The sequence below is a fragment of the Bradyrhizobium sp. USDA 4501 genome, from assembly GCF_054062115.1.
Window position 1 is genome coordinate 786100 of sequence record NZ_JBSSEX010000001.1, and the last position, 54753, is coordinate 840852.

Consider the following 54753-nt stretch of genomic DNA (forward strand, 5'->3'; position numbering starts at 1 on the left):
GAGGACATCATCATCGCGGGGCACGGTCGCCTGGATGCCGCGAAGCTTTTGGGCCACATCGAGGTGCCGGTCATCGTCGCGCGGGGCTGGACCGAGGCCATGATCCGCGCCTATGCCCTGGTTGATAATCGTCTGCCCGAGCTTGCGACCTGGGATCTGGACCTTGTGAAGCTGGAGGTCGAGGCGTTGCGCCTGACCGACATGCCGATCGATCGGCTGGGCTTCTCCGAAAGGGATTTGGGCAGCATGCTCGCCGCTCGCCAGTTTCTTGACGAGGGGCTGGTCGATCCCGAGAAGGGGCCGCTCGACAATCGGGGCGATCTGCTCGCCCGGCTGGAGATCACCATCGCCGATCCCCGCCACGCGATCGAGCGCGGCGATCATTATCGGCTCGGCCGCCGCCATCACCTTCTGTGCTGCGGCGTCATGGTCGAATGGGAGCGCTGGAAGCCGCTCCTCACCGGCACCACCATCTTTTGCCCGTACCCTGGTCCGTTCGTCGCCTTCGGCGAGAAGGCCGAGAAGTACGATCTCGTCATGGTCCAGCCTGACCAATACACGGCGGGCCACATCCTCGACCGCTACGAGGACATTCACGGCGTCGGCTCCGTCGTGAGGATCACCAATGATTAGGACCGGCGGCAACTGGACCCCCGAGGCATGGCCGATCTATTTCATCGCCAGTGAGCCCAAGACGCTCGCCCATGCCAACACCGTCAACCGGCACCTGCTGGTCGCGGTGAACGAAATTCACACCGACGAGCATTTCGACATGCTCGACTCCTTCGTTGCGAACGGGTGCGACGTCTTCATCGACAGCGGCGTCTACAATCTCGCCACCGAGCACGCCCACGCGCACCGCATGTCGATGGACCGCGCATTGTCGCTCGCACCGGACGATATCGACGGGTTTACCGACCTGTTCGACAAATACGTCTCGATTGTCCGTCGCATGGGCGATCAGGTCTGGGGCTATATCGAGATCGACCAGGGCGGCAGGGACAACAAAATCCGCACCCGCGCCAAGCTCGAAGAGCTGGGCCTGCGCCCGGTCCCGGTCTATCACCCGTTCAATGACGGCTGGGATTATTTCGACTATCTCGCGGAGCGCTACGATCGCATCTGCTTCGGCAACGTCGTGCAGGCAGACATCGAGACTCGGCGGCGCTTGGTCGCCACGGCCTGGGAGCGGCGCCGCAAATATCCAAAGCTCTGGATACACGCCCTGGGCCTCACCGCGTCGGAGATGACCGCCGCGTGGCCGCTCAATTCGTGCGACAGCTCCACATGGCTTGCCGCCGTCCGCTGGGGACGCCACTTCGCCACCGTCGCCAATAAGCGGTGCTGGCATATCGGCTCCGGCTTCAACTATCTGCCGAGCGAGCAGCGCGACGCGCCCATGGGTCACCAGAAATCCCGCACCATGTGCGGCTATGAGGCCCACTTCGTCACCCGCACCATGAAGCAGATCATCGAGGAAAGCAGACAGGCGGTCGGCGCGGACCCGACAGGAGCCCTTACATGAGCGATGCGACGATCTTTGTCCGGTTCAACATCGCGGGCTTCCACCGCTGGGCAGGCGCACCCGCCCCTCGCGCCTATCTCGCAGACCGGCATCGCCACCTTTTCCATGTTGAGGTCCGCATGCAGGTCGCGCACGACGATCGCGAGGTCGAATTCCACGATCTCCTCGATCGCGCCCGCGTCATCTTCGCCGACGACCTTGGCACGAACGGAAACTACGGCTCGCATTCATGCGAGATGCTGGGGCGAGAGCTGGGCGACCGGCTGGCCAAGCAATACCGCCGTCCGGTCACCGTCATCGTCTCGGAAGATGGCGAATGCGGCGCCCAGGTCGAGGTCGCGCCATAAAAAAAGCCCCGCCGAAGCGGGGTTTGCATTTCGTCAGGGCCTCAGTCAGCGCGCCAGGACGTAGGCGCAGATCAGCAGCGCCCCCGCGCCAGCCATCCCGCCGATAAGGTCATTCTCCCGCGTCGCGACCACGAATACGCGATAGAGCGCGAAGCAGAGTTTCAACAGGAGAATGGCGAGGCGGATGACCGCCATCGCCAAGCTGTACAGCGCGACGATCATCAATGCAGCGATCAGCGCGCCGATCAGTGACACACCCACGCTTTGACCTCGCAGTCAGTATCCACCGTGATGCAGTCCTCCAGGGCGGTCTGCCGCGCGATCGCACCGGGTGGCCGCATGTCACCATGGGTCGAGGCGGCGCCGCCCTTGCCATTCGTCCCCGCCGCAATCGCGGCGCAGCCGCCGCGATCCTCGCGGGCCATGACCTTGCAGTCCTTGCCGCCCTTCCTCTCGCAGTCGAGCAGCGCCCAGCGATCAGCATCATCGGGCGTCGCGGAACCACCGGCCCAGCCGGCAACGTCGTTGGCTGAGTAGGCAAGCGCGCCGAAGGGATAGGCTAGTGCCGGTGACGCGATCAGCATGAAGGCAACGGTTGCGATGATCCGTTTCATGTGCTTGCTCCTTTCAGTCCACGCTGTTCATTCCGTTACTTCTCCGTCAGGAAGTAGGTCACCGCGCGACCGTTGCGCTCGACCTTCAGTTTGTAGCCGAAGCGATCGGCAACGCCGGTCTTTTTGGGATTGGAGAAAAACCATTTCCAGGGTGCGCCCTTCCACTTGGAATGCTCATTGAGCTGAGCTGGCGTGACGCCGCAGGCACGCATTGCCAGCTTCACAAGCTCGGCGGTCATTCCGCTCGGCGCATCGCCATCGCGCTTTGCGGCGCTCTTTTTCGCAGCGGTCTTCTTAACGGGCTTCGCTTTCTTCACAGTCTTACCTTTCTTGGCTGCCGCCTTGGCGGCTTTGGGTTGCTTCGCTTTCTTAGGCTTCACGGTTGCGAGCACCTTGTCGGTGACCGCGTCTCGAATGGTGACCGGCTTGCCGGTCGCCTTTGCTTCCTTCTCAGCGGCAGCGCGCGCTTCGTTGCCTGGGACCACTGCGTCGCCATCGTCGCCACTGACGGAGACGGGGTCGCTGCTGTTTTCGAATGGCAACATTTTCTGTTCTTTCATTTTGGTTGCGGGTGTCAGTGCTCGCTCGGCAACAGAATCACGCTGCCCTCGACCCAAAGCTCGACTTGATCGAGCGGAAAGTCGGTGAACTCGATGACTTCCGAGTGGATGATGTTATGGTTGCCGTCGTCGCAGGTCAGAACGGCCTTTCGGTCGTCGCTGACCTTGAGTTTCCACGATTGGAATTCCTCGGCTCTCACCTTCGGTTCGAGCTGCAATGTGGCCACCTTGTCGATCAGCCAATATGCGCCACCCATCTCGGCGAGAAATTGCACGCCATCGGTGTACGTGATGTTGCGCATGAGGCTGTGCCGAAACCACTGCGTCGTGCCGGTGAATTGCCGAAGATCGGCGCTGGTTAGCTTTTCGGTTTTTCGCATTTTGTCCTCTCTGGGCTATGCCCGCTACGAGAGAAAATACTTCTCTCTGCACGCGGAGATAGTCGCCTCCACAACCGAAGACAACGACGGAAAATGCCGGTGAAACCTTTGAAAGATAAGCAGAAATTGGCCTTGGAGAGCCAGAATCCGGGCGAGACCGTCCGAAATCGGCTCAAATCGGCGGGCCGGACCTATCTAGCGAACGACAACATTTCCGATGCCTTGCTGCCTGGGGACCTCGAGGCCATCGAGCACGAGGTCGAGCACTGCGCGCGCGCGATTCTCGACGCCCTGGTGATCGACACCGAGAACGATCACAACACGCGCGGCACCGCGAAGCGCCTCGCGAAGATGTTCGTGCATGAGGTGTTTGCTGGCCGCTATCTGCCACCGCCGACCTGCACCGACTTTCCGAACGTCAAATCGATGGACGAGATTTACGTTGTCGGTCCGATCACCGTTCGGTCGGCGTGCTCGCATCACCTGTGCCCGATCGAGGGCGAGGTGTGGTTCGGCGTCATTCCGGGCGAGCGCGTGATCGGCATCTCGAAGTTCTCTCGCATCGCCAACTGGATTTTGTCGCGTCCGCAAATCCAAGAGGAGGCCATCATGCAGCTCGCCGACGAGGTCGAGCGCATCATCGCGCCTCGCGGTCTTGCCGTCGTGCTCAGCGCACGCCACTCTTGCATGACATGGCGCGGCGTGAAGGAAGATGGAACCACAATGACGACATCCGTGATGCGCGGCATCTTCCGCGACGGGCCGGCCGCTCGCGCCGAGGTGTTAGCGCTCATCCAAGCAAAGGGAATCCGATGCCAGTAATCCGCGCCACCCGCTATCACGACATCTCATGCGGTCACCGCGTCGTCGATCACGAAGGCAAGTGCCAGTTTCTGCACGGCCATAACTATCGCATACACTTCCACTGCGAGGCCGACGCCCTCGATCACCTGGGCCGCATCATCGATTTCGGCGTCATCAAGTCCACCCTGTGCCAGTGGCTTGAGGACAATTGGGATCACCGCATGTTGCTCTGGCACACCGATCCGCTTCTGCCCGCGCTGCTCGTCATCGATCCTTCGATCGTCACCGTGCCGTTCAACCCGACCGCCGAGAACATCGCGGCACATCTCCTCACCGTCGTCGGACCCGAGGTGCTGCCGCCGGCCGTCCGTTTGGTCCGCGTCATCGTGGATGAGACCCGCAAATGCTCATGCGAGGCAGCAATCTGATGCTCCCGCTCAACGAGCTCTTCGAGACGGTCCAGGGCGAGGCAACGTTCACCGGCACGCCATCGACCTTCGTCCGCTTGCAGGGCTGCGACGTCGGTTGCCCGTGGTGCGACACCAAATACACCTGGGAACTGAACCACGCGCCGCCCGATCGGCTCGCCGCGATCGTGCAGAAGATCGAGCCGAGCCCGTCGTTCGCCGAGGTGTCGATCGATGAGCTGGTGCGCACCCTTTCGCAATCGCAAAACCGCCATCTGGTCCTGACCGGCGGCGAGCCTTGCATGTATGACCTCACCGAGCTGTCGGGCCGCATGATCGCGGCGGGCTGGATGGTGCAGGTCGAGACCAGCGGCACCGAGCCGATCCGCATCGACCGCAGCGCCTGGGTCACCGTCTCGCCCAAGATCAACATGCCGGGCGGTAAGACCTTCCGGCACGAGGCGTGGGAGCGCGCCAACGAGATCAAGATGCCGATCGGCAAGCCCGCCGACGCCGAGGCTCTGCTCGCGCTCATCCGCGAGCATGGTCCGAAACGGATGATCTGGCTTCAGCCGCTATCGATGAGCAAGAAAGCCACTGAGCTGTGCATCGAGGTGGCCCGGCAGAACCATTGGCGCATCAGCGTTCAGACGCACAAGTTCATGGGCGTGCGGTGAGCAACGAAGAAGACATCCGTGACGACGTCGCGCCGCCCCCTGGTGACCGTTTCGTCTCCGTCACCGAGTTCGCGGCCTTCGCCGATTACACCCCTACCTATATTCGCCAGCTCCAGCGCGAAGGATCATTGCCTCGCGGGAGTCGCGGAATGATCCCCTTCATCGCTGGCGTGCGCGCGTTGATCCGCTTTCTGCGTGACAGCGAACGCCGCAGCAGCAAGAGTGCAGCCGACAGCCGGGTGCGCGATGCCCGTGCCCGCGAAATCGAATTGCGCAACTTGGAGAATGAACGACGGCTGGTTCAGATCGAGGACGTGAATGGTCTCGTCGATGAGATGGTCGGCACCTTCCGCTCCGAATTGGCAGGCTTGGCGCCCCGCGTCACGCGCGACCTAAGCCTTCGCCGCACGATAGATCGGGCACTCCATGACATCCTCCACCGCCTCGCGGATGCTTTTAACGAAAAGGCACACCTTCTGGGCGCGAGCAGCGCTGCTGCTGGTGCCGTCGAAGGAAGTGACCCCGGACGTTTGGGCAGCGGAAAACAGGATTTACCCTCGCACGGCGGCAGTCCCAGGGCCGCGTGATCCGCACCTCACGCCCTATGTCATCGAGCCCGAGCGCGTCATCGCCAGCGCGGCCTTCAAGCGTGTCGTCATGGTGTTCGGCGCGCAGACCGGCAAGAGCGAAGCCATGCTCGACGTCGCGGGCCAGCGCCTCGACCAGCGGCCTGGGCCGATCCTCTATGTCGGGCCCAACAAGCAGTTCCTGAGCGAGCAATTCGAGCCTCGCGTCATGGCGCTGCTCGATGAAGCGCCAACGCTGACCGCCAAGCTCGCGCGCGGCAAGCGCATGACCAAGACTCGCAAGGTCGTCGCAGGCGTGCCGTTCCGGCTCGCGCATTCCGGTTCGTCAACCGCGCTGAAGTCCGATCCGGCCGTGCTCGCGTTGGTCGATGAGTACGACGAGATGCGCGACAACGTGAACAATCAGGGCGGCCCGCTGGGTCTGGTCGAGCGTCGCGGCGACACCTATGCCGACTTCGTCTGTGTCGTGACGTCGACCCCGAAGCGCGGCCGGGTGCAGGCCGTGGAGGACAAGCACAGCGGTCTCCTGTTTTGGGAGGTCACCGTGGTCGACGACATCGAGAGCCCCATCTGGCAGCTCTGGCAACAAGGCACGCGGCACCACTGGTGCTGGCCGTGCCCGCACTGCGCCGAGTATTTCGTTCCCCGCTTCAACCTCCTGCGCTATCCGCGCAAGGCCACGCCGCTTGAGGCGGCCCGCCGGACCTTCCTCGAATGCCCCCACTGCGGCGGTGTCATCGAGGACGGCCATAAGACCGACATGAACGCGCGCGGGCGCTATGTCGCACCCGGCCAGACCGTCGATCGGCACGGCGAAGTGCATGGGGTGCCAATCGAGAGCAAGTCCATCTCGTTTTGGGTCTCGGGTCTCGCTTCGCCATTCGTCTCGTTCGGCGAGCGGGTCTCGGTGCTGGTCGAGGCCGAGCAGTCCGGCGACGAGGCCATGGTGCAACAGGCCATGAACGCTGGCTTTGGCGAGCTGTACTCGCCCGGCGGCGGCGAGGTGCCGGAATGGGAAGAGCTGCGGAATAAGTCGCACGGCTCGCTGTACTCGCGCGGAGAAGTACCGGATGGCGTGCTTTACATGATCCTCACCGTGGACGTGCAAAAGCAGTCGCTGCCATGGGTGCTGCGTGGCTGGGGTGCGCGCGCGACGTCATGGCTGATCGACTACGGGAAGCTCCAGGGCGACACCGCCGATGAAGAGGTGTGGGACGCGCTCGCAGACCTCATCACGACCGACGTAAACGACGTGCCGATCAGGCTTACTTTGATCGACAGCGGCTTCCGGCCGGGCAAGGTGGACACGCTGCCGCTCAACCGCATCTACGAATTCTGCCGCCGCCTGGGCAGGCGCGTGCGCGCGACCAAGGGCAGCTCGACGCCGATGCGCACGCCATTGATTTTTTCCAAGGTCGAGGTCAACCGCGCGGGCAAATCTTCGAAATTCGGATTGGACATCGCGCGACTCGACACCGACCACTGGAAATCATGGGTGCATGAGCGCATCCGCTGGCGCCAGGACAAGCCGGGTGCGTGGCATCTGCCGAAGGGCGTCGATGACGACTACTGTCATCAGCTTGTCGGCGAGGCGCGCGTCGTGCAGCCCAACGGCAGGCCGACATGGATCGAGCGCGGACGCCATCACGACTTTCTCGATTGCGAAGCGATGCAAGCAGCAGGCGGCTACTTGCTCAACGTGCAGCGCATCCCATTGCCAACCAGAACAAACGAGACTACAGCTAGCGCAAGCGATGAGCCTGAGACACAAGAGGCACCATCGCTGCCCGAAGTGGCGCCGCGCATGGCGGATCGTGGCCGAGCAACACGACGGCGAAGGATCGTCAGGTCGAACTATCTCGGCGTTTAAGGCCATGCGAAGGAAGGCGCGCATCGCCCCGTCACAGGCGCAGTTGCTCGCAACGCAGTCGCAGATCGATGCGTTGCGCTACGCGATTGCACAGGGCGTGCAGACTGTCAGCTACGGCGACAAGCGGGTCGAGTACCGCTCGCTCGCCGAGATGCTGCAAATCCTCAACGACATGGAAAATGAAGTCGCAGGTTTAGTCCCGACCCGACAGTTCAGGATCGTTAGTCCGGCTGACAAGGGGCTTTAGGCGATGGGTGCTTTCCGCGACATGCTCGCGGAGGGCTTGCTGGGAAAGATGGGACTGGTTCGGCCGACGAACCAGTTTGACCCGTTCTCATCTGCGGCAGGCTCGACCAGTGGTGGCTTCGACGGGGGTCGCTATCGTCGGCGGCTCGCGTCATGGAAGCCGACGCAGTATTCCGTCAACACCATCATGGCCGCGCAGGGTCCGCTCCTGCGCTCGCGCTGTCGCGACCTCATGCGCAACAGCGCGCACGCCGTCGCCGCCAGGGAGAACTTCGTCGCCAATCTGATCGGCGCGGGCATCAAGCCGTCGTCGCTCATCACCGACGACCCCGAACTGCGCAAGCAGGTCATGGAAGTCTGGATGGATTGGACCGATGAGGCCGATGCGGACGGCATGACCGATTTCTACGGCATGCAGTCGATCATCGCCTCCGCGCTCTTCGAGGCGGGCGAAATCTTCGTGCGGCTTCGCGCGCGCCGCATCGAGGACGGCCTCACGGTGCCGTTGCAGATCGAGCTGCTCGAAAGCGAGATGTGCCCCTACTGGCTCAACCAGATCGCCCCCAACGGCAACTACATCATGAACGGCGTGGAGTTCGACTTCCGCGCGAAGCGTGTCGCCTATTGGTTCTTCTCCGGCCACCCTGGTGACGCGCCGGTCGATCCGCAGGTCTATCTCAACATGGACCCGGTGCGCGTGCCAGCCGATCAGGTGCTGCACATCTTCCGCCCGACGCGGCCCGGTCAGGTGCGCGGCGTGCCGTTGGTCTCGCCCGCGATGACGCGGCTGTTCTTCCTCGATCAGTACGACGACGCCGAGCTGGAACGCAAAAGGATCGCGGCACTGTTCGCGGGCTTCGTCACCAGCCCGGCGCCGGAAGACATCCTGCCGGCGCCCGCCATGAGCGACGCCGAGCAGCCGCTGGAGGCTGGCGTCGGTCTCGCAGGGCTTGAGCCTGGCACTATGCAGGCCCTGCTTCCCGGCGAGGATGTCAAGTTCAGCGAGCCCGCCGATGTCGGCGGCACCTACGAGGCTTTCCAGTATCGCCAGCAGCTCGCCGCGTTCTCGGCGATGGGCGTGCCGTACATGATCGGCACGGGCGACACCCGCCGCGCAAGCTACTCCTCGCTGCGCGGCGTCATCGTGGAATATCGGCGCAAGCTGGAGCAGCTCCAGTACAACATCATCGTCCACCAGTATTGCCGCCCGATCTGGCGGCGCTGGTTCAACGACGCCGTGCTGACCGCAGCCATCTCTGCCACCACCCAAGAGTACGTCGGCAACGAGAAGGTCATGACGCGCGCGAAGTGGATCGCGCCGCGCTTCGAATGGGTGGACCCGCTCAAGGACCGGCAGGCCGAGAAGCTCGCCGTCGATGCAGGCTTCAAGTCGCGCAGCGATGTCATCGAGGCCGAAGGCTACGATCCGGAAGAAACGGATCAGCGCATCGCGGCCGACAAGGAGCGCGCGGAAGAGCTGGGGCTCGAATTCCCGGTGCTCCAGGCGGCGGCGAGCCAGCCGCGCGATCCGAACGCAGATCCCCAGGAACAGGCCGATGCCAGCCAGGACCTGACCGGCGACGACGGCAACGATCAACAGGCAGCTTAGGAGCCCATCATGCGCCACTGGTACACGATGAAGGCCGAGGAACAGACCGGCGAAATCCTGATCTATGGCGAGATCGGCGCGTCATGGTGGGAAGACGACACCGTCAGCGCGAAGCAGTTCAACGACGATTTGAAGGCCCTGGGCGACATCACGACGCTCAACCTCCGCATCAACTCGCCCGGCGGCGACGCCTTCGACGGCATCGCGATTCACAACACCCTGAAGAACCACCCGGCAAAGGTCACGGCAACCGTCGATGGCATCGCGGCGTCGGCAGCGTCGGTGGTGCTGATGGCGGCCGACAAGATCGTCATGCCCGCGAATTCCTTCCTGCTGATCCACGGCGCCAGCGGCTTCGCCATGGGCAACGCTTCCGACATGCGCTCGCTCGCAGATGATCTGGACCGTTTGGACACCTCGATCACCGCGACCTACGCCGCACGGTCCGGCCAAAAGGACACCAAGATCGCCTCGATCATGAAAGAGGACCGCCTGATGGACGCGGCCGAGGCGATCGAGCTGGGGCTCGCAGATGAGCAGTCCGGCGCGGTCAAGCTCGCGGCGAACTTCTCCCTGCGGCTCCTGCCACCGAAGGCCGCCGACCGGATCAAGGCCGTCATGTCTTCTGAGGCTGCGCCGCCGCAGCCGAAGGAAGGTGAAGGCGCGGGCGATCCGCCATCGCCTGCGCCTTCAACTGAACCCGTGGAGCCGCCGAAGGAAGAGCCCAAGCAGGACGACCCTCCGAAGGAGGAGCCGAGCAACGTGGTCGAGCTGCGCGCCAAGGCGAGGACCGAAGGCGCCGACGAGCACGCGCGCTACGTCAACGAGGTGCTCGACCTCTGCAACATGGCATCGCTTCCGGCGATGGCGCGCACCTTCATCGCCGACAAGAAGCCGGTCGCCGACGTGCGCAAGGCCCTGATGGACGAGCGCGTGCGCCTCGAAGCCCAGGCGCCCGTCATCCCGCATCGTCCGGCCTCGCTGGGCACGCCCGCACCGCGCAAGTGGGACAGCATCGTGGACAAGATCAACGCGCGGTTGAGGAAGAAGTAACCGCGCAGCTCGCGCACCGAAAGGAGACTGCAACATGCCCGTTCTCAACGAGACCCGTCATCCAGCCGAGTTCATCCTCTCCGAAGCGAACGGCGAGCGCTCGCGCGGCAGCGGCACCTTCCTCGATCCGGCCAGCTTCGTCGCTGGGCAGATCGTCAAGAAGTCGGGCGCCAACTACGTCGCGATCACCGACGCCACCGCAGCCGACGGCATCGCTATCTATGGCGGCGCGACGACCGGCGCCGGGACCAGCGTCAAGGTCGCTTTGCTGGTGCGCGATGCGGAAGTGAACGGCAACTGCCTCACGTACTTCCCGACCGCCGTGCAGGCCGACAAGGACGCCATCGCCGCTCTGCTCGCGGCGAACCACATCATCGTCCGCAACTGAGCAGGTCACCCAACCGAACTGAACATGGAAATCGTGGAGCAAGCGCGATGATGCCAATGGAGAAGGCAAGATGCTCGACGTATTCCACACTGACGCTTTCACCATCGTCAGTTTGACCGACGCGATCAACAAGATGCTGTTCGTGCCCGGCTATCTCGGTTCGCTCGGGCTCTTCACCGAAAGCTCGATCAACACCACGGCGGTCGCGATCGAGGAGCAGAACGGCATCATCCGTCTGGTCCCCCCGACGCCCCGCGGCGCTCCGGGCGTGACGATCGACAAGACCAAGCGCGCGCTCCGCTTGCTGTCGGTCCCGCACTTCGAGGTCAACGATGCCGTGATGGCCGAAGAGGTGCAGAACGTCCGGCCGTTCGGCGAAGAGACCGGCGAAGAGGCCGTGATGGCCAAGGTCGCCGAGCGCATGCAGACCGCAGGCCAGAGCTTCGAGGCCACCATGGAATACTCGCGCGTCGGCGCGATCCTGGGCATCGTCACCTATGCGGACGGCTCGACGCTCAACCTCTTCACCGAGTTCGGCGTTGCAGGCCCGCCTGCCGACATCGACTTCAACCTCGACGCGGCGTCCCCGGCGCCGGGCATCCTGCGCCAGCAGTGTGCCGCCGTGATCCGCACCATGGCGAACAGCCTGGGCGGCACGCCGCTCATGGGCGTCGGCGCGATCTGCGGCGACCAGTTCTATGACGGCCTGATCGCGCATCCCGAAGTCCGGCAGAGCTACCTCAACACGCAGGCGGCGGCCGAGCTGCGCCAGGGCTACGTCAACGGCGGCCAGACGTTCGGCTCATTCCCGTTCGGCGGCATCGAGTGGACGAACTATCGCGGATCGGTCGGCGGCACGCCGTTTGTCGATACCGCGCACGCCTACTTCTACCCGGTTGGCGTGCCCGGCATGTTCAAGACCGTGTTCGCACCGGCCGACTACATCGAGACCGTGAACACGATGGGCCGCCCGCGCTACGTCAAGCAGTACGACATGCCGAACGGCAAGGGCGTCCACCTCGACACGCAACAGAACGCGCTCAACTACTGCACGCGGCCGAGCGCGCTGCTTCGCGGCAAGTACACCTGAGCGGCGCCGATGGGCATCGACTTCGACAACCTCGTTCTCAAGCCGACTGTCGGCACGTTCGGCGTGCCGTTCATTTGGTATCCGTCAAAGTCGAGCCCAGCGAGCCAACCGATCCCGGTATCAGGGGTGTACTCATCCGCCGCGTTCAACGTCGAGATGGCCGATGGCGCAGTGTTCAGCGACCAGCAGACGACGATGGGCATCAAGCTCTCCGACTGGCCGTGGCAGCCGGTGCGCGGCGACCGCTTCCTGCATCAGGCCACGGGCATCATGTACTGGCAGAGCGACATCTCACTCGATGGCCAGGGCGGCGCGACGGTGCAGCTCCGCACGACAGAACCGGCGGGTGACCTATGAGCGCAACCGCCCTGCAAATACAGGCCAAGGCGATGGAGCTGATCCAGGCTGGCATGCCGGACACGTTCAAGAGCTTCGGACTGGAGCCGATGCTGATCATCAATGGCGATGACCTGCCGATGATCGCGGTCCACATCCTGCGCGAGCGCCGCAACGGCACTTACGATGCCGGGGTGCCGTTCTTCCGGACGGAGCTGACCCTGGGCATCTCTGGGTCGATCAAGGCCAAAACGGACGAGGCCAACCAGCCGTCGATCCTCGAGGACTGGATGAGCCAGATCGACATCGTGCTCCTGCGCGATCCGCAGTTCGTCAATTTGAGCGATCGCATCGTGTCGATGGACCGCACGTCGCAGCTCGCCAAGGTCGGCGAGACAACGCTCTACGAAATCCGGATCGAGATGGTCATGCAGTACGAAGACTGGTTCGAGCCGATCGTGCCCGACGATCTCAGGACGATCCACGTCGAAACTCGTTACCCGAGCCCGACGACGGACCCGGCGGAAGTCCAACAGGTGGTGACGCAATATGATCTCGATCAAACACAAAGGGCTCGCGAGCATCAAGGCGCGGCCGACAGCGACCATCAAGGTATGGCCGGGACCGAACGGCGCCACCCTGGTGCATCCGGTCAGCGGCCCGCTCCGCGATAGCGCGAAAGGCACATCGTGGGCGCATGACGGCTTCACGCGCCGTCGCATCGCCGAAGGTTCATTGCTGACCGCGCCACCCGCTGGTGCGTCTGCGCCGACAGAGAAGGGAGATGGTCATGCCGATTAGTTTCAACTCGATCCCTGCCAACTGGAAGATGCCGTTGTATTGGGTCGAGGTGGACCCGTCGATGGCTGGTTTCCCGACCTATCGACAGGCCATCCTCGTCGTCGGCTACGCGCGCGGCCCTGTGCTGGTGCCGGGCGATGGCGGCTCGACGGTGCCGATGGACATCCCGATTGCGGTTGGCAGCAAGAGCGAAGCGCGGGCGTTTTTCGGTGCGGGGTCCATGCTCGACAATATGTTCGAACGGGTCTTCGACAACAACTTCGCAGCGGAGGTGTGGGGTCTGCCGATTGCGGAGCCCCCCGCTGGCGTGGCCGCGACCGGCACCATCACCGTGACCAATCCGCCGACTGCCGCTGGCACGCTCGCGCTGTACATCAATGGTCGTCGCGTACAGGTCGGCGTCGCGGCGGACGACACCGCTGACGAGGTTGCGATCAACATCGTCAACGCCATCGAGGCTGACCCCGGTATGCCGGTGACGGCCTCATATGCGGCGGCGGTGGTGACGCTCACGGCGATGCATCAGGGCGTCGAGGGCAACGAAATCGACATGCGCGCCAACTACGGCGGCTCGCTCGCGGGCGAGCAAATGCCGGGCGGGCTCGTGCTCACCTTCTCCAACAATGGCAAGCTCGACGGTGGCACCGGCACGGCGGAATGCGACGCCGCGCTTGCCGCTCTCGGTGACGAGCCGTTCGAATATGTCGCGCTCGCCTTCACCGACAGCACGAACCTCGTTGCCTGGGAGGCCGAGTACGGGTTCAGCGACAGCGGCCGGTGGGGCTGGATGCGCCAGCTCTACGGCCACCTGTTCGGGTGCTACAAGGAGACCTACCAGAACCTCATCACGTGGGGACCGAACAACAATTCCGGCATCCTCTCGGTGATGGCGCTGGAAAAGCAGTCGCCCACCCCGTCGTGGGAATACACCGCCGCGTACACCGCAAAGGCGGCCCGCGCGCTGCTCAATGATCCCGCCCGGCCGTTGCAGACCCTGACGCTCCAGGGCTGCTTGCCTGCACCGAAGCACCAGAAGTTCACCATGGCGGAGTTGAACGCGATGGCGACGGTCGGTCTGGCAACGCAGCGGCCGAACGGCGATGGTATCCCGGCGATCATGCGGGACAGCACCACCTATCAGAAGAACCTCTATGGCCAGGGTGACGACGCCTACGAAGTCGTGACCACTCTCGCAACGCTCGCGCGGCTCTTCCGCAACCAGCGGCAGGCGATCACTTCGAAGTTTCCGCGTCACAAGCTGGCCGACGACGGCACCCGCTTCGGACCCGGACAGGCGATCGTCACGCCGAAGATCATCAAGGCCGAGCTGGTCGCCGAGTATCGCGTGGACGAGTACAACGGGCTGGTCGAGAACGCGATCGCGTTCAAGCAGAACCTCATCGTCGAGCGCGACCCGAACGATCCCAACCGCGTCAACGTGCTCTATCCGCCGGACCTCGTGAACCAGCTCCGCATCTTCGCGGTGCTGGCGCAGTTCAGGCTCCAGTACGATCGCGGCGTCGATACCGCGCTCGCGTAGCGAACGTCGCGCTCCCGAAACCTGGGGCCGGGCAACCGGCCCTTTTTTTCAATGCAGCAGCATCTGTATGAACATTTGAAAGCGCGCAATCGCGGTGAGACATTGTCCATGAGCAAGCGACGAGACAGGGAGACGCACCATGGGTGTCCCGATCGCTGGCACAGCATTCCTCAAGGTTGACGGCAACCAGTATCCCCTCAAAGGCGCATTCACTGTCTCGATGTCGATGGTCGAGCGCACCGGCATCGCTGGCCAGGATCGCGTTCATGGCTATCAGGAGCTGCCGCGCGTGCCCTACATCGAGGGCGACGTGTCCACCCTTCCTGGCCTCAGCCTTGAGGCGATCGAGCGCATTACCGATGCGACGGTCACGGCCGAGCTGATCAACGGCACGGTGTACACGCTGCGCAGTGCGTGGTGCCGGTCCGCCTTCGAGATCAACACGCGCGACGGTCAGTTCCGGGTGCGCTTCGAGGGCGTGCAGTCTGACGAAATCTTCTAACGGGAGTGGCCGATGGCGGACGGCGAAAATCTCAATGGTGCAGCGGCTGAGGCGAAACCCGCTGCGCCGGACGACAACAGGATCAAGGTTGTGCTCGACAAGCCGGTCATCGCGCACGGCGACAAGATCACCGAGCTGATCTTCCGTGAGCCGACCGGCGCCGACATCGAGGCCGCTGGCGTACCAGCGACGATTGACTTCTCGGTCGATCCGCCGCGCATCGCGTTCAATCAGCGCGAAATGTCGGCCATGATGGTCCAGCTCGCGGCGGTGCCACCTTCAACGATCCGCAGCCTGTCGTCGCAGGACTGGATCAACAGCGCGTGGAAGCTCTCGCGTTTTTTCGTACCAAGGCTGACGACCTAGTGCTGAATTGCTACCGGCTTGCGAAATACTACGCGCAGGACCCGGCCGTCTTTCTGGCAAAGCCGATACGAGAAATCGAACGGCACATGCACTGGACCATAGAGCTTCTGGAACGGACGCGACCGCCAGAGGCACCAGATGGACATTAGCCTTCCCATAGGTGTAAGCGGCGCGAAAGAGAGTGCGGAGCAAATCTCCGCCCTCAACCGCGACATAATCAAGCTCTACACCGAAGGTCTCAACACCCGTCAGCCTGTTGAGAATGCCAAGACCCTGACCCGTGGCCTCCACGCGGTCGGCCGCGAGCTTCGCGACGTCATCAATCCCGCATTGACCTCTCTCAGCGTCACGCTTGGCGCGGGCGCCTTCGCCGCGTCGATGATCGGCATCACCAAGGCCGCATCCGACTTCGCCAAGGCGACGGTCGAGATGGGCTATGTCGCGAAAGAGACCGGCATCTCGATCGAGACGATGAAGGGCTATGCGGCGGCCGCGCAGTCGCATGGCATCAGCAACGAAGCGGCGATGGCGTCGATCACGGCGTTCGGACGCAAGGCCGACGACATCCGCAACAACATGAGCGAGCTGACCGCGACGCTGGTCGGTTGGGGTGAGAGCGGGCTTGTCCAGGCCATCCAGCACAGCCGCAACAACGCCGAAGCGTTGGCCGCCACGCTCAAGCGCATGGATGAGTTGCGCGACAAGGCACCCGACCGGGCGCGCATGCTGTCCGAGCAACTGCTCGGCGACTATCGCTTCATCAACATGTCGCTCGCCGACGTGGAGAAGTGGGCGGCAATGGCCGTCGCGCCGACCAAAGAGCAGGAGGAAGCCGCGCGCAGGTTCAAGCAGACCACGGACGAGCTGGAAGAGGCGTTCGATGACGTGAAGCAGACGTTGGGAATTGCGGTGCTGCCCGGCTTCACCAAGGCGATGGAGAACCTGACCAAGATTTACACCGACAACCCGGAGGCGTTCCAGCCGGTCATTCAGGGCTTCGAGGATGCCGCAAAGGCCGTCCAGCGCATCACCTCGCGCGACCTGACGGCCGCGGGCCGTGCCTTCGGCGGCGCGATCAACATCGCGCTCAAATCGGCGTCGGCGATCTACAAGGTGCTGGAGTGGGTCGCGTCGCAGCACGCCACCAAGGAAGAAATGGAGGCACCGCCGCCCGTGCCGAACAAGCCGTGGACGTGGCGGCTGCCATCGCTCGGGTCGGTCATCGGCGGAATGACCGGCGCCAACGCCAACGTAGCGGCGGAGCAGCAGGCGGAGCCGTTCGAGGAACTGTCCAAGCAGCTCGACAGGACCGCCGACCTGCTTCAGGAAATCAACATTCGCAACGACATGGCGCGGCGCGGTTACGGCGGCTTCGCATTGGGCGTGTCGTCGGCGCATGGCGGCGACTACATGCCGAGCGGCGTGGCGGTGCCGGGCGGCTATAGCACGGGCGCTGGCGGCCCGGCTGCGAACATTCCAGCCTTTGGACCGCCGCCCGCAGGCGGAGCGGCTGGTGCTGCGGGCGGGCCGCGTGCCCTTGGTCCGGACACGGGCGCGATCGGCGCGGGCTTCACGCCGGGCAGCGGCTTCGGCCCTGGTGGCGGCGGTCCTCGCGCGGCGGGTGGTGATCCCAGCGTGGTGCGCCAGCGGCGCGGCGGCGGCGGCAACGTCGATGCCGGTGCGCTGTACAAGTCCTATGTCTCGAAGTTCAAAGGCGGCCCGCTCGACGGCTACGTGCCGCCCGATGGTCCGAAGTGGGGCATCAACAAGGGCACCCCGGAGGAATGGGCCGCGCTCGCGCTCGCGACATCGCAGCAAGAGAGCGGCCTCAACCGTTATGCGGGCAACGGCGGCTTGAACCAGTTCAATTCCGGTGACCTCGCCAATTACGGGCTTGCCGGGCGCAGCGTGAGTGATCCGGACGCGCAGGCGCAGGCGCTGGTCAACCAGTGGGGCAAGCACATCCCGCAAGATCAGATTATCGCGGGCACCAATGCGAGCGGCCGGTGGGGCGGCGCGACTCGATACTTCGGCTCGATGCGGCGGCGCGGCGAGACGGACAAATATGTCGCCTGGGCGAACTCGATTGGCGCGGAGGTCGATGCCAAGAGCGGCCCAAAGTCGCCAGAAACCAAGTCGGCGTCATCGTCCAACAGCGGCACATTCTACGATTGGGACCGCGCGTTGAAGACGGCGAAGGATCAGCAGGCATCGCAGGGCGGCAGCGCGACCGGCTACGCGAAGCCCGACCGGCCAATCTATCAGGACCGCACCACCACGAAGGGCTTGCCCAGCTACATGCTGGACGATGCCATCCGCGACGCCGACACGCCGACATCGAACAAGCTCCATATCAACGTCAGGGTGAGCGCGCCGAAGGGCAAGGTCGATGTGAAGACCAACGCGCAAGGCGACGACATCGCGAGCGTGATGCAGCGGCGCGACCACAACAAGGCGGAGGAGAAGCAACCGACGCCGCAGAAGGCGCACGATCCCGAGAAGGCACCGGCAGATGGCTAACGAAAACGAACTGGAGATGACCTTCCGCTTGGTGGGCACACCGCAGGCGGTCGCATCCATCGAACAGCTTCGCCGCCTGCTCGCGCAGACCGGACAGAAGCGCGACATCTCGCCGATGCAGCGCGAGTTCGATCACTTGCGCGCGTCGATGAAGGGCATCTCGCAGGAGATTTCGTCGGTGGTGAAGCCCGCGCTGGGCGGCTTCACGCTCTCGCTGTCCGGCATCGTGCTGGGTCTGTCGGCGGCTGCGGTCGGGCTCAATCGGTTCGCGGGCGGGCTGGTCGAGATCAAGGAAGGTGCCGATCGCGTCGGCATGACGATCCAGCAGTATCGCGGCTTCATGGATGCTGCGGCTCGCGTCAACATCGCGAAGCCCGAAGCCATCCAGATGATGGAGAACTTCAACAAGGTCGTCTACGAGGCGAAGCTGCGCATCCACGGCACATGGGAGGAAATCGTTCGGCTTGGCGGCGCGGATGTTGTCGGCTCCGTGCTCAACGCCAAGAACCAGGTGGACCAGATGGCGATCGTCTGGCAGCGCCTGGAGGAGCTCAAGAAAGTCGATCCCGCCAAGGCGCGGCAATGGGCAGAGCTTTGGTTCAACAACATCAAGGCGGCGCGCATCGAGTGGAACGACGCCATGGAAGCCATGGCCCGCGCTTCCGACATGACCGATCAGCAGATCGCGGACGCCAAGAAATATCACGACGAGTGGATTAAGGCGTCGCTGCAATGGGACAAGCTCAAGCTCACGGTCGGCACCGCAGCGATGCAGGCGCTCGATCCCCTGGTGAAAGCTCTGACCCAGGCGTTGCAGAACAAGGAAGCCATCACCGCGCTCGCCGAGGGATTGAACAAGCTCACCTCCGCCGTCGCGGGCATGACGCCGGATGATGTGTCGCGGCTTGGCAAGAGCATCGGCGAGTTCGTCAAGGGCGTCGGCGAAGGGCTTGGCGTCCTGGCCAAGGGCCTCACCGACATCATGGATTTCATCGACCGCACCGAGAAGCGGCGCGGTGAAGGCAAGTCGGCGTTCGGCACCTATGACCTTCGCAAGGGGCGCATGCTCACCGACGAGGAGGAAGCCGCAAGCGAGAAGACCGCAGCTGAGGCGAAAGCCGCTCGCGAGGCGCAGGATGCGAAGGTCGCGAAGGGTGAAGGTCCCTCTTTCTGGTCGGACTTCGGCAATTGGTGGCGGCCGCGCGTCGGGCTCCCGGTCAAGGAAACCGGCGAGAAGGCGGAGAAGGCGAACGTCGAATTCCAGCAGCTTGTCGAGGATATGCGCAAGGCGCAGGGCGCAGCGAGCGGCGGTGGACGTGGCGGCGGCGCCCCGGCACCGGGCGGCGGCGTCACTCCCCCGCCGCGGCTGATTGAACCACCGCCATCGGGAGCCGGTCAGGAACACGCACCATCATCGGGTGGCGGCGGCGGTGGAGGCGGCAGCAGCGCGAGTGCTGGACCCGGCCCGAGCGTCGCCAATGTGCCCAACCCGGCGGCGGGCGCGAGTGCGGGCGCACCGATCCAGCCGGGTGCGTTGAAGGCTCCGTCCGGTGGCGACCCTTCGGCTTTCATCATGCACCACACGTCCGGCGGCAAGAGCGAGACCGTCGCTGGCATCGTCAACTATTGGCGCACGCAGAAGCCCGGCATCGGCACGCAGTACATCATGGACCGCGATGGCGTGATCCACGATGTGCGGAAGGAGTTTGGTTACACCGGCTACGGCCACGTCTCGCCCGGCCACACGCCGCAGTGGGCGAAGGACCGCGACATCGTCAACCGCGACATCGTCGGCATGGAGGTGATGGCGGCGAACGACAAGGACGTGTCGGAAAAGCAAAAGATCGCGGCGCAGACGTTCATCGCCGAGAACTATCCGAATACGCCGGTCTACGGCCATGGCGAGGTGAACCCCGGTCATCGCGAATCCACCGAAGGCATGACCATCGTCAACGCCATCCGGAAGCAGCGCGCGTCCGGTGAAAAATTCGACAGCCTGACGGCGGGCAAGACCGGCGCGGCAGCGGCGGGCAAGAATTCGTTCGACATCTCGATCGACGCGAGCGCGATGGAGGACGCAAAGAAGGGCGTCGCGCGCATCCCGAGCACCCTGTTCAACAACAGCCCATCGCAGACCCCGACCATGCCAGCGACTGGCAAGGCTGCTGCGAACTGAGGAGCGACCATGGCGACGATCAAAGACATCAAGAACCCGTGGCGCAGGAAATTCCGGCAGGCGTCATTTCGTGGCGCGATCTTCTTTGTCGAGAGCGGCGGCCGAAGCAGCGGTCGGCGTGTGGTGGTCCACACCTACCCGAAGCGCAACGACCCCTACAGCGAGGACATGGGCCGCGCGCCCGTCACCCTCCATGTCTCCGGTTGGCTGATCGGCGAGAACTATCTCCTGCTCCGCGACATTCTGATCTCGGCGCTGGAGGAGGACGGCCCTGGCACGCTGCAAATGCCGTTCGACTACATGGGCCAGAACATGCAGGTGATGGCCGGGGCGTACACCATCACCGAGACACGCGAGCGCGGCGGCTACTGCGCGATTGAAATGGAGTTCACCGAGTTCGGCAAGCCCGGCTTCTCCGGTGTCGCACCGATGGCAACGAGCGAGACGCTTGGTGCCGCGAGCAACGTGCAGCAAGTGGTCTCGCAATTCATGTCGGGTCAGGTCGGCGCATTCCCGTCGTCGGAGCAAGTGCAGCAGCTATGGGACAACACGGTCGGGAGGGTGCCGACATGATAACGACGGTAGTCAACTGGAAGCGGCGGGATATAGCCGAGGCCGAACCCATCGTGAGGCGGATGTGCCCGGTGATTGTCCGCACCGTGCCCGGTCTCGCCGTGGCGGCCGGTCCGCAATTTCGGCAGACGGTCGGCGATATGTCCACGCACGCTGCGGACTATATCCTTGACGGCACGCTGACGCATCGGGTGGTCATCTCGCTGACGCTGGCCCGGATGTGCGGCGCGACAATGTCGTCGCTGGGGGCGGTGCGGCAAGCGGCCATGCTCGAAGACCCCCAAGGGCTGATTGCGGTCGCGACGAAGTTCATGTTTGCCAGCGTGTCGCTCGCGCAGGAGAGCATCGCCAGCACCACTCAGACCTTCGCCTCGCGCGACGATGCCGCCCAGGCCAAAAACGTGATGATGGCAGCTTTCGAGGCGGTCGAGGAAGCCGTGCCCGACGCGCTCGATCAAGCCTGCTACATGGCGCTGGTGGCAATGCATGGCCGGTTGGCCCGGCAATTCTATGAGATGGAACTGCTGCTGCCGCGCGTCATCTCTTACCATTATCCCGTCACCTATCCAGCATTGAGAATGTCGCAACTGGTCTATGGCGACGCGACGCACAGCGACGAGCTTTGGCGCGAGAACAAGGTGGTGCATCCCGCCTTCATGCCGCGCGACGGCATCATGCTCTCGACGGAGGGCTGAGCATGGTGTGGAAGAACCCGACCGAGATTGCCGAGCTTCGCGTCAACGGCACGCCATACCGTGACTGGACGGCGGTGACGGTCATCGACGACACCGATCAAGCCTATCCATATTTCTCGTTCGAATGCACCGAGTTCTCGGAGATGCCGGTCACCTTCGCGGCAATGCAGATTGCTCCTGGCGACCAGTGCGAGATCATGCTGGGCGGCGTGCTCGCGCTCACCGGCTTCGTGATGGAGCGGCAAGTCGGCTACGCCGGGAAAGAGCACTCGATCCTGATCAGCGGCACGTCCACGACCTACAACACGGCGATCTCCTCCATCAAGCCCGACACCAACGGCAGCTACGACAACATGTCGTTGGAGCAGGTTGCGCGGAAGGCGGCGGGCTATCACGGCGTCAACGTCAAGACCATCGGCCAGATACCGGAGAAGGTGTTCAAGGAATTGCAGCACAATCCCGGCGAGCTGACCTACAATTTCATCGAGCGCGCGTGCCGGATGCGTGACGTGAAGCTTGGCAGTGATGCACTCGGCAACATGCTGCTGATCGGCGATCACGAGGGAATGCCATCGGGCGAACTCATCGAGGGCAGGAACATCCTCCGCGCCTCGTGCGTGATCCGCGACACCCACTTCTATGAGCGGCACTTCTCCATCGGCCAGGGCGCGGGCCACGACGACACCAATGGCGACAAGGCGAACAAGGTTGTCGGCGAGACACCGGGCAAGGGCAAACGGCCGGTCTGGTGGATCGACATGATCGACATCCCGTCCGTCGATAAGCAGGAAGCGAAGTGGCGGTCGGACACCTCGCGCCGCGTCTTCGAGGGCAGCGAGGTGCAGGCCAACATTACCGTGCAGGGGTGGGTCCAGGGCAACGGCGCATTGTGGAAGGCAAGAGAGAGCTATCACGTCAAATCGCCGATGCTCATCCTCGACAATCCGCTGACCTGCAAAAAGATCACCTATGACCAGCGCGACGGCGCGGGCACCACGACGACGCTGGAGATGGTGAACCCGCTCTACATGAAGGCGCACGCCCCCTTCGCGAAGCCGGGCGGCGGCGACACGCCGGTCGTTCAGACGCAGGGCGCCGACCAGAAATCAGTCTTCGACACCGGCACGACGCCGATTGTCGGCACCACACAGAAAGGACCACTCGGATGAGGTTCGGCACCCCGATTGAGACTTCGTTCCGCTCGTTCATGACCGTCTTCCGCGCGACGATCAACAACGTCACCGACAAGCACATGATGCAGGAGACCGACCTCGATAGCTTCCATTCGCACAAGCGGAAGAAGGTCGAGGCTCCGCAGAACTATGGTTTCTCGTCCGTCGTGATGCCGCGCGACGGCGAACAGGGCAAGGGCGGCGGCTATGGTAACGACGATCAAGGCGGCGAGAGTGCCGAAGCGATCATGCTGTCGGCGGGAGGCATGTCGCACTTTATCGCCGTGGTGATGGACGATCGCAGGCATCGGCCGCGCGTGATGCCGCCCGGATCGTCGGCGCAGTACGGCCCGAACACCGACTATGGCCGGTCCCTGACCTACATCAAGCCGTCCACCAAGGACGACAAGGACGGCGGCGTCTACATGATCGCACCGCACCCGGATGAGTACGTCTCCATGCGGCACATCGACAACAAAAAGCAGCCGAAGCCGAAGACGCAACAGCAAGGGCAGCAAGGCGGCGGCAGCCCGGGCGGGCAGTCGCGGGACATCCTCAACGTGGCGTCGGATGCGAGTGGCGGCGGCCAGGATCAGGAGGAGGAGTACAACCACCACAAGGGCGACGGCATCAACACCGAAATCCGTTGCACCAAGGGGCGCATCGAGTTCCGGGTCGGCGACGACGTGGTCGGCTACTACGACAAGGACAACAAGCGCTGGTCGTTCACGGGCGAGATGCGCCTGGGCGACGACAATGCCAGCCATCCCGTCTACGGCGTCAACGGCGGCAAGGGCATGACCACGAAGACGAGCGGCAGCGGCGCCGTGCTCGTCACCGCGCCGCAGCCGGGACCGCCGACATCCGAAGACGTGAACCCGTGAGGTGACGCATGCCCGACGTTCGATACGTCCAGCAAACAGACATCGCCATCGTCGGCACCGCCGTCGAACTCGACTGGTTGCTGACGCCGATGCACTTTCTCGGTGACGGCTTCGCTTTGCAGACGGCCGTCATCATTGCTCTCGGCACCGATGCGCTGGTGCCGCCTGACGCCGTGCTGCCCGACCCGGACAGCACCGATCGCGGCGGCTGGTGGGGAGACCTTGACGCGGAAGAGATTTGGAACGGGTGGCCGGTCGGTTCGAAACTCTGGCTGCTCCGCCGCGCCAAGATCACCGGAACGGAAGCATGGGAAGGCGACACCACCTACCGCGCGGAAAGCTATGCGCGCGAAGCGACGCGACCGTTCGTGGACCAGCGCATCGCGTCGCGAATTGATGCGGGAGCATCAAGAACCGACCGTGGAAGGATCGATGTCAGCGTCGTAATTTATCGCGGTCCCGATCGCCCGGTTGATCTGCGCTACGCCAGTCTTTGGGAGGAGCTTGGAGCTTAATGCCATGGGCAACGCCTAGCCTGAAAGATGTTCGCCGCTTAACCCGTGACTACGTGCTCTCGGCTATCGGTGGTGTCGCGCTCGTGCCCAACTCCGCGATGCGGATCATGTCCGACGCGCAAGCCGGCCTCGCTCACCTCACCCTGATCTATATCGACTGGCTTTCCAAGCAACTGCTGCCCGATACGTCGGAGACGGAATGGCTGGACCGTCACGGCACGTTGTGGCTCACCAACGCTGATGGCTCGAAGGGGCGCAAGCAGGCGACGTTCGCCTCGGGCACGGCGGAGGTCACTGCTGTGCCCGGCACCATCATGCCGAAGGGCACCCGGATGGTCTACAGCACCGTTGCCTACCAGACCACCGAAGAGGTGACGCTAGACGAGCAGCCGACGCCTTTCCCGCTGACCTGTATGTCCGCAGGGACGGTCGGCAATCTTGAGGATGGCACGACGCTCTCGTTCATCGACGTTGTGCCGGGCGTCGCCGGGTCGCCCACCGTGATCGTCATGACCGGCGGCACCGACATCGAGACCGAAGACCAGTTGCGCGAGCGCGTCCTGTTCCGCATCCAGCAGCCGCCGATGGGCGGCGACGCCAACGATTATGTGGCGTGGGCGCGAGCGGTGCCGGGCGTCAGCCGGGCATGGTGCTCGCCCCTGGAGATGGGCATGGGCACTGTGACGGTTCGCTTCATGATGGACGAACTGCGCAGCTCGACGGATGGCTTCCCGCTCGCCGAAGACCTGATCACGGTGACGATCTATCTCGACACAAAGCGTCCTGTCGCGGTCAAGGATTTCTTCGTGGTCGCCCCGATACCCGAGCCGATCGACTTCACCATCCACTCGCTGACGCCTGATCTGGAAAGCGTGCGCGCTGCTATCGAGGTCTCGGTGCGCGAGATGTTGGAGCGCAAAGCCGCGCCCGCGCACGCGGTTGATGGGGTCGCGCAAGCGGCACAGACGATCTACACGGCCTGGGTCAGCGAGGCCATCTTGAACGCCGCTGGCGTCGATAGTTTCCGCCTTGAGATGGATGACCATTACATGCCGTCGCCTGGGCACATGGCCGTCTTGGGAACGATCATCTATGCCGTATGACAGGCACATTCGGCGCAACGCCGACGACTACGCGCACGCCCTGGCCGCGTTGCTGCCGCAAGGTCAGGCGTGGCCGCGCCAGGACGAGTGCGCACTGATGAAAGTGGTGCGCGGTCTCGCAGGCATCTTCGGGTTTGTCGATACCCGCGCCGCCGATCTCTTGGAGCGCGAGAGCGACCCCCGCACCACCATCGAGATGATGCCGGAATGGGAACGCGCATTCGGTCTGCCCGATAAATGCGTCGCGGAGCCGGTCGGCATGGACGCCCGGCGCGCGGCGCTGCTGACGCGCATCACCATGCTGGGCGCGCAGTCGCGGGAGTTCTTCATCGCGATAGCCGCCGCGATTGGCTACACGATCTATATCACCGAGTTTCGCCCGTTCATGGTCGGCATCGATCGCGTCGGCCCGCACCGCGACTTCGACACAGGTGAGCCGACCTACTTCTTCGGCCCTCCAGAGAACAGGTTCTACTGGACGGTGCATGTGGCTGGCGCGCGGTTGACGTGGTTTCGCGTCACGTCGGGACAGGTCGGCGTCGATCCGCATCTGCGCATCGGGCTCGCAACCGATCTGGAGTGCCTGCTGCGGCGCTACAAACCGGCGCACACCGAAATCATCTTCGACTATTCAAATCTGGCCGACAACGGTTCGATGGCCGGGACACCTTAACGGAGAGGTTGTTCGATGGAATACAATCCGCCCTATGGCATTTCCGATCCCGACGCGCCCTACATCAACGGCGATCCGAGCATCGGCCGCATGGGCTCGATCCCGCCAGCGTCATCGATTGAGTTTCCGCAGCGCGAGATCGTCGGCTTCATCACCCAGAGCGGGCTGACCCCGACCAACGACGATCTGCGCCAACTCAGCAAGGCGGTCCAGTCCGGCAAGGTGATCTACGCCGTCGATACCGGCACCGCGAACGCCATGGTCGCTTCGCTCACGCCCGCGATCACGGTGCTGACGCCCGGTCTCACCGTGCGGATCAAGAAGATCGGCGCCAAGAACACGGGACCGGCGACGCTGGACGTCGGGACCGGCGTGAACCTGATCAAGCGCGCATCTGGTGCGTCGCTCCTCGACAACGATCTGCCCGCTGGCATCATCACCGAACTGATCTGGGATGGTTCGGTGTGGCAGATCGCCAACTTCCAGGGCACGGGCGTCGCCGAGACGAACAACTACTACACGATCAACATCCCCTTCGCGGTGGACAGTGGCACCGTGAATGCGATGGTCGCCTCGTTTTCGCCCGCCATCCCGGCGGCGACCGCAGGACTGTTGGTGCTAGTGAAGGCCGCCAACCGGAACACCGGAGCAACCCAGCTCACCATCACGGGCGGGTTCGGAACTTATCCGGTCGTCAGACCGGACGGCACCGCGTTGCAAGCCGGAGATATTCCGCTCGGCGCGGTCGCGGAGCTGATCTTCGACGGCGCCAAGTGGCAGTTGAACGGCGATTTGGCGCTCGGCTCGATCAACGTCTACAATTTGGTCAACGCGCCGTTCGCCGACGTGGCAAACTTCTCCGGCTCCGGTGTCGTCTATGCGCCCTATTACACCAAGGAGATGACGCCGTTCACCGGCATGAGCGGCGGCAGCGCGGGCAACGTCGTGCTGAGCGGTGGCTACTGCTACTTTCAGGTGGCCGGTCGCTATCAAATCCTCTGCGGCACGCTCACCGCCAGCCAAAGCGGCAGCGATCCATACACCGGCCTGCGCAGCGGCCACATCTATCTCAACGGCGGCTTCGTGCAGATCGGCTCCGGCTGGCAATCCACCGGCGGCGGCATCTACATCAAGGAAGCCTACGGCGCGAGCGCCTGCGTGGTGGACGTGGCGGCCGGCTACTACCTGAATGTCGCGGCCGAGCAGATCAACCCCGGCACCAACGCCTACAACCTCCAATATTCCACCAACGTGTCCGTCGCGAGGGTCAGGTGAGATGTTCACGCTCAGGATGAAACCAGAACAGGTCTCGACGTTCTCGGCCCGGCTCCTCGCCAGGGAGCCGCGATGCCAGCCGTTGTGGGATGGCGAGAAGTTCACCATCCCCGACGAGTTCGAGAAGGTCGCGATGGACATATACAATCTGGGCTTTGCGCAAACAGGCCCGGAGCTTCTCGCGTTCGCGGCCTACGCCCGCGAGGTCAAGGAGACATCCGGCATCATCTTCCATGGCCTGCACATCGCGACCGACCCGGATAGCCAGACGCGGCTTGCTGCCGCGCACCTCGTGGCGTTGAACGACCCGACATTCAAGACGCAGTGGAAGACGATGGACGGCAAGTTCGTCCTGCTCGATGCCGCCAAGATCATCGAATTGGCGACCGTCGTCTCAAAGTTCGTTGCCAAGTGCTTCGATGCCGAGGCCGCCATCAATGCGTCGATCTTCTCCGGGGCGCTGACGCATCGGGGGCAGATCAACGCGAAGTTCGACACCATCAAGGTCTGATGGGGGTTGCGATGACGGTGGTCAACATCATCACCAGAAGCGACAGCGACTTCGTGCGCTCGTTTCTCTACAAGACAATCGAGGGCGCGGCGATTGATCTCACCGGCTCGAAACTGCACATGATGGTCCGCACCAAGGCGGAGCGGCCGACCGTGTATCTCGACCTCTCGACCGACAACGAGAAGATCGAGATCGCGCCGGGCATCACTGGCGAGTTCAAGGTCACGATCCGGCAATCCGAGCTCGAAATCCTCCGCTCCGACGAGTACGTGCATTCCCTGATCCGCACACGGCCCGACGAGATGCTCGAAGAGGTCTGGCACGGCACTCTGACGCACGCCATTGGACCGACGCGATGACCCATGAAGTAGAAATCGCGATTGATGCCGCACCCGTCGAGGTCATCGCCGAGCCGGATGACATCACCGTCATCGACGTGCCGGGACAGGGTCCGCAGGGCGTCAAGGGCGACAAGGGCGACAAGGGTGATCGCGGCGAGCCCGGTGAGAAGGGCGACAAGGGTGACAAAGGCGATCAGGGTGACCAGGGCATCCAAGGTGAGCCCGGCAACACGGTGCTCTATGGCCCGGCCGATCCCACCGCGGCGGTCGGCGTCAACGGTGACTTCTACATCAACACCACCACGCATTTCATCTTCGGCCCGAAGGCTGCCGGGGCATGGCCTGCGGGCACCTCGCTGATCGGACCACAGGGTCCGCAGGGCATTCAGGGCATTCAGGGCGTCCAAGGCATTCCCGGCAACACCGTGCTGTACGGCGCGACCGATCCAACCGCTGGAGTCGGTGTCGATGGAAACTTCTACATCAACACCGCGACGCACTTCATGTTCGGCCCGAAAGCCGGTGGCGCGTGGCCCGCTGGAACCTCTCTCGTCGGCCCGCAGGGTCCGCAGGGCATCCAAGGACCAGTCGGCCAGGTGCCGGAAGCGCCGACCGACGGCAAGCAGTACGCGCGGCAATCGGCAGCATGGTCGCAAGTTGGGAGCGACTTCCCGGCTGGCACGGTGATGCTGTTCTATCAGGCCGCCGCGCCGACCGGCTGGACCAAGCTGACGACGCAAAACGACAAGGCGCTGCGCGTCGTTTCGGGCAATGGTGGTGTCGCTGGAGGCACCAATGCGTTCTCGACCGTGATGGCGCAGACCACGGTCGGCAACCACACCCTGACCCTGGCCGAGACCCCCGGCGGCATCGGCTCATACGGCGCCAACAACATCGTCGTCTATCCACATGCCAATTCCGGCATTCGTCTTGCTGGTCTCTCTGGAGGCTACGCTTCGATCCAAATGGCGAGTGGCGCGTCCAACCTTTGGTCGATGGGTGCGCCGTCTGGATACGTGACGGATGTCGGCTACCATCAGTACAGCAACGGCATCAGCGTCTCCTCAAACAACACGAGTGGCGGCGCGCACAATCACCCAATCACCATGGGTATCCAATATTGCGACGTCATTCTCGCGAGCAAGGACTGATGCCAAAAATCCCGCACGCCGATGAAGGTTCGATCTGTCCTCTGCACAAGCAGGACATGAGCGAGGTCTGCCACAAGTGTCCATGGTGGTGCCGGGTGGTCGGCAAGAACCCGCAGAGCGAGGAGACGATCGATGACTGGCGGTGCGCGGTGGCATTGTTGCCGATGCTGCTGATCGAGAATGCCCAGATGCAGCGGCAGACCGGCGCGGCGATGGAGACGTTCCGCAACGGCATGGTTGCTGGCGTCATCGAGGCGGTCGGCGCGGCGGCCAAGCAAGCCCAGAGGAGACTGACAGATGAGGGTGTCGATCAGCGTCGCTGACAACGTCGTGGTAATCGACGGCGAGGTGTGCCGGTCGGATTGCTCGGAACTGCTCGCCAGCAACGTCAGCGGCGTGCAGTGGTATGGCGAGCAAGGCGAGATCGAGCACGTCAACCACGTTGAGCCCAACGAGCGGATCACCGACTTCGCGCCCTACCAGAGCTACATCGATAACGCCGTGCCGATCCACCCGAAGCCGTCGGCGGTCAACCCATCGCTCGACAGCTACGAAGGAAAGACCATCCGCCAAATCCTTGGAGTCTGAGATGTCCGCCAAAGACCTGATCGCCACAGCATCGAACGAGGAGTTCGCCGGGCGCGTCATGATGCTGATGTTCAAGACCGCGCAGAACGTCGCCAGCGAAGACCTGGCGACTGCTGACCATGAGGCTCGGATCGACTATGCGGGCCGCGTGATCAGGGGTGATGAACAGCCGCAGCTCGTTGCCGCGCATGTCATCTCATCGAACCCCACCATCGCGGCAGCCATCGAGAGCGACCCTGCCGCTCTGGGCTCAAACGTGCCCGATGGCGACATCGAGTTTGCGCTGGCCTCGATCTGGACGGCGCGCTCGCTGGCATTCGCGGCGGTTTGACATGGGCACCCTGGAGCAAGGCGGCAAGGTGGCGAGCGAGGCAGTTGCTGCGCTGCGCGGTCAGCCGCTCGCGCTCGCGCTCGTCGTGGTCAACGTGCTGTTTCTTATCGGTGTGGGCTTCATGCTTCGAGAGGTGTCGCAGGCGGTGCAGCGCAAGGACGTGCTGCTGTCGCAGCTCGCGGAGCGCTGCCTCCTGTCCACGCCAAAGAAGGACTAGTGACCGGAAAAGCGCCGGGCTAGTTCAACCACGGCGGCACGCATCACTTCGTTCTTGATGCCGACGAAGCTATCAATCAGCTTCATGCCGTCCCTGGTCGCGGCAATGCGATCCAAATTAGAAAGCTTCTGCGACCTCTTGCCTCGCTGCGCGGGCAGCAGATCGGCAACTTCGCATTCAAGAATTCTCGCAATCTCCTGCAACCGCGAGCTGGTAATGCGGTTGTGTCCCTTCTCGTATTTTTGGATTTGCTGGAACGAGAGGCCAAGCATACGGCCAAGCTCCTCCTGCGAGATGTCGCGCGCGTTGCGGAACCCACGGATTTTCTCGCCGATGTAGGCATCAACCGGGGTGACCGCTTTGCTTGTGGGCATTGGTTCCTTTCCTTCTTGGACAGTCGGACTAGGGCATAACGACCTAGTGTGGCTCAATAGTCGCGCCACGGGCATAATCGTCAAGCCTCTACCTGTCATAATTTCGTCGCTTGTATGCCAAATACACCCGCGCTCCGCAGGAGAGGAAAACATGCAGCGCACCGCGCTAGAGTTTGTCGAGAAGGTCGAGACCCTGACGTCTGCCGACGCAGTCATGGACCAATTCGGCGCGGCGCTGCGCTACCACGGCATCGAAAACTATATGTTCAGCTTCATTGCCGTCCCGGTCGAGACCCTCTCCGATGTCACCTTGGCCAGCCGCGTTCCGGCGGGCCTGCTCGACACCTACAACGAGCGTGACCTCGTGCATCACGATCCGGGCCTGCGCCATGCCCTGAGAACGGCGCTTCCGTTTCGATGGTTCAAGGAAGCTCCTTTCGATCCCGAAGCCGAGCCACTAGCCCAGGAGGCCGTCAACGTCTGCCGCGACTTCGGGCTTACCGATGGCATGGTGTTCCCGTTCATAACGTCAGCAGGCCGGATGGGTCAGGCCTGGATCGGTGGCGCGACGCTTGACGTGCCGAAACTCGCAATGCCACCGCTGCACATGATGACCTTCTATGCGTTCGACAGCGTGTTGCAGTTGAAGGGCGCCGGGACATCAGCTCTCGTTTCCCTCACCGCGCGCGAGCACGAGATGCTGACGCGGCACGCAGACGGAGCAACAGCCGAACAGATCGCTGACGCCGTCAACCTGAGCGAACGCACGGTGCGCGAGCATCTCAACAACTGCAAACGTAAACTCGGGGCGACGACTCTCTCGCAGACGGTGGCGATCGCGACTCGGCAGCGCATGATCTAACCCTTAAAACACTGTCATTTCTGACACTGTCACTTCTCACAATGTCACTTGTGACATGTACCTTGGTGCAATGACGCAGATTTGAAATTCTTCTTTGCGTTAAAAAAAATTCATGCCATTTCTATGTGACGCCATCTGCACGCTGGCTTATGAGTCACCAAATCACTCTACCAGCGCGATGTGGCCAAAAAAGAATTGATCACCTTCACTCATGAAGGGGACGTGGGAATGCAAGCGCTCTCCATCAATGAGACGTCTTGGCTTCGGGAATTTTTGGCATCGCATGTGGCGGGCAAGCGACGGAAGCACGCCAGGAAGGGCGACCGGCTGTTCGAAAAGGGACAGGAGATCAAGGAGATTTTCCTGATCACTCACGGCCGGATCAGGGTCGACGCGAGTTCTCCGCACGGCAAAGTCATCTTGGTCCAGCAATGCGGGCCTAACGACTGGCTCACGGAAGGCGCGCTGGACGATGAAGCGTTCTATACCCACACGGCGACAGCGCTGACGGAGAGCGACCTCTACGCCTTCGCGCGCGAGACGTTCACAAGGCTGCTGGAGGAGCATACACCGCTCCAGAAAATCTTCATGGTCGGGTTGGCCAGGAGCGCAAGAATGATGCGCGATGTTCTCGACAATCGGCTTCTGAACCCCGCGCACACGAGGCTGGCCCGCGAGCTGCTGGACATGTTCGGCAAAAGCGACGCCCAGGAGCTGTTCATCGAAACGACACCGACGCGACTCGGCGACATGGTCGGGATCGCCCGGCAGACCGCATCCAAGATCATCAAGGCGTTTGCGAGCGTTGGAATGCTGACGACGCAGCGGGGTGGCTATACCTTGAACCGCGCTGAGCTGGAAAAATTCATGCGCTGGGCAGACAGCCCATCAGGCAATACCGCGCACGAGCTTGCACACTACCTTCTGAACCTGGGATTGGACGAATGAAGCGCCTGAAGCTTGGAACGGCGTCAGACAAGGTGGCAAGCCTCATCGGCGATGACGGCGTCATCACGATCGCCTGCGACGATGCCAGGACGGTAGCGGCGGAGATCGCGTGCGCGGTGAACCACCATGACGCCCTGGTCGCTGCGCTCACCCCCTTCCGCTCAAGCGAGATGGGCGGCCCGCTAGTCGACATGATCGACCAGCGGGAGCCCAACGCCGAGACGGCCCAGGCGCGGCTGATCCAGCTCGTCGCCATGATCGACGTGATCTTGGACAGCGTCGTTGGGGAAAGTGAACGCAATGGCCTCGATGCATAAAGAGATCGACGTAGCGCAGCACGCCGACGCGCTGCGCCAAATCATCGAGCGCCTTCTGCACGGCAGAGGTCCGGCGGTCCAGGGAGCCGTGCTGGTCGATCTGGTCGCAATGTATTTCGCCGGGCATCACCCGGCGATGCGCGAGGAATGCATCGCGGAATTCGTCAAGGCCATGCGCGAGATGATCCCCATCAACGAGGCGATCATGTTCGAACGCGAGGGCGGGAAACCTGTGGGCTGGGAAACACAGTAGGGAGCAAGCATGAACAACCACTCGGAGCTGGTGGAGATCGCGACAGCCGAGCTGAAACAGTACGGTATAAGGCCGGAGGTAACGCACACCAATGGCGGTCACATCATGATCGCGTGGCGCGCAGCGCCGGAAAAAGAACCTAGGTGCGTCGTCACCTCAAAGACCGGAAGCGACTGGCGTGGTCGCATGAACATCCGGGCCGACGTTCGCAGGCTCCTGCGGGCCGACAACGTGACGCTGAAGCGCGAAGAGCCGAAGCCAAAGAAACACCCCGAGCTGGCCAAGGCGCTGAACCTGCCGCAGCACGTGGTGCCGATCCCCGATCAGATAGCCGCCCTGCGCGGCGAGGTGGCGGACCTCACCGAGCTGATGGTGCGGACCTTCAAGCTGGCCAGCAAGATGGTCGCAGCACAGGCAGAGCAGGCAACGCAGGCGGCGCCGCCCCCTCCCCCGCCAGAGCCGGTCAGCTCTCGCAGCGTCAAGATCAAGGAATATTTGTCGCTCGATCGATGGGTCTCGCTCTCTGCGCTCCCGCGCGACACCGGGCTGTCGTCAAAGCAGATAAAGCTGAAGCTCGACTACCTTGTGCGGCTGGGCGAAGTGTCGGTCTACCAGGGACAAGCCAAGCTGAACGCAGTCGAGCCACGTCCGAAGAAGCCACGCGGTCGCGCGGCGCACAAGGTGAAGACGAAGGCGAAGAAGCTCAACGGCCACAAGCACAGCCGGGTCGCGGCATGATGGAGAGGGACCGCATTGTCACCTGGGTGCGGGAGCGTGGCCTCCACGACGGCTGGCTGCTTGATCTCTACTACCACCTGACCCGCCAGGGCATTCCGCCCGCCACCGCGATCGAAGCGATGGAGCACTTCGTCGACGATGCCATTGCGATCAAGACGAAGTCGGCTTGGACTGCCACGTGACGGCGGCGACGAAGAAGGGCGCAAAGACAAAGGCGGCGTGATGCCCTGCGTGGTGATCCCCGGCTATTGGATGCACGAGACAAGCGGCGTCTTGCGACCGGCGGTCGAGGCTTATCTTGCCGGTGCGCCAATGACCGCCGAACACGTCGCCGCAATGCGGGCGTACCTTCGGCAATGGGTCGCCGCCGACTGGCGCGGGGATGACATTGAAGCGCTCCGCGCCGAGGTCGGCGGCCTGACCAGCCGCCAGTCCATCAAGCGATGGCTCGACCGTGCAGGTGACGTCGGAATTGACCCGCTGTGACGCGACCGGCTCCATCGCAGGGACCTACGCGGCGGTCTCGCTGGGCGGATCGTAGTTGTCCGGGAATGGCAGCATCATATTGCTGCCCCACTGCGGAAACTCTTGATCGAGGCGGTCCATGAAGACGCGCCAGTTCGGCGAGTATTTCATCAGCATCAGCACGGCTGCGAGATGTTCCTTCAGCTTCGGATGCCCGAAGTCATCGGTCAAACGCTGGAAGAGTTTGTTCTTGTTGTCGCCGCCCGGATATTTTGGCGTCAGACGCTTGAGTTCATCGAGCACGCCCGGCGCGAGCCGCTTGTAGACGATGTTGTTCGTCCAATGCCCGATGACACCGGGCCTGCCCGAGCCTTCGTTGTACGGCCAGCTATTGAGCCGATAAATCTGTTTGTAGAACTCTGACGGGAACGTCTTCACCCACGGACGAAGCTCCTTCGCTACGAACTTCTCCAAAATCTTGGCTAGCGCATCCCGCTGCCGAAAATCCTGATAGCCCGTCGCCTCGTCCACCAGCGCGATGATGCCAACCGTGGCAAAGCCGTGCTGCAACTGCGCCGCCCGCGCCGCAAGGTGTTCCCGGTGCTTGCCTTTACCGAGCAGCCCCTTCTGCTGGGCGTCGATCAGCACGGCGCAGATGTCGGGCAGGATGGTGGCGTCATAGCCATCAGCCGGATTGCCGCCGTGCGGAGGAATGAACCTGATTGGCGAGTTGGCTCGCGCGATCAGGCCCCTCACGTCGACCCCCTTGTCTGCGAGCTCTGACATCAGCTCAACAATCCGACGCGAGCCGGTCTTGCCGCCGCCTTGTGACAGCCCGATGCCCGCCTGCAATCCGCGCTGCGCCAGAACCCGCGTCCCATCGGCCAGCACGTAGCAGGGAATTTCGATTTCACCGATGCGCAAGGGCCGGTCGACGGCTCCGTACTTCGCGAACAGGGGCACCACTTTGCCTTCGTCAGCCCATCGTTGCAGGGCGGCCTCTCGCGCGATCTGCGATCGCCGGGACGGCGGAAGTATTTCGGCGCGGCGGTTGCCGCCTTTGCGGCCCGCGCTTTCCTTGCTCATGCGTCATCTCCTGTGCTTGGCATATTCGCAAGACATATGCTTACCACACTATTTTGGCAAGCATGAATTTGCTAAGCATGCGCGAGATGCTGTCGGACGACGAGGTGAAGGTGCGCCGTTCCTGCCCTACCGGACTACGCACCTGCGGCTCTCGCAGGCCCAGCAGCGGGCCTTCCGGGCCGACCCCAATCCTTTTCAGATAGGGGGCTCCCCGGTGTGCGCGCGATGCTCGAACGACTAGCCGCGCTGGTCTCATGGCCGCGCGCTAGAGCCTCCTAGGGACGTTAGGTGGCCTCCGTTGTGCCCGGCACGTGGTCCACCGCAATCTGTAGCGGCTTGCCTGCCCCGCGCGGCCCGGCAATCCTCCCTATTGGCATGGGCACCAAATCACGCGAGACCATTTACGGCGCATCGGTCCGAGCGGCGGCGGAGCGGGCGACGGAAGCACGCAAGCAAGCCGACCGGCTCGCCTGCGAGGCGTGGAATAAGCGCATGTTGGCCTTTCAGGGTCCGGCGCAGCCATCGCCGACGCTGGGCGATGCCCTTAATGCGGGTTACCTCTACCTCGAAGTCCGATGCCTCGGTTGCGACACCAATCAGACCATCGCCCTGGACATCGTGCGGCGGCCGAAGACAACTCCGGTTCATGAGCTGGAGCGCTACATGCGGTGCAAGGACTGCTCGGAGGTTCGCGGCTATCCGTACAAGCGAAGCCATCTGGTCGCGCTGCGGTCCACCAAGATTTCAGCGAGCGATCCACCATCGACGTGGTGGCCGGGGGAACGGTAAAAATGCCCACGAAAGAGCAATGGAAGGAAGCGTACGCAAAAGTTGGCGAATTGGTTTTGCTTTATACCGCCCTCGATCACCAACTAAACCATATCATCGTTGAGGTGATGCACCTCTCGCCGTCGACAATGCTGGAAGCAGTGGTCGCGACGCTAGACCCTCGACAAAAGATCGAAATGTTGAAGAGCCGCGCGTCTCATATCAGACAGCATGACTGGAAGAAGGCCGTCAAAACGCATGCAGACCGGCTAGAACGGGTTGCGAAGGTTAGAAATGCTGTATGTCACACGCCATTGATACCTAGCAAAAAGGGTGATGGATTTGAGTTCGCGGCTGCCGCCGCGACTAAGCTGCTGAAGAGCATGCAGATTAGAACCAAAGACGATTACACTGTAGAGCGTTTAACACTTAATCGCGTCGATGAAGCCATTGCATTGGCGGAGGAGGCGCTTGGCAGTGGCCAGAACATCTTGCGAAATTTTGAAAAGGTACGTGCTGCGCTAAACGCCAAGAAGTCCACCGAAGAATAGCGGCCTGTGCCCGGTTCTCATGTGTAATCTCTACGCGATCACCACCAACCAAGCAGCCATCATCGCGCTATTTCGCGTGGTCAACCGCTTCATCGGCAACCTGGCACCCATGCCCGGCGTGTTTCCGGACTATCCCGCGCCGGTTATCCGCAACACCGACACAGGGACCGAGATGACGATGATGCGCTGGGGCATGCCGCCGCCGCCACGCACAGGCGGACCGCCGGTCACCAACATCCGCAACACGTCATCGCCGCACTGGCGTGGCTGGCTCAAGCCGGAGAACCGATGCCTTGTCCCGGCCAATAGCTTCGCCGAGTACGCGCCGGAGCCGAACCCTGAGACCAAGAAAAAGGACGTTGTCTGGTTTGCGCTCAATGAGGATCGACCGCTGTTCGCCTTCGCAGGCATCTGGGCGACGTTCAGCGGTGATCGCGGGACGAAGTCCAAGCCGATCCCCGGTCCGCATCTGGTCTACGGCTTCCTAACCACCGTGCCGAACGCGGTGGTCGAGCCGATCCATCCGAAGGCGATGCCGGTGATCCTAACGACCGATGAGGAACGCGACGTCTGGATGCGCGCGCCCTGGGATGAGGCTAAGGCGTTGCAGCGGCCGTTGCCGGATGATGCGCTCAAGGTCGTGATGCGCGGCGCTGAAAAGGAGGATAAGGCTGCTGCTTAACTCGGCTCCGGCGTTGCATGTAGCGCGCCGGGTTGGTACCCGAGGGCCAACATTGCTGCGCAAGCTGCGGCTACAGCTTCGCGTGCTATTGCCCGTGCTCCATCGTGATCAGCCTCAAATGTGATCCGAGCGTGCATTTCGCCAGTCTTCTCCACTTCCCTTTGCTTGCTATGACTGGATCGCGCGATAGCTTGGAGACCTTCGTTCATCGCAATGAGTTCGCGGCAGTAAAGCCCGACGTACACTTCGTTTTCCGTCGTCATGGAGGCTCACGTTGGCCACTAGCTCGGTCATCCCGTGTCCGATTTCAACTACATAGTTCCAATTGTCGGTGTTCCAGAAGTCATTCCATCCCTCTTTTTGGATCTCGGGAAGAAGCTTGTGTTCCGCGAGACATTCATAGATCGCCTCCACAGAAATCACCGACATGAAGCCCAGTTCGGCCGCCTCATGGTTCTTTGTGAGACTAGAGCTGATCACACCAAGAGCGAAATCGTATTCTGATAAGGCCAAGCCGCCACTAAAGCCGCCTCGGGGCGTGGCCGAAACAACAAATTGAACTTTGGAGGACAGGGTTAGTGTTACGACTGCATTTATTTCGGCCCGAGATGCCACTAGGTGGGCTTCCCGGGTAAGAGGGATGGGAGGATATCCGAGGACCAGACCTTCTGACAGAACGAACGATTTGCGAATGATCCAGTCGTCGAGATGGGTCCCTAGGGGTACACACGGTGTCGATGGATGGAGCCCTTCTGTCGCAAATACTGCAACGTCTATCGCTGCGTCAGAATGAAAGAATGGACCTCTGCTTATCGATAGTGATTTCTGAAATACAGGCCATGCCGGAGCCTGTCGAATTGTATTCGTAATGTCTTTGATCGCATCATCAGTATAGTCTGGAATAGCCTCCTGTAGCGGGAGGCGAAGCGCGTGCGTCGGTTTGACCTCGGCAATCGTTGCATCTTCGACAACATGACGGGCGGTTACGAAAATGCCCTCCCCAACGTGAAATGCGCTACCAATACGCTCACTGCCTTCACCGTCGATGACTGCGACATAGGCCATGCATGGTGCGTAGCGCTGGAACAACTCTTGAGCTTTGCTGGAGTTCATTGGGGGCGCCTCAGTTCTTCAACACTGAATGCAGGTCAACGGGGAAGCCAGAGCTACGGTGCAACCGGCAGAATTTGTCCTAGTTTAACGCACTACGTGTGGTTTAGCAGAGGAAGGTATCTAGCGCAGCGATATCATGTCGCCTAAGATGGTTTAGGGCGCTTGTCAGGCGCGTTAGGCGGGGGATGCTATGTCCGAAATATTATCTGACGATCCCGAGGAGCAGCTATCGGCTGCGCCCCGGAAATCACGTGACGATGATGGGACCGATCATAAAAAGCTTATGGTCGAGGTCTGGAAGCAGGCCGTGGACACTCAGAAGCACTTCAATGACATGTGCGTAAAGTCCCGGCAATTGGGCCTGACGTTTGTGGCAGCGAGCTTGGGTGCCGCTCTTTATCTCTTCATCCGAACGCCCGGAGGGGTGGGCGTAGGCAGCGCAAGCAGTTCCATCAGCCCAGTCTATGCATACTCCCTCGACTTCTTTGGACACTCGATAGTTCTGCACGTTTCGCTTGCCATCATTTTAGCCGCCATAGCGGCAGTTATTGCGGTTAGAAAACTTGATTTGGGGGTTTACCACCAGATGCTTCGTGGCGCCGTTACGTTTGGTGAGGACCTGGAGGAGAAGCATATCCGACCACTCGTGGGCCTGCGGAAGGGCATGACGCAATCAATTTCCCATTTCAGCCGCAACAGCGACGCTCGGACGTCCGCAGGTGAGGACGGTAGCTATTTTTACTCAGGCGACAACCGAAAGAATGCGGGCGAGAAGTTGGCGGGGTTCTACAACATTATTTTAGGCTTTTTGGCATTGGTTGGCGTGGCAATCTTCTTGGCGAGCAATTTTCTGAAAGCGCTATGAATGAAGAACGTCGAACTCGCGGTATTTGACCTCGATAACACCTTGTATGATTGGTATGCGTCTTTTGTGCCCGCCTTCTATTCAATGGTCGACGCGGCGACCTCGATCCTACGCTGTGATCGCGAACCGCTATTGGACCAACTCCGATCCGTCCATGTCAGGCACCACGATGTAGAGCATCCATATAGTTTGCTCGAGACGCCAATCGTTCAACAACGTCTCGGCAAAAATGCGCGCGAAGTGCTTGATCCCGCCTTCTATGCGTTCAACAAAGCCAGAAAAGACAATCTGAGGCTATTCCCGGGCGTGCGAGAAACGCTCAATGAGCTAGAGAACCGAAATATCAAGCTGGTGGCGTTTACCGATAGCAGCTACTTCGCCACCTTGCGTCGCATTCGTCAACTCGAGCTAGTGAATGCGTTCAGGCACATATTCTGCCGTGCAAAAAGCAAGAGCGTTTTCTCGGATCAGCCCTTTGTCGCAGAGCCCGCGGACCGACTGCATGCAATAACGATCGAGCTTCCGGCAGATGAAACAAAGCCCGATCCTCGCGTGCTCCTCGATATAGCAAGGGCCGAACGCATCGAAATTTCGTCGATCGCCTACATCGGCGATAGCATCTCCAAGGATGTCTTGATGGCGAAAAAGGCCGGGTGCCTCGCGATATGGGCGAAGTACGGCGTCCGACGTGATCCGGAGATGTATGAGCAACTCGTGCGCATATCTCATTGGACCGATGAGGACATTCGACGCGAAAGAAACTTCGCCAATGAAGCGGCGAGCATTGCGCCTGATTTGACGTGCGAACGGTCGATCGTGGAAATGCTTACGTTCTTGCGGGGGCCTGCGCGGTGACAGGGCGTCTTGATGCCTAGGTTGGCATTGCTCTCGCGTTTAACAACGGCGCATTTTGCCCTGTTGATGCTCCTTGCCGCCCACGCGGCAATTGCCGCAGACCTGTCCGGGCGAGCCAGCGTCATAGATGGTGACACCCTGGAAATCCACGGCACCCGAATTCGGCTCTGGGGCATCGATGCGCCCGAAAGCAACCAGCTATGCCGTGGCGACGACAGCCTTCAATATCGCTGCGGCGCGCGAGCGGCGAACGACCTTGCGGCATTCATTGGCAAACGGTCTGTTGTCTGCACGCCCATGACTTTCGACCGATACGGGCGCATGGTCGCATCGTGCGCGGTCGGCGGCGCCGATCTAGCCGATTGGCTTGTGCGCCAGGGGGTGGCGTTGGATTGGCCACGATACAGTCAAGGCCGCTATGCGAGGGCGCAGAACGAAGCCCGTCGCACCGAGCGCGGTATGTGGGCTGGCAGCTATGTCGAACCGTGGCGGTTTCGAGCATGCGTTGCGGCCGGTCGGAGACCGGCGGCATGCTCAGATGAAGCGCTGTAAGTCTTCTCTATCGGCCTGCCGCTTGTGCGGCGCGCTCTATCCAATGCTTGATGTTGTTGTACCCGTCGTCGCGAACCCAGTCGTATGTGCGATAGATCGCTGACAGCGGCTTGCCATCGATGTTCCAATAGTCGAGCGGATTTCGACCAGCGAGATCGGTTCCCTTTAGGGGATCGCGAACGTTTTGGAGATCGATGGCCAAGATGCCCATTCGCCGCTCGTGACTTGCTTTAATCTCGTACCGTACCCACTCTCTTTCGTAAGTTTCGCGCCCGAACAACACGGCCGTGACGGAGCAACCCTGTAGTTGATTGTCGATCCATTTCTGGATGCCTCCCGCACGCCGTTTCGCATCCTCAAAATCGGCGCCATCGTAGAATGGCGTTGCTTCGCCTTTTTCGCGGACAACCCATGATTGGCGCACCTGCTGAATTCTTCGTACGTCGCGTTCGTAATGGAAGCTAAAAAACACTCTGCGAGCCACGATTAGACCTTTCCTTGCAATTTGCGGATGAGTTCTACGATGGGCGGTATCAGCGACATCAAATCAGGGGTGTGGCTTGCAAGTGCTGCGAGGTGTCCTCGGCTTGCGCCATCCAATTCAGGGGTAAATTTGTCCGGATCGCCAATCACGAGGGTCGCGAGAGTTTGAGCGGCCGAGCCGGTGGCACCGATCGGAAGCACGACTATGGTCTGGTCCCGCGCGACTTCAAACTCGCGCACTACGCCATCTGCAGGCACGGTATGACCATCCTTCAGCTTGTTGCCGAATAAGAACAGAGCGATGCCCGCCCGCGAAATGATCTCCTGCCTGTAGTCCTCCCAAAGTGAGGCCAGTTCGGTTGGATCGCCGGACTGAGGAAATGGGCGAAGTACGAGACCATCTTCGATCCCTATGGCTTTCGTGCGCATCACCTCGCGCAAAGCACCGGTGAAAATCGCATCCCCGATGCCCGCGCCTAATCCGGTGGCAATGCGGGTGCCGTCCGCAATAAGCGCGCGGCCAAGTTCTTGTGCGAACTCTATAATTGCGGGCTGCCCCCACGGATCAAAATTGAACGCGCTTGCGGAGACAAAGACGGTTCGACGTCGATACCGATTGACCAGTTCGGCCAGCAAGTCGGTTATTTCGCTGTATTCGTCGACAAGCAGTACTTTGACGTTAAACCGCTTTAGGTCCTCAATGACGTGGATTTGTCGTGCTCGATAGTGTGCGAAATCATCATCCGTCTCGCCAGGTTGCTTCGATCGAGATCGGAAAATCGCATAGTGCTGCCGCTGATCGGTGGTGAAGTTCAAGCGAACCTGTGAGAGAACGTGTTCCAGGTTTGGGTCGGTGAAACTAAACCCCAGAAAGAGGAACGTTCGCTTGATCAAATCTCCGGCGAGCGCCGTAATGAATGGCTCGCGCTGCTTTGAATAACGCTCGTAGTCGTCTTTTGTGACGACGGCTTCGTTAGGCCTATCAATATCGCCATGCATTTTGTAGACGGTGACGTCGCGATGAGGTCGCGTCGTTGCCATCTGAGGTACCGAACTCTTGATATCGACAATTTTGCCGCGCTCGCGGAGCGTGTCCTCGATAAGTTTGTCGTAATTCGTGGTCCAAAACGTCGTTATGGGCAGCTGCGCTAGCAGGCGATGATTATCGGTGGGCTTGGCGTCGCGCGATAGTGCGTCCAAGAGGGCTTTATGAAGCTTGTGCCTATTCTGACCACTGGCATTCACATGAAATTGCGCGACGGCGACCAAGTCACTTTCAAGATCAATGTTTAGATCGAGATCTTTCGACAACGGTCGCAACAGTTCGCGCCAGTCAACGTATCCGGCCGGAACGGATAATCCTGCCCCCGCGAAAATTGCTGTATTCCCTTCAACCAACTCGGCTAGGTAATCAACCACGAAACGTTCAAGTGCCGGTTTCATACAGAGAGCGCTCACAAGGCGAAAAAACTGTGGGGAAAGCGGCATCCTTCTTACCCGAGGGGCCTGCCGTCAAGGTAGCGGGCGCTACGATCAACAACCAATATCCGGCTTATACAATACCCCGCCGCGCCCAGCAGGCGTTGTGGAACGTGCCGATCCCGACACATGGCACCTTGGCCTCGCAGACGTTCTACCGAGGCTGGTAGCACGAGCCAGCACTAACCCACTCATCCGACTTGCTTTTTGTGGCCGGGTGCATAAATGCGGGCCATGGCCCAAAAGTTCGACTTTGCCATCCCGGTCAAGGGGACCGTGGTTCCATCCGGCCCCAACTGGCTCCATGAAATCAAGCACGACGGTTACCGCATGAAGGTGCTGCGGGACCACGGTCGCGTGCGCCTGTTCACCAAGGGCGGCTACGACTGGACGAAGCGCTATCCGTGGATCGTCGAAAGCGCGCTGAAAATCCGCACCGAGCAATTCGTCCTCGATGGCGAGGCCGTGGTGCTCAACGTCGACGGCATGTCCGATTTCGACGCCCTGCATTCCCGCAAGTACGACCACGAGGTCCAGTTCTACGCCTTCGACATCCTGTCCGGCGATGGTGACGACTACCGGCGCCTGCCGCTCTCGATGCGGAAAGCAAATCTGGCGCGGCTGCTCGCCCGCCGCGCGGAAGGAATCTTCCTCGCCCCGTTCGACCGAGGCGAAATCGGCCCCGATTTATTCCGTCACGCCTGCATCATGGGGCTCGAAGGCATGGTGTCGAAGCACGCCGATCGCGGCTATTGCCCGGGCCGCTGCACCCACTGGATCAAGAACAAGAACCCGAAGCATACCGCATATACCCGGGTCAAAGATCAGTTCTGAAGTTGGTTGCCAGTTGGTCGCTTGGGCTTGCTCGGGGCGGCCAGGAGCGCTTTCGTGTACCTGCTGCGTTGTCCGCATAGCCTGTCGGGAAGCCCCCTCTCCGGCCTTCTCTGGGGCGTCTGGGCGACGCTCGAACCCGGCGAACTGCACGCTTTTCGCGGGATCGGCGGCGGCTCGACCCCAAAAATCGTTAAAAAATCGGTAAATTATCAACGGGCAGAAATTGCTAAGGCGTTGATCTTCCCGAACTAATTCCGACACCGTCACGGATCATATACCCCGCACCGCGGATGGTATGCAGCAGCGGCCGTTCAAAACCCTTATCGATCTTGGAGCGCAGCCGCGAGATGTGGACGTCGATGACGTTGGTCTGCGGATCGAAATGATAATCCCAGACATTCTCGAGCAGCATGGTGCGTGTCACCACCTGCCCGGCATGCTTCATGAGATATTCGAGCAGGCGGAACTCGCGCGGCTGCAAGGTCAGCTCGTCCTTGCCGCGGGCGACGCGATGGGAAAGCCGATCGAGCTCGAGGTCGCCGACCCGGTAGGTCGTCTCCTCGGCCGGGCCGACATTGCGCCGCGACAGCACCTCGACGCGCGCAAGCAGCTCGGCGAAGGAATAGGGTTTCGGCAGGTAGTCGTCGCCGCCGGCGCGCAGGCCCTTGATGCGGTCATCGACCTGGCCGAGCGCCGAGAGGATGAGTACCGGCGTCCGGTTGCCCTTGTCGCGCAGGCTGCCGATCAGCGACAGGCCGTCACGCTTCGGCAGCATGCGATCCACAACCAGCACGTCGTAGTCGCCGGTCTCGGCCATCGACAGCCCTTCCTCGCCATCGGAGGCGAGATCGGCGATATAGCCGACTTCGCGGAATGCCTTGACCAGATAGTCGGCTGACTCACGGTCGTCTTCGATGATCAGGATGCGCATTTGCGGAGCGATTGCGGTCACGGGAATTGGCCCTCTGTCAGCATGACGCGGCCGGCCTGCACATGCAAGACGACCGCGCATATTCTCGATTGCTTGAAAAAAGTGGGCGGTGAAGCTGGGGGACCTCACCGCCCTGAGACCTTCCGACAGAGGGGGGCATATTCCATCGAAAGGCAACGTAGGGAGCGAGCAAGGGGCCCGCCCCCCGGAAAGCGCCGTCGGCGGGGGCGACTGATGCCGGCGACGCCTTCCAACTCATAGATAGTTATCCCTTCGCCAGCGGCACTGCCACAAAGCGCGACGAACCGCCGCTCTTCACGCGCATGAGAACGCTGTTCTTGCTGTCATTGCGCGCCGCGGTGATCGCATCCCGCACTTCACCGGCGGTGCCGACGGACTTGCCGGCGACCTCGAGGATCACGTCGCCTTCCTTGAAGCCCCGCTCAGCGGCAGCACTCTTGGGATCGACTTCGGTCACGACCACGCCGTCCTTGCCGGCGCCGGCCACGCTGTTGGCTGGCGCGACGGTGAGGCCGAGCTTCGGCACGTCGGTGCCGCGGGACGAATTGCCCTTGTCGCTCTTGTCGGTGTCAGCCTTGGCCTCCAGGTTGTTCGGCAGCTGGCCGAGCGTGAGGTTGACGGTCTTGTCCTGACCCTTGTGCAGTACGTTCAGCTTCACGGCGTTGCCGGGCGCGAGGCCACCGATGGTGCGGGCGAGTTCGCGCGCATCCTTCACCGGCTCGCCATTGACGGCGGTGATGACGTCACCGGATTCGATGCCGGCCTTGGCCGCGGGGCCGTTGGCCTGCGGTTCGGCAACCAGCGCGCCTTCGGCCTTCTTCATGCCGAGGCTGTCGGCGATGTCGGAGGTCACCGGCTGGATCTGGACGCCGATCCAGCCACGGCTGACCGCGCCCTTGTCCTTCAGCTGGGCGACGACGCTCTTGACGGTCTGGGCCGGGATCGAGAACGCGATGCCGACGCTGCCGCCGGACGGCGAGTAGATCGCCGTGTTGACGCCCATCACCTCACCGGACACGTCGAACGCCGGGCCACCCGAATTGCCCTTGTTCACGGGCGCATCGATCTGGATGAAATCGTCATACGGGCCGTTGCCGATGTCGCGGCCGGAGGCCGAGACGATGCCCGCGGTCACGGTGCCGCCGAGGCCGAACGGATTGCCGACCGCCAGCACCCAGTCGCCGATGCGTGGCTTGGTTTCGGAAAGCTTGGCAAACTGGAAGTTGGAGCCGCCCTCGACCTTGATCAGCGCGAGGTCGGTGCGCGGATCGGTGCCGATCACCTTGGCGGAATAGGTCTTGCCGTCGTCGGTGGTGACTTCGACCTTGTCGGCGCCGTCGACGACGTGATTGTTGGTCACGGCATAGCCGTCAGCCGAGATGAAGAAGCCGGAACCCTGGCCCGTCACCACGCCACCGCCGCGCGGTCCACCGCGCAGGCCCGGGGGCAAGCCATCCGGACCGCCGAAGCGGCGGAAGAAGCGCTCCATCGGCGAACCCGGCTGGAACGGCGAATCGTCATTGTTGTTGCTGTCATCCTTCGCGACCTTCTCGCGAATGTTGACCTTGACCGAGATCACCGACGGTTTCACGCGCTCGACGATGTCGGCAAATCCGACCGGCTGCTGAACCTTCTTGACCTCGTTATTGACCTGCGCATGCGCGGGCGTCGTGAACAGGTCGGCGGGGTTGTGCGAGGGGCTGAAGCCGTAGGTGGCGGCACCGAGGCCGGCCACGACCGACGCCATCAGCGCGAGTTTGCGGGCAGAGAACAGCGAGCGCTTCGGCGCCTTGTAGGATGGAAGGGTCGAGAGGTCGGGACGGTCGGTCATGTCTTGAAATCTCCAGGGGCCAGAATCATTGGTGCCGGGGGCGAGCACCTGATGGGTCTGAACATGGGGTCATCAGCCTTACGGCGCGCTGGCTGCGGAATTAAACTTTTGTAATCGAGGCGGCCGCCGCTGCGGCAGAATAGCGCAGGTAAATAAAGGACTTAAAAGGGAACTAAAGCGGCTTGTCCGGCGCGGATTCCGCCGCCAGCAGCCGTTCCAAGCGCGCCTGCTCGTCGGACGTCAGTCCGGCGGCGGAATCGCCCCCGCCCGCGGCCGGATTTGCCTTGCGCCGGCCGAGGCGCCAGAGCGCAAAGCCGCCCAGCAGCAACGCCAGCGGCGGGGTAAGCCACAGCAGCAGCGTGTGCTCGTTGAGGCGCGGCTTCAGCAGCACGAATTCGCCGTAGCGCGCCACCAGGAAATCGATCACCTGGCCGTCGCTGTCGCCGGCCGAGATGCGTTCACGCACCAAGAGACGCAGGTCGCGCGCCAGCGGCGCCTCCGAATCGTCGATCGACTGGTTCTGGCAGACCATGCAGCGCAGCTCCTTGGAGAGCTCGCGCGCCCTCGCCTCCTTGCCCGGATCCGCCATGACCTCGTCGGGCAGCACCGCCCGTGCGGGCATCGCACCGAGCATCAGGACCGCGGCAAGCACGGCGGCTGCAAGCGCGCGCGACCGCATCACTCGGCCGCCTGCAATGCACGCGCCGCTTTCGCCGGCTTCGGCGCGCCGACCCGCAAGCGGCGGTCGGACAGCGACAGCAGACCACCGAACGCCATCAGCACCGGGCCCCACCAGATCATCAGCACCAGCGGCTTGTAATAGATGCGCACCGCGATCGCGCCGTCGGCCGAGGTATCGCCGAGCGAGATGTAGAGCTGGCTGGCGCCGCGCGTCATCAGCGCGGCCTCGGTCGTCGAGGCGCCGCGCGTCGTGAAGTTGCGCTTCGACGGCGTCATCACGCTGACCTTCTCGCCGTCACGCGTCACGGTGAATTGCGCGACCATCTCGCGGAAATTCGGACCCTGCCGCGGGTTCAGGCCGTCGAGCCGCAACTGGTAGCCGGCGACGTGAGCGACGTCGTCCGGCTTCATCGCGCCGATATATTCGCTGTTCCAGGTGGTCTCGCAGACGATCCCGATCAGCGCGACGCCGAGACCGGCATGCGCAAACGCAGTTCCCCAAGTCGCACGCGGCAAGCCGCGCGCGCGGCGCAACGAGAGCGACAGCGGAATCCGGAACAGCGCGATGCGCTCGGCGAGATCGCACAGCGCGCCCATGATCACGAACACCGCCAGTCCGATCGCGAGCGGCGCCAAGGTCGCGCCGCCATAGGTCCACGCCAACACCAGCGCCATCGCAACCAGCGCGACGATGCCGGCCACCATCAGCCGCTGCGCCGCGCCGAGCAGATCGCCGCGCTTCCAGGCCAGCAGCGGCCCGAACGGCACCGCGAGCAGCAGCGGCACGAACAGCGGCGCGAAGGTGAAATTGAAGAACGGCGCTCCGACCGAGATCTTCTCGCCGGTCAGCACCTCTAGCGCCAGCGGATACAGCGTGCCGATGAACACGGTCGCGCAGGCGGTGGTGAGCAGCAGATTGTTGAGCACCAGCGCGCCTTCGCGCGAGATCGGCGCGAACAGCCCGCCCTGCTTCAGCGCCGGCGCACGCCAGGCATACAGCGACAGGCTGCCGCCGATGAAGACGAACAGGATCAGCAGGATGAACACGCCGCGTGTCGGATCGGTGGCGAACGCGTGGACCGAGGTCAGCACGCCGGAGCGCACCAGGAAGGTGCCGAGCAGCGACAGCGAGAAGGTCAGGATCGACAGCAGGACGGTCCAGACCTTCAGCGCGTTGCGCTTCTCCATCACCAGCGCCGAATGCAGCAGCGCGGTGCCGGCAAGCCACGGCATCAGCGATGCGTTCTCGACCGGATCCCAGAACCACCAGCCGCCCCAGCCGAGCTCGTAATAGGCCCAGTAGGAGCCCATCGCGATGCCGAGCGTCAGGAAGATCCAAGCCATCAGCGTCCACGGCCGCACCCAGCGCGCCCAGGCGGCGTCGATCCGTCCCTCGAGCAGCGCCGCCACCGCGAACGAGAACGAGATCGAGAAGCCGACATAACCGAGATAGAGCATCGGCGGATGCACCGCGAGGCCGATATCCTGCAGCACCGGATTGAGGTCGCGTCCCTCCAGCGGCGGATTGGCGATGCGCAGGAACGGGTTCGAGGTGATCAGGATGAACAGATAGAACGCGCTGGCGACCCAGGCCTGCACCGCCAGCACATGCGCGCGCAGCGACAGCGGCAGATTGTTGCCGAAGGCCGCGACGAGGCCGCCGAACAGCGCCAGGATCGACACCCACAGCAGCATCGATCCTTCATGGTTTCCCCACACGCCGGTGATCTTGTAGAGCAGCGGCTTCAGCGAATGCGAATTCTCGTAGACATTGGCGACCGAGAAATCCGAGGTGACGTGCAGCGTCACCAGCGCCGCGAACGACGCTGCGACGAACAGCAACTGGGCGAGCGCGGTCGAGCGCGCGACGTTCATCAGCGCCGCATCGCGCCAGCGCGCGCCGACGATCGGCACGATGGACTGGATCAGCGCCAGCCCGAGCGCGAGCACCAGGGCGTAATGTCCACTTTCGGCAATCACCGCACGGCTCCCTGGGTCGGCGCCGCGGAGGCGCTCGGCGTATTGCCCGGCTTGGCACCGTAATCGTCCTTCCAGTGCCCCTGCTTCTTCAGGGCGTCGGCGACATCCTTCGGCATGTAGGTCTCGTCATGCTTGGCGAGCACGGTGTCGGCGCGGAACACGCCATCAGCGTCGAGCGCGCCTTCGGCAACCACGCCCTGCCCCTCGCGGAACAGATCCGGCAGGATGCCCTTGTAGGCGACCGGCAGCGTCGCGCCACCATCGCCAACGGTGAAGGTCACGGCGAGATTGTCGCCGCGCTTGAGCGAGCCCTGCTCCACCAGGCCGCCGAGCCGGAAACGCTTGCCCGGACCGAGATGCTTTTCGGCGACCATCGACGGCGTCGAGAAGAACACGATGGAATCGCGCAGCGCGTTCAGCACCAGGCCCGCGGCGATCGCGAGCACGACGAGCGCGCAGCCGATCAGTGTCAAACGCCGTTGCTTCCTGGTCATGTTCCATCCTTGCGCATGACATCCTCCGAAAACCGCCGCGCACTTTTCGGCGTCATGCTCTATCCATCCAGCCCGAGATTCTTCAGCCCCTCATTGAGCTGACGCAACCGGTCCGCATCGTTGGCGACCGCCTGACGGGCATCCGCGAGCGCGCTCATCGCCTTGTCGCGCTCGCCCATCACGAGATAGGCGCGGACCAGCCGCAGCCAGCCCTCGACGTCGTCGCCATTGGTCTTCAGCCGCGTCGCCAGCCGATCGACCATGCCTTTGATCATGGTGCCGCGATCGGCCTCGCTCATGTCCCTGGCCGCAGCCACCGCACTGTCCGGCAGCGCCGGTGCGCTCACGCCACCGGGTGCGCTGACGCCGCCGGGCACGCTTCCGCCGACCCGCACGAGCGCGGCCTGCACCAGCGGCCGCCATGGCGCGTCCGATGGCGCCTTCGCCAGCATCTTCTGCCAGAGCGCCGCGGCATCGGCCTTGCGCCCGTCCTGCTCGGCGGCAAGGCCGAGGAAATAGTTCGCCTTGGCATCGTCGCCATTCAGCGCGACCGCACGCTCGAACTCCGCCTTGGCGTCCGCGGTGACGACGCCGCCGGCAGTCCCCATCAGCGCCTCGCCGAGATCGGCGCGGCGATCGGCGCTGTCGCCGGCATAGGTGATGGCGTTGCGATAGGCGCGGACGGCGTCATCGTAGCGGCCGAGGCGCGACAGCACCGGCGCCAGCACCGTCCAGCCGCGGCCGTCGGTCGGGTTCTTTTCAAGGTGCGCCTCGACCTGCGCGACCAGATTGGCGAGCGGCTGGTTGGCGTCGGCCACCCGGCCGCGCTCGGCGAGCGGAAAGTCGCCAAGCCGCGGCGAGCCGAGCGCGAGATAGAAGCTCGAGGCAATCACCGGCAATCCGACCAGGCCGACGATCGCGGCAGTGCGCCGCAGATTGAGGTTGCCTTGCACCGGGGTCTCACGTCCGCCCTGATCGGCGGCGGCCAGCAGCCGGCGGCTGATCTCGACCCGTGCGGCATCGGCCTCGGCGGCACCGATGATGCCGGCGGCCATGTCGCGGTCGATTTCGGCGAGCTGGTCGCGGTAGACCACGACCTCGCTGCCGCCGGTATCCGCGCGCCCGCGGCGGCTGAGCGGCCACAGCACGGCGAAGATCGCCGCGACCGTCATCAGCGCGAACACAAACCACAGCGTCATCAAGCGGTTCCCGGATGGAACGGCGGCTTCTGGCAAGCCGCCTTAGAATCGCTTTACACTACCGGCGGCGAGCCCGGCAATTGACAATTGCTGGATCGGCGGAAGGTCGAAATCAGGCGGTTTCCGGTGCCGTTCCGGCGGTATTGCGCCGGCGTCTCCGGGCGAAGGCGCGCACGACCAAAATATCGAAAACAACCCCATGCAAAGTAGCAGGCGGTCGCCGGTGCTCGATTGACGGTTGACACGTCGGGCAACTCAGTGCCACACTTCCATTATTCCGAAATAGCGCAAATGCCTATCATCCCGCCGTGGCCGGGCTCGTCGGCTTACCGTCGAACATGCTCGCGAATTGCGCGGTCTCGCTACCCCGCGCGCGACGACTTGCGCTCGCCGGTCACGGCGTTTTCGGCGGCCCGGTTCATCAGGGAGGCGTAGTCGTGGCCGAACAGCACTTCGCAGAAGCGGATCGCGGCCTTGACCTGCTGCTGGCGGAACGCCCGGACCCGGGCGTCGCCGCCGCGCAGCGACTGCACCAGCCCTTCGGTCGACTGCTCGACATAATGTTGCAGGTCGGAGAAAGTCCGCAGCGTCACCTCGTTGATGGCGAGCTCGCTGGCATAGGTGCGGCACACCGCGACGAAATCGATCAGCGCCGCGGCATCCTCGACCTCGGTCGCATCGATCTTGGCCCCTGCCGTAATGTCCTTGTCGGCGCGCTGGCGCAGGATGCGGCGGACCCGGCCCGGCACGCTGTCGATCTCCGATTGCAGCGCGTTGGAAGTATCGGCGCGGACCGAGGTGAGCTGGCGGCCCCAGGTGGAATCGTTGCGCAGATCGAGCTCGGTGCGCAGGCCGCGGACGCCGTCATGCAGGGTCTTGAGCTGCTCGCCGACATAATCGAAATGCCCGCGCCTGATGTCGGTGCGCAGGCAGGCCGCGACGAACGACAAATCATGCAGCGCGATGGTGACCGCGATGCCGTAAGGCGTCGCCGCAACCCGCAGTTCGTCGTCGGAGGCCGCCATCTTGATGGCGAGACGGATGATCTGCCATGGCGCGGCGAGCCGCTGCGCAATCAACGACAGCGCAAACGGCAGCAGTTGCGGCGTCTGCAACGACGGCAGCTTGAGCGCCTCCATCGCGGAGGCGATCTGGGAATCGGCAAATACCCGGATCTGGCTCGGCAGCCGGCTTCCCAGGGTTTCCAGCGCTTCGCGGGCCTGCAGAACGAGGCCGATCGGCAGCAGGTCCTCGACCACGTTTGGCGGGCCGACCCGCGACAGCGCGCGCTGGCGGTCGTCCTGGCTCGGCGCCGCGATCTTGAGGATGGCGTCCGCGGCGGCAAGCTGGAACTTGCGCGCGGCGGCCTCCATCGGACCGCTCTCCGTGGCCGCGGCCAACGCCGCCTCGAACGCGCGAGCCGCTTCGGGCGCGCCCTCGCGGGCCAGCCATTGCCAGATCGGCAGCAGCGAGGCGCGCCGGATCTGGCCCGCTCGCGTCGGGAAATTGGTCTCGGCGAGGAACGGCTCGAGCGGCCGGAACAGGAGCCGCGCCGGGTCGTCGCTGCGCGGCTGGATCTGCTCGTCCTCCTCGGCCCCGCGCACGATCTTGCGCAGCTGCTCGAGGACCAGATTGGCGACGGCGACGTCATCGCCGCGTTCGACGGCGCGCTCCAGCTCACGCATCAGCAGCGCCTGCGATTGCGGCGGAAGCTGCGCGAGATAATCCCTCAGCCGCTCGGTCGATTTCTGGCTCATGCCCGGTCGTGAAAGCTTGGTGCCCGGCAAGCGCCGCAGCCCGTCCGCCCGCAATGATAGCGGCGGGCGCGTTAAGAAGCCGTTTAGGAAGAATAGCGGCGCCGAGCCTCCCAAGGCCGACTAGGTGGTGTGGACATTTATCGCATCCATAAGACGATGGCTGCGAGAGTAACGACGGCCAGGTAATTTCGGGCGGTCTTTTCGAAGCGGGTTGCGACGCGGCGGAACTGCTTGAGTTTTGAGAAGCAGCATTCGACGAGATGACGCTGGGCATAGAGGTGCTTGTCCAGCGGATATTTGAGCGCACGTGACGGGTTGTTGGGGATGACGGCGAGCGCGCCTTTGGCAGCGATCGCCTGGCGCAAGTGATCGGCGTCATAAGCCGTATCCGCCATGACGACCTGGGCAGGTAATCCCTCGATCAATTCGGCGGCTTGCGGTACGTCGCTCTTCTGACCTGCGGTGAGCTTGAACCGTACGGGACATCCCAGGCCGCGAACGGCCATATGTATCTTGGTGCTCAGGCCACCGCGCGAGCGACCGATCGCCTGATCTTCAGACCCCCTTTTTTCGCCCCAGCGGCGTGCTGGTGCGCCCGGACGATGGTGGAGTCGACGATCAGATACTCGAAGTCCGGATCACCGGACATCGCTTCGAATATGCGCCACCAGACCCCCTTGATGCTCCATCGACTGAAGCGCCGAAACACGCTGTTCCAGTCTCCAAACACCTCCGGAAGATCACGCCAGGGAGAGCCAGTGCGCACGATCCAAAGTACGCCCTCCACAAACATCCGGTTGTCCCGTCCGGTCGAACCCTTCTGGTCAGGCCGGCCGATGATCAGCGGCGCCATCCGCTCCCATGTCGCGTCGCTCAATACCAAGCGGTCCATCACACCCAAGGCGGCCTCCCCAAAAGCAGCCTTGAATCTGATTTGCGCCTAAAAGGGAATCCTTAGAGTCCACACCACCTAGAGCGAGATGGGTTTAGGTCGGATGGCGACCGCGGCGGCGCTGCGCTCCCTCGCCCCGTTCTTACGGGGAGAGGGTTGGGTGAGGGGCCGCCTCCGCGTATCGGGTGATAGCTGCGTTTACGGAGACTCCCCCTCACCCGGAACGCATCTAACGATGCGTTCCGACCTCTCCCCGCGCGCGGGGCGAGGTGAAGCGGAATCCGCCGCTCGATTCAGAGTAAAGTCATCTTGTGCTACACCGCCGGCAGCGTGAGCTTGGCCCGCAGGCCGCCGATCGGTGCGTTGTTCAGGGTGAGATTGCCGCCGTAGAGGCCGGCGAGATCGGTCACGATCGACAGGCCGAGACCGGAGCCTGGTTTTGACTCGTCGAGCCGCTGGCCGCGCCGCGACACCTGGGCACGCTCGGCTTCCGACAGGCCGCGCCCGTCGTCGTCGACCACAATGCGCAGCCTCGGCCCGGCGCCCGAGGCCTCGGGCGGGACCACGGTCACCTCGACGAACACCTGCGAAGCCGCCCATTTGCAGGCGTTGTCGACGAGATTGCCGACCATCTCCTCGAGGTCCTGCCGCTCGCCGCGAAACCGTGCCGCCGGATCGGCGTTCGCCTCGATCGAGAGGTCGCGATCGCGATGGATCTTCTCCATGGTCCGGCGCAGCGCCTCGATCACAGGTGCGACGTCGGTGATGGTGCTGACGATGGTGGCACGGGCGGCGATCCGCGCCCGCTCGAGATGGTGCGCGACCTGGTCCCGCATCAGATCGGCCTGCTCCAGCACCTTGCTGGCGAAAGGATCGGCGGTATGGGCGGCCGCCTCGTTCACGATCACCGAAAGCGGCGTCTTGATCGCATGGGCGAGATTGCCGACATGGGTGCGCGAGCGCTCAACGATCTCCCGGTTGGCATCGATCAGCGCATTGGTCTCGCGCGCCAGCGGTGCGATCTCGACCGGAAACCGGCCTTCCAGCCGCTCGGCGCGGCCGGAGCGGATGTCGGCGATCGCATCCGAGATTCGCTTGAGCGGCGCGAGACCGTAGCGCACCTGGAAGATCGTGGTCAGCAGCAGCACGATGCCGAGCGCGGCGAAGGTGCCGCCGAGATAATAGTCGAAGCTGCGCGTCTCATCGAAGATCTCGGTGGCATCGCCGGCGACGCTGACCAGGAACTTGCCGTCGGCGCCGAGATCGACCGGCCGCTCCACCACGCGCAGGCTCTGGCCTTCGGGCCCGTCGACAT

Annotated in this window: 68 protein-coding genes (2 of these 68 cut by a window edge); 50 read left to right on the forward strand and 18 right to left on the reverse strand. The window is 62.8% G+C overall.

Going from position 1 to position 54753, the window contains the following annotated elements:
• The 3 genes in view from ACVWZM_RS03790 to ACVWZM_RS03800 are tightly spaced (each overlapping or abutting the next) and all read left to right on the forward strand, a layout consistent with a single transcriptional unit that may run on beyond the window.
• Positions 1–633 carry the 3' portion of a ParB/Srx family N-terminal domain-containing protein gene (locus ACVWZM_RS03790; RefSeq protein WP_456851943.1) on the forward strand. It extends 336 nt beyond the left edge of the window, so the window shows 633 of its 969 coding nt (coding positions 337–969); the start codon falls outside the window, past its left edge; it ends in the stop codon at positions 631–633.
• On the forward strand, positions 626–1525 hold the full coding sequence (locus ACVWZM_RS03795) for a hypothetical protein (RefSeq protein ID WP_456851945.1): 900 nt from the start codon (positions 626–628) through the stop codon (positions 1523–1525). The genes ACVWZM_RS03790 and ACVWZM_RS03795 overlap by 8 nt, the downstream gene beginning before the upstream one ends.
• Complete coding sequence (locus ACVWZM_RS03800) at positions 1522–1872, forward strand: hypothetical protein (RefSeq protein WP_456851947.1); 351 nt, start codon at positions 1522–1524, stop codon at positions 1870–1872. The genes ACVWZM_RS03795 and ACVWZM_RS03800 overlap by 4 nt, the downstream gene beginning before the upstream one ends.
• A gap of 45 nt (positions 1873–1917) precedes the next feature.
• On the opposite strand, the gene ACVWZM_RS03805 is transcribed toward ACVWZM_RS03800, so the two are convergent.
• Genes ACVWZM_RS03805 through ACVWZM_RS03820 form a run of 4 tightly spaced genes read right to left on the reverse strand, consistent with a single transcriptional unit; the run spans position 1918 to position 3426 of the window.
• The gene (locus tag ACVWZM_RS03805; RefSeq protein WP_456851949.1) at positions 1918–2127 is read right to left on the reverse strand and encodes a hypothetical protein; all 210 of its coding nucleotides are present in this window, start codon (positions 2125–2127) and stop codon (positions 1918–1920) included.
• Positions 2118–2486: a DUF4189 domain-containing protein gene (locus tag ACVWZM_RS03810; protein WP_456851951.1), complete on the reverse strand. Its 369-nt coding sequence runs from the start codon at positions 2484–2486 to the stop codon at positions 2118–2120. The genes ACVWZM_RS03805 and ACVWZM_RS03810 overlap by 10 nt, the downstream gene beginning before the upstream one ends.
• 35 nt (positions 2487–2521) lie before the next feature.
• Positions 2522–3046 (reverse strand): hypothetical protein, encoded by a 525-nt coding sequence (locus ACVWZM_RS03815; protein ID WP_456851953.1) that lies wholly within the window; start codon positions 3044–3046, stop codon positions 2522–2524.
• Between the two features lie 14 nt (positions 3047–3060).
• On the reverse strand, positions 3061–3426 hold the full coding sequence (locus ACVWZM_RS03820) for a DUF6876 family protein (protein ID WP_456851955.1): 366 nt from the start codon (positions 3424–3426) through the stop codon (positions 3061–3063).
• A 99-nt stretch (positions 3427–3525) separates the two neighbouring features.
• Here ACVWZM_RS03820 and folE point away from each other — a divergent pair, with 99 nt between their 5' ends.
• The 32 genes from folE to ACVWZM_RS03980 all read left to right on the forward strand — a co-directional run bounded on the left by folE (position 3526) and on the right by ACVWZM_RS03980 (position 30427).
• On the forward strand, positions 3526–4248 hold the full coding sequence (folE, locus tag ACVWZM_RS03825) for a GTP cyclohydrolase I (protein ID WP_456851957.1): 723 nt from the start codon (positions 3526–3528) through the stop codon (positions 4246–4248).
• Entirely contained in the window at positions 4239–4658 is a 420-nt protein-coding gene (locus tag ACVWZM_RS03830; protein WP_456851959.1) for a 6-pyruvoyl trahydropterin synthase family protein, read from the forward strand. The genes folE and ACVWZM_RS03830 overlap by 10 nt, the downstream gene beginning before the upstream one ends.
• Entirely contained in the window at positions 4658–5314 is a 657-nt protein-coding gene (gene queE / locus ACVWZM_RS03835; RefSeq protein ID WP_456851961.1) for a 7-carboxy-7-deazaguanine synthase QueE, read from the forward strand. Before ACVWZM_RS03830 ends, queE begins: the two co-directional genes overlap by 1 nt.
• Entirely contained in the window at positions 5311–5901 is a 591-nt protein-coding gene (locus ACVWZM_RS03840) for a hypothetical protein (protein ID WP_456851963.1), read from the forward strand. Before queE ends, ACVWZM_RS03840 begins: the two co-directional genes overlap by 4 nt.
• A complete protein-coding gene (locus ACVWZM_RS03845; RefSeq protein ID WP_456851965.1) occupies positions 5831–7771 on the forward strand; it encodes a terminase gpA endonuclease subunit in 1941 nt (646 codons plus the stop codon). Before ACVWZM_RS03840 ends, ACVWZM_RS03845 begins: the two co-directional genes overlap by 71 nt.
• A 4-nt stretch (positions 7772–7775) precedes the next feature.
• A complete protein-coding gene (locus ACVWZM_RS03850; RefSeq protein ID WP_456851967.1) occupies positions 7776–8018 on the forward strand; it encodes a phage head-tail joining protein in 243 nt (80 codons plus the stop codon).
• Positions 8019–8039: 21 nt separating this feature from the next.
• Positions 8040–9626, forward strand: coding sequence for a phage portal protein (locus tag ACVWZM_RS03855; protein ID WP_456851969.1), 1587 nt, complete (start codon positions 8040–8042; stop codon positions 9624–9626).
• A gap of 9 nt (positions 9627–9635) precedes the next feature.
• A complete protein-coding gene (locus ACVWZM_RS03860) occupies positions 9636–10679 on the forward strand; it encodes a head maturation protease, ClpP-related (RefSeq protein ID WP_456851971.1) in 1044 nt (347 codons plus the stop codon).
• A 34-nt stretch (positions 10680–10713) separates the two neighbouring features.
• Complete coding sequence (locus ACVWZM_RS03865; protein WP_456851973.1) at positions 10714–11067, forward strand: head decoration protein; 354 nt, start codon at positions 10714–10716, stop codon at positions 11065–11067.
• Between the two features lie 70 nt (positions 11068–11137).
• Complete coding sequence (locus tag ACVWZM_RS03870) at positions 11138–12157, forward strand: major capsid protein (RefSeq protein WP_456851975.1); 1020 nt, start codon at positions 11138–11140, stop codon at positions 12155–12157.
• Between the two features lie 9 nt (positions 12158–12166).
• Entirely contained in the window at positions 12167–12514 is a 348-nt protein-coding gene (locus tag ACVWZM_RS03875; RefSeq protein WP_456851977.1) for a head-tail joining protein, read from the forward strand.
• Positions 12511–13167 carry a hypothetical protein gene (locus ACVWZM_RS03880; protein WP_456851979.1) on the forward strand — a complete coding sequence of 219 codons (657 nt, stop codon included), beginning with the start codon at positions 12511–12513 and terminating at the stop codon, positions 13165–13167. Before ACVWZM_RS03875 ends, ACVWZM_RS03880 begins: the two co-directional genes overlap by 4 nt.
• A 116-nt stretch (positions 13168–13283) precedes the next feature.
• A complete protein-coding gene (locus ACVWZM_RS03885) occupies positions 13284–14834 on the forward strand; it encodes a phage tail sheath C-terminal domain-containing protein (protein WP_456851981.1) in 1551 nt (516 codons plus the stop codon).
• Between the two features lie 139 nt (positions 14835–14973).
• The gene (locus ACVWZM_RS03890) at positions 14974–15336 is read left to right on the forward strand and encodes a phage tail tube protein (RefSeq protein WP_370135409.1); all 363 of its coding nucleotides are present in this window, start codon (positions 14974–14976) and stop codon (positions 15334–15336) included.
• A gap of 90 nt (positions 15337–15426) precedes the next feature.
• A complete protein-coding gene (locus tag ACVWZM_RS03895) occupies positions 15427–15702 on the forward strand; it encodes a phage tail assembly protein (RefSeq protein WP_370135412.1) in 276 nt (91 codons plus the stop codon).
• Positions 15703–15840: 138 nt separating this feature from the next.
• Positions 15841–18222, forward strand: coding sequence for a hypothetical protein (locus tag ACVWZM_RS03900; RefSeq protein ID WP_456851984.1), 2382 nt, complete (start codon positions 15841–15843; stop codon positions 18220–18222).
• Positions 18215–20398 (forward strand): hypothetical protein, encoded by a 2184-nt coding sequence (locus ACVWZM_RS03905; protein WP_456851986.1) that lies wholly within the window; start codon positions 18215–18217, stop codon positions 20396–20398. Before ACVWZM_RS03900 ends, ACVWZM_RS03905 begins: the two co-directional genes overlap by 8 nt.
• A gap of 9 nt (positions 20399–20407) precedes the next feature.
• On the forward strand, positions 20408–20971 hold the full coding sequence (locus ACVWZM_RS03910) for a DNA circularization N-terminal domain-containing protein (RefSeq protein ID WP_456851988.1): 564 nt from the start codon (positions 20408–20410) through the stop codon (positions 20969–20971).
• Complete coding sequence (locus ACVWZM_RS03915) at positions 20938–21666, forward strand: hypothetical protein (RefSeq protein WP_456851990.1); 729 nt, start codon at positions 20938–20940, stop codon at positions 21664–21666. The genes ACVWZM_RS03910 and ACVWZM_RS03915 overlap by 34 nt, the downstream gene beginning before the upstream one ends.
• A gap of 2 nt (positions 21667–21668) precedes the next feature.
• Positions 21669–22835: a phage baseplate assembly protein gene (locus tag ACVWZM_RS03920; protein WP_456851992.1), complete on the forward strand. Its 1167-nt coding sequence runs from the start codon at positions 21669–21671 to the stop codon at positions 22833–22835.
• Positions 22832–23722 (forward strand): phage baseplate assembly protein domain-containing protein, encoded by an 891-nt coding sequence (locus ACVWZM_RS03925; protein ID WP_456851994.1) that lies wholly within the window; start codon positions 22832–22834, stop codon positions 23720–23722. The genes ACVWZM_RS03920 and ACVWZM_RS03925 overlap by 4 nt, the downstream gene beginning before the upstream one ends.
• A gap of 8 nt (positions 23723–23730) precedes the next feature.
• Positions 23731–24237, forward strand: a complete 507-nt coding sequence (locus tag ACVWZM_RS03930; protein WP_456851996.1) for a phage GP46 family protein — start codon at positions 23731–23733, stop codon at positions 24235–24237.
• Positions 24237–25340, forward strand: a complete 1104-nt coding sequence (locus tag ACVWZM_RS03935) for a baseplate J/gp47 family protein (protein WP_456851998.1) — start codon at positions 24237–24239, stop codon at positions 25338–25340. The genes ACVWZM_RS03930 and ACVWZM_RS03935 overlap by 1 nt, the downstream gene beginning before the upstream one ends.
• Entirely contained in the window at positions 25330–26013 is a 684-nt protein-coding gene (locus ACVWZM_RS03940; protein ID WP_456852000.1) for a YmfQ family protein, read from the forward strand. Before ACVWZM_RS03935 ends, ACVWZM_RS03940 begins: the two co-directional genes overlap by 11 nt.
• Positions 26014–26028: 15 nt before the next feature.
• Positions 26029–27288 carry a hypothetical protein gene (locus tag ACVWZM_RS03945; protein ID WP_456852002.1) on the forward strand — a complete coding sequence of 420 codons (1260 nt, stop codon included), beginning with the start codon at positions 26029–26031 and terminating at the stop codon, positions 27286–27288.
• 1 nt (position 27289) lies between these two features.
• Complete coding sequence (locus ACVWZM_RS03950) at positions 27290–27799, forward strand: DUF4376 domain-containing protein (protein ID WP_456852004.1); 510 nt, start codon at positions 27290–27292, stop codon at positions 27797–27799.
• Positions 27800–27810: 11 nt separating this feature from the next.
• On the forward strand, positions 27811–28158 hold the full coding sequence (locus tag ACVWZM_RS03955) for a hypothetical protein (RefSeq protein ID WP_456852005.1): 348 nt from the start codon (positions 27811–27813) through the stop codon (positions 28156–28158).
• Positions 28155–29291 carry a hypothetical protein gene (locus ACVWZM_RS03960; RefSeq protein WP_456852007.1) on the forward strand — a complete coding sequence of 379 codons (1137 nt, stop codon included), beginning with the start codon at positions 28155–28157 and terminating at the stop codon, positions 29289–29291. The genes ACVWZM_RS03955 and ACVWZM_RS03960 overlap by 4 nt, the downstream gene beginning before the upstream one ends.
• A complete protein-coding gene (locus ACVWZM_RS03965) occupies positions 29291–29614 on the forward strand; it encodes a hypothetical protein (protein ID WP_456852009.1) in 324 nt (107 codons plus the stop codon). Before ACVWZM_RS03960 ends, ACVWZM_RS03965 begins: the two co-directional genes overlap by 1 nt.
• On the forward strand, positions 29589–29879 hold the full coding sequence (locus ACVWZM_RS03970; RefSeq protein ID WP_456852011.1) for a hypothetical protein: 291 nt from the start codon (positions 29589–29591) through the stop codon (positions 29877–29879). The genes ACVWZM_RS03965 and ACVWZM_RS03970 overlap by 26 nt, the downstream gene beginning before the upstream one ends.
• A 1-nt stretch (position 29880) precedes the next feature.
• The gene (locus ACVWZM_RS03975) at positions 29881–30210 is read left to right on the forward strand and encodes a hypothetical protein (RefSeq protein WP_456852013.1); all 330 of its coding nucleotides are present in this window, start codon (positions 29881–29883) and stop codon (positions 30208–30210) included.
• A gap of 1 nt (position 30211) precedes the next feature.
• Positions 30212–30427: a hypothetical protein gene (locus ACVWZM_RS03980; protein ID WP_456852015.1), complete on the forward strand. Its 216-nt coding sequence runs from the start codon at positions 30212–30214 to the stop codon at positions 30425–30427.
• Here ACVWZM_RS03980 and ACVWZM_RS03985 read toward each other — a convergent pair.
• Entirely contained in the window at positions 30424–30801 is a 378-nt protein-coding gene (locus ACVWZM_RS03985; protein WP_456852017.1) for a helix-turn-helix domain-containing protein, read from the reverse strand. The two genes, ACVWZM_RS03980 and ACVWZM_RS03985, sit on opposite strands and share 4 nt — an antisense overlap.
• A gap of 151 nt (positions 30802–30952) precedes the next feature.
• Here ACVWZM_RS03985 and ACVWZM_RS03990 point away from each other — a divergent pair, with 151 nt between their 5' ends.
• The 7 genes from ACVWZM_RS03990 to ACVWZM_RS04020 all read left to right on the forward strand — a co-directional run bounded on the left by ACVWZM_RS03990 (position 30953) and on the right by ACVWZM_RS04020 (position 34405).
• On the forward strand, positions 30953–31663 hold the full coding sequence (locus tag ACVWZM_RS03990) for a LuxR family transcriptional regulator (RefSeq protein ID WP_456852019.1): 711 nt from the start codon (positions 30953–30955) through the stop codon (positions 31661–31663).
• 180 nt (positions 31664–31843) lie between these two features.
• Positions 31844–32611: a Crp/Fnr family transcriptional regulator gene (locus ACVWZM_RS03995; protein ID WP_456852021.1), complete on the forward strand. Its 768-nt coding sequence runs from the start codon at positions 31844–31846 to the stop codon at positions 32609–32611.
• Positions 32608–32928, forward strand: coding sequence for a hypothetical protein (locus ACVWZM_RS04000; RefSeq protein ID WP_456852023.1), 321 nt, complete (start codon positions 32608–32610; stop codon positions 32926–32928). The genes ACVWZM_RS03995 and ACVWZM_RS04000 overlap by 4 nt, the downstream gene beginning before the upstream one ends.
• Positions 32912–33181 (forward strand): hypothetical protein, encoded by a 270-nt coding sequence (locus tag ACVWZM_RS04005; RefSeq protein WP_456852025.1) that lies wholly within the window; start codon positions 32912–32914, stop codon positions 33179–33181. The genes ACVWZM_RS04000 and ACVWZM_RS04005 overlap by 17 nt, the downstream gene beginning before the upstream one ends.
• A 9-nt stretch (positions 33182–33190) precedes the next feature.
• Positions 33191–33919 (forward strand): hypothetical protein, encoded by a 729-nt coding sequence (locus ACVWZM_RS04010; protein ID WP_456852027.1) that lies wholly within the window; start codon positions 33191–33193, stop codon positions 33917–33919.
• A complete protein-coding gene (locus ACVWZM_RS04015) occupies positions 33916–34101 on the forward strand; it encodes a hypothetical protein (protein WP_456852029.1) in 186 nt (61 codons plus the stop codon). The genes ACVWZM_RS04010 and ACVWZM_RS04015 overlap by 4 nt, the downstream gene beginning before the upstream one ends.
• Positions 34102–34150: 49 nt before the next feature.
• Complete coding sequence (locus ACVWZM_RS04020; protein ID WP_456852031.1) at positions 34151–34405, forward strand: hypothetical protein; 255 nt, start codon at positions 34151–34153, stop codon at positions 34403–34405.
• Between the two features lie 24 nt (positions 34406–34429).
• On the opposite strand, the gene ACVWZM_RS04025 is transcribed toward ACVWZM_RS04020, so the two are convergent.
• Positions 34430–35470 carry a P63C domain-containing protein gene (locus ACVWZM_RS04025; protein ID WP_456852033.1) on the reverse strand — a complete coding sequence of 347 codons (1041 nt, stop codon included), beginning with the start codon at positions 35468–35470 and terminating at the stop codon, positions 34430–34432.
• Positions 35471–35845: 375 nt separating this feature from the next.
• Here ACVWZM_RS04025 and ACVWZM_RS04030 point away from each other — a divergent pair, with 375 nt between their 5' ends.
• Genes ACVWZM_RS04030 through ACVWZM_RS04040 form a run of 3 tightly spaced genes read left to right on the forward strand, consistent with a single transcriptional unit; the run spans position 35846 to position 37471 of the window.
• Entirely contained in the window at positions 35846–36259 is a 414-nt protein-coding gene (locus ACVWZM_RS04030) for a hypothetical protein (protein WP_456852035.1), read from the forward strand.
• Positions 36260–36261: 2 nt separating this feature from the next.
• Positions 36262–36789: a hypothetical protein gene (locus ACVWZM_RS04035; protein ID WP_456852037.1), complete on the forward strand. Its 528-nt coding sequence runs from the start codon at positions 36262–36264 to the stop codon at positions 36787–36789.
• Positions 36790–36808: 19 nt separating this feature from the next.
• Complete coding sequence (locus ACVWZM_RS04040; protein ID WP_456852039.1) at positions 36809–37471, forward strand: SOS response-associated peptidase; 663 nt, start codon at positions 36809–36811, stop codon at positions 37469–37471.
• Positions 37472–37639: 168 nt separating this feature from the next.
• On the opposite strand, the gene ACVWZM_RS04045 is transcribed toward ACVWZM_RS04040, so the two are convergent.
• Positions 37640–38584: a trypsin-like peptidase domain-containing protein gene (locus tag ACVWZM_RS04045; protein WP_456852041.1), complete on the reverse strand. Its 945-nt coding sequence runs from the start codon at positions 38582–38584 to the stop codon at positions 37640–37642.
• Positions 38585–38774: 190 nt separating this feature from the next.
• Between ACVWZM_RS04045 and ACVWZM_RS04050 the strand changes: the two genes are divergently transcribed.
• From ACVWZM_RS04050 to ACVWZM_RS04060, 3 genes are read left to right on the forward strand one after another with little or no spacing between them, the layout of a single operon-like run.
• Positions 38775–39449 (forward strand): hypothetical protein, encoded by a 675-nt coding sequence (locus tag ACVWZM_RS04050; protein ID WP_456852043.1) that lies wholly within the window; start codon positions 38775–38777, stop codon positions 39447–39449.
• Entirely contained in the window at positions 39450–40304 is an 855-nt protein-coding gene (locus ACVWZM_RS04055; protein WP_456852045.1) for an HAD family hydrolase, read from the forward strand. It abuts the gene before it with no gap.
• 12 nt (positions 40305–40316) lie between these two features.
• On the forward strand, positions 40317–40856 hold the full coding sequence (locus tag ACVWZM_RS04060; RefSeq protein ID WP_456852047.1) for a thermonuclease family protein: 540 nt from the start codon (positions 40317–40319) through the stop codon (positions 40854–40856).
• Between the two features lie 7 nt (positions 40857–40863).
• On the opposite strand, the gene ACVWZM_RS04065 is transcribed toward ACVWZM_RS04060, so the two are convergent.
• On the reverse strand, positions 40864–41328 hold the full coding sequence (locus tag ACVWZM_RS04065; RefSeq protein WP_456852049.1) for a TIR domain-containing protein: 465 nt from the start codon (positions 41326–41328) through the stop codon (positions 40864–40866).
• A 14-nt stretch (positions 41329–41342) separates the two neighbouring features.
• On the reverse strand, positions 41343–42782 hold the full coding sequence (locus tag ACVWZM_RS04070) for an SIR2 family protein (RefSeq protein ID WP_456852051.1): 1440 nt from the start codon (positions 42780–42782) through the stop codon (positions 41343–41345).
• A gap of 270 nt (positions 42783–43052) precedes the next feature.
• Here ACVWZM_RS04070 and ACVWZM_RS04075 point away from each other — a divergent pair, with 270 nt between their 5' ends.
• The gene (locus tag ACVWZM_RS04075; protein ID WP_456852053.1) at positions 43053–43652 is read left to right on the forward strand and encodes an ATP-dependent DNA ligase; all 600 of its coding nucleotides are present in this window, start codon (positions 43053–43055) and stop codon (positions 43650–43652) included.
• 54 nt (positions 43653–43706) lie between these two features.
• Positions 43707–43904, forward strand: coding sequence for a hypothetical protein (locus ACVWZM_RS04080; protein WP_456852055.1), 198 nt, complete (start codon positions 43707–43709; stop codon positions 43902–43904).
• Here the strand turns inward: ACVWZM_RS04080 and ACVWZM_RS04085 are convergent.
• The 9 genes from ACVWZM_RS04085 to ACVWZM_RS04125 form a co-directional block, all read right to left on the reverse strand.
• Positions 43879–44583, reverse strand: a complete 705-nt coding sequence (locus ACVWZM_RS04085; protein ID WP_456856618.1) for a winged helix-turn-helix domain-containing protein — start codon at positions 44581–44583, stop codon at positions 43879–43881. The two genes, ACVWZM_RS04080 and ACVWZM_RS04085, sit on opposite strands and share 26 nt — an antisense overlap.
• Before the next feature lie 265 nt (positions 44584–44848).
• On the reverse strand, positions 44849–46435 hold the full coding sequence (locus tag ACVWZM_RS04090) for a Do family serine endopeptidase (RefSeq protein ID WP_456852057.1): 1587 nt from the start codon (positions 46433–46435) through the stop codon (positions 44849–44851).
• 172 nt (positions 46436–46607) lie between these two features.
• Complete coding sequence (locus ACVWZM_RS04095; RefSeq protein ID WP_456852059.1) at positions 46608–47114, reverse strand: cytochrome c-type biogenesis protein; 507 nt, start codon at positions 47112–47114, stop codon at positions 46608–46610.
• On the reverse strand, positions 47114–49096 hold the full coding sequence (locus ACVWZM_RS04100; protein WP_456852061.1) for a heme lyase CcmF/NrfE family subunit: 1983 nt from the start codon (positions 49094–49096) through the stop codon (positions 47114–47116). The genes ACVWZM_RS04095 and ACVWZM_RS04100 overlap by 1 nt, the downstream gene beginning before the upstream one ends.
• Positions 49093–49590, reverse strand: coding sequence for a cytochrome c maturation protein CcmE (gene ccmE / locus ACVWZM_RS04105; RefSeq protein WP_076833296.1), 498 nt, complete (start codon positions 49588–49590; stop codon positions 49093–49095). Before ccmE ends, ACVWZM_RS04100 begins: the two co-directional genes overlap by 4 nt.
• Before the next feature lie 59 nt (positions 49591–49649).
• Positions 49650–50789 (reverse strand): c-type cytochrome biogenesis protein CcmI, encoded by a 1140-nt coding sequence (gene ccmI / locus ACVWZM_RS04110; protein WP_456852063.1) that lies wholly within the window; start codon positions 50787–50789, stop codon positions 49650–49652.
• A 362-nt stretch (positions 50790–51151) separates the two neighbouring features.
• Positions 51152–52546, reverse strand: coding sequence for a hypothetical protein (locus ACVWZM_RS04115; RefSeq protein ID WP_057020248.1), 1395 nt, complete (start codon positions 52544–52546; stop codon positions 51152–51154).
• A 137-nt stretch (positions 52547–52683) separates the two neighbouring features.
• Positions 52684–53447, reverse strand: a protein-coding gene (locus ACVWZM_RS04120; RefSeq protein ID WP_139481326.1) for an IS5 family transposase whose coding sequence is annotated in 2 segments (ribosomal slippage) — positions 52684–53109 and positions 53112–53447 — 762 coding nt in all. Because the reading frame shifts where the segments join, the coding sequence is not laid out codon by codon here.
• Between the two features lie 305 nt (positions 53448–53752).
• Positions 53753–54753 carry the 3' portion of an ATP-binding protein gene (locus ACVWZM_RS04125; protein WP_456852065.1) on the reverse strand. 376 nt of this gene lie beyond the right edge of the window, so only the last 1001 of its 1377 coding nucleotides appear in the window; its start codon lies off the right edge, out of view; it ends in the stop codon at positions 53753–53755.

Coding starts and splice junctions, on each gene's coding strand:
- ACVWZM_RS03795 (WP_456851945.1), top strand. CDS start 626: ATGATTAGGACCGGCGGCAACTGGACCCCCGAGGCATGGCCGATCTAT.
- ACVWZM_RS03800 (WP_456851947.1), top strand. CDS start 1,522: ATGAGCGATGCGACGATCTTTGTCCGGTTCAACATCGCGGGCTTCCAC.
- ACVWZM_RS03810 (WP_456851951.1), bottom strand. CDS start 2,486: ATGAAACGGATCATCGCAACCGTTGCCTTCATGCTGATCGCGTCACCG.
- ACVWZM_RS03815 (WP_456851953.1), bottom strand. CDS start 3,046: ATGAAAGAACAGAAAATGTTGCCATTCGAAAACAGCAGCGACCCCGTC.
- ACVWZM_RS03820 (WP_456851955.1), bottom strand. CDS start 3,426: ATGCGAAAAACCGAAAAGCTAACCAGCGCCGATCTTCGGCAATTCACC.
- ACVWZM_RS03830 (WP_456851959.1), top strand. CDS start 4,239: ATGCCAGTAATCCGCGCCACCCGCTATCACGACATCTCATGCGGTCAC.
- queE (WP_456851961.1), top strand. CDS start 4,658: ATGCTCCCGCTCAACGAGCTCTTCGAGACGGTCCAGGGCGAGGCAACG.
- ACVWZM_RS03850 (WP_456851967.1), top strand. CDS start 7,776: ATGCGAAGGAAGGCGCGCATCGCCCCGTCACAGGCGCAGTTGCTCGCA.
- ACVWZM_RS03855 (WP_456851969.1), top strand. CDS start 8,040: ATGCTCGCGGAGGGCTTGCTGGGAAAGATGGGACTGGTTCGGCCGACG.
- ACVWZM_RS03860 (WP_456851971.1), top strand. CDS start 9,636: ATGCGCCACTGGTACACGATGAAGGCCGAGGAACAGACCGGCGAAATC.
- ACVWZM_RS03865 (WP_456851973.1), top strand. CDS start 10,714: ATGCCCGTTCTCAACGAGACCCGTCATCCAGCCGAGTTCATCCTCTCC.
- ACVWZM_RS03870 (WP_456851975.1), top strand. CDS start 11,138: ATGCTCGACGTATTCCACACTGACGCTTTCACCATCGTCAGTTTGACC.
- ACVWZM_RS03875 (WP_456851977.1), top strand. CDS start 12,167: ATGGGCATCGACTTCGACAACCTCGTTCTCAAGCCGACTGTCGGCACG.
- ACVWZM_RS03880 (WP_456851979.1), top strand. CDS start 12,511: ATGAGCGCAACCGCCCTGCAAATACAGGCCAAGGCGATGGAGCTGATC.
- ACVWZM_RS03885 (WP_456851981.1), top strand. CDS start 13,284: ATGCCGATTAGTTTCAACTCGATCCCTGCCAACTGGAAGATGCCGTTG.
- ACVWZM_RS03890 (WP_370135409.1), top strand. CDS start 14,974: ATGGGTGTCCCGATCGCTGGCACAGCATTCCTCAAGGTTGACGGCAAC.
- ACVWZM_RS03900 (WP_456851984.1), top strand. CDS start 15,841: ATGGACATTAGCCTTCCCATAGGTGTAAGCGGCGCGAAAGAGAGTGCG.
- ACVWZM_RS03905 (WP_456851986.1), top strand. CDS start 18,215: ATGGCTAACGAAAACGAACTGGAGATGACCTTCCGCTTGGTGGGCACA.
- ACVWZM_RS03910 (WP_456851988.1), top strand. CDS start 20,408: ATGGCGACGATCAAAGACATCAAGAACCCGTGGCGCAGGAAATTCCGG.
- ACVWZM_RS03915 (WP_456851990.1), top strand. CDS start 20,938: ATGGGACAACACGGTCGGGAGGGTGCCGACATGATAACGACGGTAGTC.
- ACVWZM_RS03920 (WP_456851992.1), top strand. CDS start 21,669: ATGGTGTGGAAGAACCCGACCGAGATTGCCGAGCTTCGCGTCAACGGC.
- ACVWZM_RS03925 (WP_456851994.1), top strand. CDS start 22,832: ATGAGGTTCGGCACCCCGATTGAGACTTCGTTCCGCTCGTTCATGACC.
- ACVWZM_RS03930 (WP_456851996.1), top strand. CDS start 23,731: ATGCCCGACGTTCGATACGTCCAGCAAACAGACATCGCCATCGTCGGC.
- ACVWZM_RS03935 (WP_456851998.1), top strand. CDS start 24,237: ATGCCATGGGCAACGCCTAGCCTGAAAGATGTTCGCCGCTTAACCCGT.
- ACVWZM_RS03940 (WP_456852000.1), top strand. CDS start 25,330: ATGCCGTATGACAGGCACATTCGGCGCAACGCCGACGACTACGCGCAC.
- ACVWZM_RS03945 (WP_456852002.1), top strand. CDS start 26,029: ATGGAATACAATCCGCCCTATGGCATTTCCGATCCCGACGCGCCCTAC.
- ACVWZM_RS03950 (WP_456852004.1), top strand. CDS start 27,290: ATGTTCACGCTCAGGATGAAACCAGAACAGGTCTCGACGTTCTCGGCC.
- ACVWZM_RS03955 (WP_456852005.1), top strand. CDS start 27,811: ATGACGGTGGTCAACATCATCACCAGAAGCGACAGCGACTTCGTGCGC.
- ACVWZM_RS03960 (WP_456852007.1), top strand. CDS start 28,155: ATGACCCATGAAGTAGAAATCGCGATTGATGCCGCACCCGTCGAGGTC.
- ACVWZM_RS03965 (WP_456852009.1), top strand. CDS start 29,291: ATGCCAAAAATCCCGCACGCCGATGAAGGTTCGATCTGTCCTCTGCAC.
- ACVWZM_RS03970 (WP_456852011.1), top strand. CDS start 29,589: ATGAGGGTGTCGATCAGCGTCGCTGACAACGTCGTGGTAATCGACGGC.
- ACVWZM_RS03975 (WP_456852013.1), top strand. CDS start 29,881: ATGTCCGCCAAAGACCTGATCGCCACAGCATCGAACGAGGAGTTCGCC.
- ACVWZM_RS03980 (WP_456852015.1), top strand. CDS start 30,212: ATGGGCACCCTGGAGCAAGGCGGCAAGGTGGCGAGCGAGGCAGTTGCT.
- ACVWZM_RS03985 (WP_456852017.1), bottom strand. CDS start 30,801: ATGCCCACAAGCAAAGCGGTCACCCCGGTTGATGCCTACATCGGCGAG.
- ACVWZM_RS03990 (WP_456852019.1), top strand. CDS start 30,953: ATGCAGCGCACCGCGCTAGAGTTTGTCGAGAAGGTCGAGACCCTGACG.
- ACVWZM_RS04000 (WP_456852023.1), top strand. CDS start 32,608: ATGAAGCGCCTGAAGCTTGGAACGGCGTCAGACAAGGTGGCAAGCCTC.
- ACVWZM_RS04005 (WP_456852025.1), top strand. CDS start 32,912: ATGGCCTCGATGCATAAAGAGATCGACGTAGCGCAGCACGCCGACGCG.
- ACVWZM_RS04010 (WP_456852027.1), top strand. CDS start 33,191: ATGAACAACCACTCGGAGCTGGTGGAGATCGCGACAGCCGAGCTGAAA.
- ACVWZM_RS04015 (WP_456852029.1), top strand. CDS start 33,916: ATGATGGAGAGGGACCGCATTGTCACCTGGGTGCGGGAGCGTGGCCTC.
- ACVWZM_RS04025 (WP_456852033.1), bottom strand. CDS start 35,470: ATGAGCAAGGAAAGCGCGGGCCGCAAAGGCGGCAACCGCCGCGCCGAA.
- ACVWZM_RS04030 (WP_456852035.1), top strand. CDS start 35,846: ATGGGCACCAAATCACGCGAGACCATTTACGGCGCATCGGTCCGAGCG.
- ACVWZM_RS04035 (WP_456852037.1), top strand. CDS start 36,262: ATGCCCACGAAAGAGCAATGGAAGGAAGCGTACGCAAAAGTTGGCGAA.
- ACVWZM_RS04040 (WP_456852039.1), top strand. CDS start 36,809: ATGTGTAATCTCTACGCGATCACCACCAACCAAGCAGCCATCATCGCG.
- ACVWZM_RS04045 (WP_456852041.1), bottom strand. CDS start 38,584: ATGAACTCCAGCAAAGCTCAAGAGTTGTTCCAGCGCTACGCACCATGC.
- ACVWZM_RS04050 (WP_456852043.1), top strand. CDS start 38,775: ATGTCCGAAATATTATCTGACGATCCCGAGGAGCAGCTATCGGCTGCG.
- ACVWZM_RS04055 (WP_456852045.1), top strand. CDS start 39,450: ATGAAGAACGTCGAACTCGCGGTATTTGACCTCGATAACACCTTGTAT.
- ACVWZM_RS04060 (WP_456852047.1), top strand. CDS start 40,317: ATGCCTAGGTTGGCATTGCTCTCGCGTTTAACAACGGCGCATTTTGCC.
- ACVWZM_RS04070 (WP_456852051.1), bottom strand. CDS start 42,782: ATGAAACCGGCACTTGAACGTTTCGTGGTTGATTACCTAGCCGAGTTG.
- ACVWZM_RS04075 (WP_456852053.1), top strand. CDS start 43,053: ATGGCCCAAAAGTTCGACTTTGCCATCCCGGTCAAGGGGACCGTGGTT.
- ACVWZM_RS04085 (WP_456856618.1), bottom strand. CDS start 44,583: ATGCGCATCCTGATCATCGAAGACGACCGTGAGTCAGCCGACTATCTG.
- ACVWZM_RS04090 (WP_456852057.1), bottom strand. CDS start 46,435: ATGACCGACCGTCCCGACCTCTCGACCCTTCCATCCTACAAGGCGCCG.
- ACVWZM_RS04095 (WP_456852059.1), bottom strand. CDS start 47,114: ATGCGGTCGCGCGCGCTTGCAGCCGCCGTGCTTGCCGCGGTCCTGATG.
- ccmE (WP_076833296.1), bottom strand. CDS start 49,590: ATGACCAGGAAGCAACGGCGTTTGACACTGATCGGCTGCGCGCTCGTC.
- ccmI (WP_456852063.1), bottom strand. CDS start 50,789: ATGACGCTGTGGTTTGTGTTCGCGCTGATGACGGTCGCGGCGATCTTC.
- ACVWZM_RS04115 (WP_057020248.1), bottom strand. CDS start 52,546: ATGAGCCAGAAATCGACCGAGCGGCTGAGGGATTATCTCGCGCAGCTT.